Raw genomic sequence first — 57,671 nt, forward strand, 5'->3', positions numbered from 1 at the left:
CATTAAAATTATCTATTTTTTAAGGTTCTCTCAAGAATATACTCAGCCCTTTCCTTAAGATTACCATACAATCTTATTTGATTTTTCAACTCTTCAATTGCTTCAAGTTGTCCATCATCGATTCTTTTTTCAATGTCTAATAATTTAGACCATTCATCTCCTGATGGAAGCTGTAAGGTATTAAGCATATCTTCAGACAAGTTAACATCAAAAGTATTTCTATTAATAGTAATATGAATATTAACTTCGTTTTGTAAATCATAGTATTTACGTGGACGACCTCTTAAAATCTTCTTATATGAAGAATTTAAAATTCCTATGTCTTCCATAGCACGTAAATGAGCTATAATTGCCTTTTGACCAATGTCCAATTCATTTGAGATTTCACTAACAAACATAGGTTCTTCTCTTAAAAGATTTATAATATCTCTTCTAGTCTTACAACCCATTACATCAAGGATGTCTTCTTTGTCAATCCCTCCCAATTGGTCATTATAGTTTCCGTTAATTTCTATTCGGCCATTAGAAGAATTGACATTTTTACTATTTTTTTTAATGTCATCATTTCTAACCATGATTATACATTATATCGAAACCTTTATATAACTTTTTGTTACTATAATAATGTAAGAGAAAGATAACTTTTGGTTACTTTAATATTTTGGTTATGAAAAACTCAATGTAATAACTTTGAATAAATGAACCATTTTCCCATATGTCCATAAATTCCCAAAAACCAATATTAAAGCCCAAGAAGTTTGAGTTCTCGTAGTAAAAGTTATTACAAAGTTTTTCAAACAACCTCAAAAGGTGCAAATATGACTGACGAAAAAAAAGACGAACCTGAAGTTGAGAGCGAAGTTGAATCTCAAGATATTCAAGAAAAATATGAAGAACTTCTTGAAGAATTAGAACTTAAAGAAAAAGAATTGCAAGAAGTTAAACAAGCTCTTGAAAAACAAGAAGAAGAAACCAAAGAATACATTTCACTTTCACAAAGACTTCAAGCAGATTTCGAAAATTTCAAAAAGATTACTGATAAAAGAAATAAAGATCTTATCAAATTCGCAAACGAAGATATAATAAAAGATTTTCTTGACTGTTACGAAGATTTCGGTAGAGCTTTAGAAATCGAAAATGATGATGACTTAAAAGAAGGTGTAGAACTCATCTATAATAAATTCAAAGACATCTTAACAAAAGAAGGAATTGAAGAAATTCCAACAAAAGGAGAAAAATTTGATTTGAACAAACATGAAGCAATGATTGTTCAAAAATCCGATGATGTTGAAAATGATTATATTATAGAAGAATTAATGAAAGGATACATGTACAAAGATAAAGTCCTTAAATACTCAAAAGTTATTGTTTGTAAAAAATAATGTTTATTGATTTATTATAAAAAATTAGGTGATAATTATGTCTGATACTAAAAAAGAAAAAATTATTGGAATTGATTTAGGAACAAGTAACTCTGCAGCATCTGTACTTGTAGGAGGTAAACCAACTGCAATCCCTTCAGCAGAAGGAGCAAGCCAATACGGTAAATCTTTCCCAAGTTACGTTGCATTTACTGAAGATGGTCAAATGTTAGTAGGAGAACCAGCAAGAAGACAAGCTGTAACCAACCCAGAAAACACAATCAGCGCAATTAAAAGAAGTATGGGTACTGACCACAAAGTAACCGTAAACGGAAAAGAATACTCCCCACAAGAAATTTCCGCATTTATCTTACAAAAAATTAAAAAAGATGCAGAAACATTCTTAGGAGAACCTGTAGAAAAAGCTGTAATTACTGTACCTGCTTACTTTGACGACAACCAAAGGACTGCAACCAAAGATGCAGGAACTATTGCTGGACTTGACGTTGTAAGACTCGTAAACGAACCAACCGCAGCAAGCCTTGCATACGGTCTTGATAAATCTGACGATGATGAAGATATGAACATTATGGTTTACGATTTAGGTGGAGGTACCTTAGACGTAACCATTATGGAATTCGGTGGAGGAGTATTTGAAGTAAGAGCTACCAGTGGAGATACCCAACTTGGTGGTACTGATATGGATAACGTATTAATCCAATACTTAGCTAACGAATTCAAAACCAAAGAAGGTATCGATTTAATGGATAACGATCAAGCAGTACAAAGATTAAGAGAAGCTGCTGAAAAAGCAAAAATCGAATTATCCACTACTACCACTACTCAAGTTAACTTACCATTCATCGCAATGGGTGCTGACGGAACTCCTAAAAACTTAATTATTGATCTTACCAGAGCAAAATTAGAAGAATTAGTTGATTCCATTGTAGAAAGATCCGGAAAACCAATGCAACAAGCATTAGATGATGCAAAAATGAGCAAATCTGAAATTGACAAAATCATCTTAGTTGGTGGACCTACCAGAATGCCTATTGTACAACAATATGTTGAAAAATTCATTGGTAAACCAGTAGAACGTGGTATTGACCCTATGGAATGTGTATCCATGGGTGCTGCTATTCAAGGAGGAGTATTAGCTGGTGAAATTAAAGACATCGTTCTTTTAGACGTAACTCCATTATCCTTAGGTATTGAAACCTTAGGTGGAGTATCTACTACCTTAATTGAAAGAAACACTACTATTCCTACCAAGAAAAGCCAAGTATTCTCCACAGCTGCAGATAACCAACCTTCTGTAGATATTAACGTATTACAAGGAGAAAGAAAAATGGCAGCAGACAACACTTCCCTTGGACGTTTCCAACTCGTAGGTATCCCACCTGCACCAAGAGGTGTTCCACAAATCGAAGTAACCTTCGATATTGACGCTAACGGTATTATTAATGTAACTGCTAAAGATAAAGGAACTGGTAAAGAACAAGCAATTACCATTACTTCCTCAACCAAATTATCTGATGAAGAAATCGAAGAAAAAATCAAAGAAGCAGAAATGAACGCTGATGCTGATGCTAAAAGACAAGAAGAAATCGAAGTCAGAAACAACGCAGATTCATTAATCTACACTTCCGAAAAAACATTAGATGAACTCAAAGATCAAGTATCTGAAGATGAAAAATCACAAATTGAAGGACTTGTAAAAGAGTTAAGAGATCTTCTAGCTGGCGATGACATTGATGCCATTAAAGCAAAATCCGATGAATTATCCAATGTAATTCAAGAGATTGGTGCAAAAATCTACCAACAAGCACAAGCTGAAGCACAAGCACAACAACAAGCAGGTGCTGATCCTAACGCTGGTGCACAAAACGCAGATGATGACACAATTGATGCAGACTATGAAGTTAAAGATTAGATTAAATAACACAGTTTTATTTCATTGTTAGGTTAATAAAAAATCAGAATCAATCAATAAACTGACAATGGATAAAACTATTATTTTTTCTATCTATTTTTTTTAAAATTATTTTTTACTAGGGTGAATAAATGGCAGACAAGCGTGATTATTATGAAGTTCTTGGAGTAGATAAATCTGCTGATGAAAAGACAATTAAAAAAGCTTATCGTAAATTAGCCAGAAAATACCATCCAGACGTTTGTGATGAACCGGATGCAGAAGATAAGTTTAAAGAAGTAAGTGAAGCTTACGCTGTCTTGTCCGATGATGATAAACGCCAAAGATACGATCAATTTGGTCATGCAGGAATGGATGGATTTAGTGCTGAAGACTTCTATCAAAATGTAAACTTTGAAGATATTTTCCAAGGATTTGATATGGGAAACATCTTTGAAATGTTCGGTTTTGGTGGAGGCGGACGCTCCAGAGGTGGAAGAGCTGGCCTTCAAAGAGGTTCAGATATCTACACAGAAATACCAATAACTTTAGAAGAAGCATTCAACGGATGCGAAAAAGAAATAAAAATTACCAGAAGTGAATTATGTCCTACCTGTAAAGGATCTAAATCCAAACCTGGAACTACTCCTAAAACATGTCCAACATGTGGAGGAACTGGACAAATCAAAGAAGTAAATAACACATTCTTAGGACAAATGGTTAATGTAAGACCATGTAGAGATTGTGGAGGTTCTGGTAAGCTTATTACAGATCCATGTGAAGAATGTCACGGAAAAGGTAGCATAAGAAAAACCAAAACAATTAAAATTGAAATCCCACAAGGTGTGGACGAAGGAAACCACTTAAGAATTTCCGGTGAAGGAAATTGTGGAGAATCTGCAGGCCTTGAAGGAGATTTAATTGCTACAATTCATGTGAAAAGAGATAAAAGATTCACACGTGAAGGAGACCACTTATACTTAGAACAACAAATCAGTTTCCCTCAAGCAGCACTTGGTGATTTAATTAGTATCCCAACCATTGAAGGAAAAGAAATCGAGTTTAAAGTTACTCCTGGAACACAAAGCGGAACTGTTTTCAAATTAAAAGGACAAGGTATGAACTCAGTTAGACACAACATCAGAGGAAACCTCTATGTAACAGTTACAGTTGTTGTTCCTAAAAAATTAAGTTCAAAACAAAAAGACCTACTTACTGAATTTGCTGAAGCAAGTGGGGATGAAATTAAACATGTTGAAAAAGGAATCTTTGACAGAGTTAAAGATGCAATGAAGTAGATTAGAACATCTAATTTACTTTCATTTTACTTTTCACAAATTACCACAAATCCAAACCATCAAATAATTAACTAAACGTATTATTAAATAACTATTTTTTAAAAATATACGTAATTTCATATAACATATATTTAAAATTCTAAAGCCCTATTTCGAAAATGATTCAAAAGAATTTAGTAATATATCAGAAAAGCATACATTTTCTAAAAATATTCTAATTTTTGTAAAAAAGCATAATCTAAACTAAAATCCTGATAAAATTTTAACCCCCGAATAATCAATTAAACGGATGATTAAATTAATAGTTATGAAAAAATATCTAAAATAGCAAACCAGATATTTGAAATTCTTAATCAATATCAAAATAGCAATACAATTCAAGTTATAAGTGTATGAAAAATAAAAAAAGTAATAAGGATTAAAAATCCCTATTTTTTAACAACAATTTTAACAGCTTTTGAACTGTCTTTGTAATAAGTGTTTCCTGCAAATTTAACTACAGCAGAGTAAGTTCCTTTTTTAGTTAATTTAGTAATTTTAAAGGTAGCCTTACCGTTAGAAGCAGTTACTGCAGTGTAGGTTTTACCGTTTACTTTAATGGTAACTTTTGCATTGCTAATAACTTTACCAGAAGCATCTTTTAAAACAACAGTGTATTTTTTAGTTTTAGTACTTGCTTTGAAAGTCTTTTTAGCAGCCACTACTTTAGTTGCTTTTTTAGTAATAACAACTTTGGAAGTTAAACTGGAAGCAGCGTAGTTGTCGCCTCCGTCAAATGCAACGTTTAAAGTGTAGGTTCCAGCTTTAGTAGCTGAGAGTTTAACGTTAATAGTACCGTTTTCATCAGTAGTGTAAGTACTGGTTTTACCATTAAAGGTTACATTTACATCTTGATTTGCTAAAACATTACCATTTACATCTTTTAATACAATGTTGTAGTAGTAACCAGATTTTATAGTAGTTAAGAATACAGCAACAGAAGATTTTGCAATAATTTTACTGGATAATTTTGTAACAGTAATTTCTGTGTTAACGGTTTTAGGACCGTAGGTGTCGTTACCATAGTAAGTAATTAAAGCATCATAGTTACCTGCATTTAAATTAAGTGCAACATTAGCTACACCTTTAGAATCAGTAGTTGCAGTATAAGAAACACCATTAACAATTACATTTACTAAAGCATTAGTAATAGCTTCACCATTTTCATCATAAACAGTTACAGGTAAAGATACTCCATTAGGATTAAATACAGTAGATACACCCGGAGCAAAGATAACAGTTTTGATTGAAGGAATGTTATCAGAAGCTACAAATCCGTTATCTGAGATAATAGAATTAACACCAACAGCTTTTTTAGATACTAAGTAGTTTTCTTTGATGGTTAAATCAGATCCGTTAGCATAAATAGTGTAGTCACCAAGAGTGGTAATTTCATTAGAAATAATATCAACATCACCATTTAAAACTTTAATACCAATACCAGAAGTACCAATAGTGTTAGTGCTAATTGATGCATCTCCTTTGATACTAATACCTAAAGATTGTTTAGGTAATAAAGAATCACCAGTACCATCAGTTCCATTTTCACTACCATGAGTACCAACTACGTTATCAACAATAATTGCTTCACCTTTGATACTTATGACAATTCCATATGTGTAATTACCATATGCAAAAATAGTATTTTGAGATACAATAGGATTTTCTTCCATTAATTCAATTGCACATGAAGCATAAGCATTAGTTTCAATTTTATTAGCTTCATAGGTCATATTTTCGATAGGACCCATGTAATCAGCAGAACAAATTCCGTAAGCTGCTTTTTGAGCAACTACATTAATTTCATTGTTTTTAATAATTCCATTGGTTGATAAAGCATCAACATTAATTCCGTTTGCATAATAGTCATCAGATTTAACATTAATTTTGTTATCACTAACAGTAGCATTATCAGCAGCTAAGTAAAGACCGTAAACATAAGAGTGACCTTCTGCAGTAATGTTATTATTAGAAATTACAACACCTGAACTTACTATAGGATATACTAAGTTGAAGTCATCATCGAAATCATAAATATAAGCATTACTTCTGATACTTACAACGTAGATAGTATCATAAGAACCACTAACTTTATTGTATTTTAAATTAATACGGTTGTCTGTAATGGTTAAATTATTACAGTAATAGAAAACAATACCTTCACTAGCAATAGTTGGTTCGTAAGTAATTGGGTCATATCCAACAGCTACAGAAGGTAAGCTAATATCAACATCATTGTTTTTAAAAGTAACATTAGTACAAGCTATTTCATCTTCATCATCACCAGATACAAGAATAGCATTATTAACAGCAGCACCGGAAGTGTTTCCAACAAATACTATTTTATTATCTTCAATGTTTAAATTGTTTACACCATTTGCACAAATAGCATAACTTTCAACATCATCAACATTATCAACATAAATCTCATTATCGTTTATGAAAATATCTTTTCCACCAACAAGGTTGATACCAATACCAGTAGAGTTTACATAATTTTCTCCAATAGCCATATTACCTTTAACAGAAATACCAAAAGTATTTTTAGATAATAATGAATCTCCGACAGCATTTTCTCCATCATTAGTTCCGATAACGAGAATATTGTTACCACTGATTTCTCCAGATTTAGTTACACTTGAAACGATACCAAATGCATAAGTACCATTCATAACAATAGAGTTGTCTGTAATTTTGGTGTTTGTTTCTACAATTTCCATACCACAAGCAGCGTAAGCTTCACCAGCAATTGTGTTGTTGGAGTATACGACATCTTTAACAGCTCCATTGAATTGGTAGGAATAAATACCATAAACAGCATTAGGAGCTTTAAGAGTTATTAAATTGTCACTTACGTCACCATCAGATGAAGGACCTTCAATAGAAATTGCGTTTGCATAATAAGCATCAGCAACAACATCAATCACATTATCTGAGATAACAAATTCTTCAGCAGATAATAAAATTGCATATACATAGTTATTACCAGTAACATTAATCACATTATTAGTAATTTCAATATTTGAAGAAACAATAGGCTCATCAGATATGAAGTTGAAAGGATTTCCTCTAACACTTAATGCGTAAATAGTATCATAATCACCTGAAACTTTATTGTATTTTACATTAAGACGGTTATCATTGAATTTTACATCATCACAATAATAGAATACAATACCTTCAGACATTACTTCAGGAGCATAAGTTAATGGATCATAACCAACAGCAACAGAAGGAATTTCAATATTGAATATATTACCTTCAATTACAATTCCACTAGCTGCAATTTCCGAATCTTCATCACCAGTTACAAAAATAGCATTATTAACAGTTGTCCCATCGGTGTTACCAACGTAATTTAATGTGTTGTTAATAATTTTTAAGTCACTAACAGTGTTTGCAAGAATAGCGTATGAACTACTACCCTCAAGTGCATTGAAATTGATTACATTATTAGATAATGTTACACCACTTACACCATATAATGTAAATAATGCATAATCAGAATGAGTAAAGTTAAATCCATCAATTACAACATTATCACCAGCGATAACAAAAGCAACATTATTTAATGCAACATTATCACCAGTTAATTTGATAGCTTTAGAAATACTTATATAATTAACATCAAGACCAGTAAAATCGCCTTTAAAGACCAATTCATCACTAGTAACTGAATCTAATAAATTTCCTTCAGCATCAAAGTAATTATAAAATGTGTCTTTAGTTACGACAGACTGTGTTTCATCACTTTCAGATAAAAGATAACTATCATCTATAGTTAAACTATTATCATCATTTATCTCCACATTACTTACAGTAGCATTATCTTCAAGTGCAAAAGCACAACTAGAAGACAATAATATTACTGAAAGTAAAATCAAAGAGAAAATAAATTTTTTTCCTTTAATAATTACACCCCAATTTAAAAATATTAAATAAGCCAATAGTCAAGATTAAATGATATAATTTTTAAATTAATTGACTACAATTAATAATTGTAATTAAGAGTATTTAAACATTAATAAAATATATTTGAAAAAAAAGAAAAGAAAAAATAACTATTTTACAACAGTTATTTTATTTGATATAGTACATCCACCATATGTTGATGTAATAGTGAATTTACCTACTTTCAATAATTTAATAGACAAAGTAGCTACACCATATTTGTTAGTTTTTGCACTATAGGTTTTACCATTAATTTTAAAGGTAATTTTTTTGTATTTTAAGATTTTTCCGTTTTTATATACAAGTTTAACTGTAAACTTAGCTGTTTTGGACTTTTTAGCAGCCATATCTTTAGCTATTAAAGTTGGTTTAAATGTTATCTTACTTGAAGATGAAACACCTTTATAGGATACAGTTACAGTATAAGTTCCAGCTTTCAATTTAAGAGACAAATAAGCATATCCGTATTTGTCAGTTTTAACAGAGTAAGTTTTACCATTTACTTTAATAGATACTGCTTTACTGACTGCATATTTACCAGTATCATCTTTAACACGTACTTTGTATTTGATAACATTTCCGTAGTAAACCGGATTTGCTTTATAGATGGTAATTACAGGTTTATAGGTTACTTTTAAAGTAGATGATTTATTTGCTGGTTGGAAATAGTCATCATCAACCATTGCAATTATTTCATAATTACCTACGCTGATTGTAGGAATTACACTGCTAAGAGTTGCAACACCATTTTTATCAGTTTTTGCCTCACCAATGAAAACATTTCTTCCTTGGACTCTATAGAATTTAACTGTAAGTCCAGATATAGGATTTCCAAAGCTATCCTTAACAGTAGCTACGAAATTACCTTTGGATGTAGGAAATGCTGATACTCCATTAAGTGTAATATCAAGAGAACCTTTTTGGATGAATAATATTGAAGTAAACTCTTTTGTCAAATAGTTTTCTTTAGATGCGATAGCATCAATTTTATAATATGCATCAGGAGTGAAAGTTTCATCAAACTTGTAATTCAATGTAGCAACACCGTTTGAAGATACTGCCTGACCGATTTCTTCACCTTGAACATAGAATTTGACCAATACCCCATCTACACCAATATCAAGAGTAATTAAACCATTTTCCAAATATTTAATGATCATATCTGGCATAACACCATTGAAAAGATAAACATAATTGTCCTCAACAATATTTCCATTAGTATTGTTAATAGCACAGTTAGCTTGGCCTTTTTCAGATTTTAAATAGTTATTGGCAATCTCATTATCAACAGCCAAATCATCAACAAGAATTGCATAACCTTTGATTGAGGTAAAATTATTGTCTTTAATAATATTGTTAGTTGATTTGGATTTAAGATAAATAGCCCCAACACCACTTCCAATTGAATCATAGACTTTGAAGTTTACTGGCTCGCCAGTAACATTATTCATTATTGTGTTGTTAATAACTGAATTGTATGCTGAATTGGAAAATGCCATACCATAAGCCTGTTTAGCAGTTATATCAAAAGCATTTCCACTAATATCATTATTGTTTGAATTGAATAATTCAATACCATAAACAACATCAGCATTTAATACAAAGATATTGTCCTGAATAATTGATTTTTGAGATGTTTCCAAATTAATACCATAGGAATAATTTTGAGATTTAGCACTGACATTATTTCCAATAAGAACAGTATCTTTAGATTCAGAACCAATTATTAAACCTTGAACGAAATAAGTTCCTTCTAAAACAATTACATTATTAATGAATTGGTTATTAGTAGCGTCTTTTCCTTCAGGAGCTTCATGACCAGTGTAATAACCTAATACACCCATACCATAGATATAACTGTCATTAGCTTTTATGTAGATGTAATTATCTGAAAAGATGTTATTATGACTATCATAGTACAAGTCAATACCTACAATAGAATTGGTAGATATATTATTGTGAACACCAGATGAATTGCTTGTGTAAGAGGTTTTGTTTAATTTAGAAGTTGCATTTACTTTATTTCCTGAAACAACACATCCAGATGAATATGCCATTAAAATACCATAAGTTCTGTAAACTTCATATAAAACATGATTTCCAGTTAATGTATTACCATCACTGCAAACAGAATCCCCACCAACACAAGAAGAACCATCAGTACAAACAGAATCCCCACCAACACAGGTAGAACCATCAACGCAAGTAGAACCATCAGTACAAACAGAATCCCCACCAACACAGGTAGAACCATCTACACATGAAGAACTACCATCAACACAGTGACTACTGTCAAATCCATGTGCGATACCAGTTCCGATTGTGTGAATATCATTATCAATGAAAGTACAATCTTCAACTGAAATAGCAAGTAATGTATAAGTTAAATAATCACCACTTGAGGTTAGTTTATTACTTATAACATCAACATCACTTGATTCAACTACATATATTGCATATGCTGCATTTGGGTCAGTTACATCAATATCACAGTTAGCTATTGTCGCACCTCTAGTATTGTAGACAAGAATTCCCCATGCATTAATCCTCGCACAGTTTTTATTTTTAATAGTTAAGTTTTCAACCCATACACCATCAGACAATCTGAATGTGGTATTGTAAAACTTAGGATTTTGTCCTGTTAATTTAATTGCTGAGTTAATGTATAAAACACCAAGATTTACAAATTCTCCTTCGAAATAGAGAATATCCCCACTTGAAACTAAAGGAGTTAATGTTCCACCAACATCAAAGTAATCACGATAGTTTTCAGGAGTTACAATATGAGTAGTTCCATTAAAGATATACTTAGGTTTGGAAGGATCATAAGAACCTTCAGGAGTTAAAATAGTTCCCCTACCAGCATTATTTTCAATGACATTAACAGTGTTAGAATCTGCTTGTTTTGCATTGATTAAATAATCTTTAGCAACAATACTGTTTCCGGTAATAGTTATGTTTCCAGGTCTTCTTTTGTCACTTTCTTTATCAATGAAAATACCAGTTCCATTTTTACTTAAAACAGTATTATCCACAATGGAAATGTTAAAGAATTTACCTTTACAATAAATACCTGCTCCAAAAGTGGTAGTGACATCATTACTTTTAATTAAAACATTATCTCCAGCTGCCTGGATACCATATGCAGAAGAAATAACATTAACAACATTGTTTTCAACTACAGAATTACTACCAGCATAAATTGCAGAAAATGAACTTAAAATTAATGCATTTTCAATTGTATTGTTGATAATTATTGAATTTGAAGCACCAACAATAGCTTGTTCTCCTCCAACTACAACACCAGGATTATTATAATCAGCACCAGTCAAGTTAATAATTCTATTATTAATAATTTTATTATGACCTTTGGAAGTAGAAATTCCCTTAAAAGTACCAATTATTCTATTAGAATTAATTTCATTGTATGAACCCATTATTTGAATACCATAAGCCCATGAGGTTGGTAAAACATTACATTTAATTGTATTGTTGTAAATGAAATTATAATTGGAGTCCCCACCTTTTAAAGGCCCTCCTTCATAGCTGGATAAATAAATTCCGTTTGCATCATCCACTTCAACACGATTGTTTGTAATATTGTTATAATGAGCACCAGAAATAAGAACAGCAGGTGTTGATCTTGTCCCCATACCATATGTAATACCATAACAACCAAATACATTGTCATTAACAACATTATAATTTGCATCATTAGCAATGCACAATGCATAAGATGCCTGACCAGTATTATTGATATAACAATCTTTTATAATACAGTTACTAGCACCATTTAAAAAAATTCCATAACAATTATCAACAGTGTTAGTAATTTTCAAACCGATTATTGAACTTCCGGATGCTTCCTCAGTTAAAGTGAAAACACAATTTTTCATAGGAGTGTCCTGAGAATAAACAATGCTTAACTTTTTATCTATATTAAACTTAGCATTATTCCAGTTTCCTGTAAAACTAAGAACATCACCGGAGTTAACATCAGTTGCAATTAATTTCCCATTACTACTGAAATATCTTGAATAGTTACTTGAATCAATCTCATGAATAGTACTTTTTGAAAGCACATCATCAGAAGATGAACTATCCAAAATTACCGGTTCATCAACACTTAAAGTAGTATTCATATCCTCACTTGCACTTACACAGGATATGGATAAAAATAAAAGCATTGATAAAACTATTAAAATATTAAATTTTTTAACCATAATATACCCCAATCACATTAAATTTAAAATAAATTATATTTTAAAAATAATCCAATATATAATAATATTAGTAATTAAAGTATATTTAAAAATTTCTAAAATAAAAAAAAGTAATTTTTAAAAAAAATAAAAAAGATGACTAAATTAATAATCATCAAAGTCTTCATCGTCTTTTTTAGCATATCCAACTACAAAAATTGCAATTAAAACAATAATAGCAATTATGATGAATATAGGCATACTAGCTTCAGAAGAACTTGCTGATTTGGAAGCTGAACTTTGAGATAATTCATAAGCATTAGCTTGTGATTCTCCTGCTGAAGAACTGGAACTTTGAGATTCAGCAGCAGTTTTTGCATCAGCAGCAGGTTGAGACATATCTTGTCCTGCAGATGTTGCCCCACCAGAAGCACTACTAGATTGCTCAGTAGCATCAGTACCATTAACTAATTCATGTGCATTTTTACCACCATCTTCCATTTCATATAATGGATCAGTATTAGTAGCTTCAGCCAACATTTTTGCAAATTCAGCTTTTTGAGCCTCAGTTAAAGAACTTGCCTGAATAACTTTCATATTGAATTCTAAGTTTTTACAAGTGTGGTGACAACATGCAACACCATATTGAAGAACTTGATTCATATACTCATTTGCAAGCTTTTCAACTAATTTACTATCAGCATCCCAAGTACCCTGATTAGCCATATAAATCATATGAGCAAGAGATGATTGGATACCGTATGAAGTACTTGAGTCAGTTATACCACTAGCAAGGTCTAAAAGAACATCAGCCATTTGATTACCTAATTGTGAATTCAATTTATTGTTACTAACAGTTAAAAGACCAAATGCATTTTGCATTCTTGTAGCAATCCAGTTCATACCAGCCGCAGTACCTTTAAGCGGAGTGATATATTTAGGATTTAAGAATGTAGTTCTGATTTCGAATTCAAGTTCATCTTCATATGTTCTTGAAACATAACGATTTTTATCACGGATATCTACAAATGCAGTATCAGGTCTTTTCAAACCAGCTTGTTCTCTTAAAAGAGAAGCAGCATTATATAATCCTCCAAACCAATCATAGTAATCATCAGAGTCAAGAACTCTCCATGTACTATCTAAGTTTTGTGTGATTAAATCTGTTTTAGTAAGAAGATACTTGAATGTGTCTTTCTGTTTGTTGATACTGATTTCACCATTTTCATCAATAGTCCATGCAAATGAAACAGTTTCAAGGTAAATATTCAAACAAGCTTCGTTAAGTGTTGTAATATTCCAGTTTGCAGTGTTAGGAATAAGAGTACTCATTCCAGTTCCTTCAAGAATATTTCCTGGAAGACCAAATAACCTGTCAAGAGTAGGATTTTCTTTATAATGTTTAATTACATAGTTATCCTTTGCACTTTCATTAGCATTAGCTGCTAATTTGGTTGCACTAACCATCCAGGTAAGCCAGTCTTTATTACTTGTAACAATACTTGCATATACATCAATTCTAGGCCTATTTACAACAGAACCATCATTTAATTTGATTGTTAATTCTTCTAATGGGATTAATTCAACACCAACAACTTTACCATTATTGGACCATTGAGGTTTACAACCTAAGAAATATAAGAATTCAGCAACACCAATACCTTCAGTTCTTGATATTTCAGTACCCCATAAGATTAATGCATTCATTTCAGGCCATTTACCATGCTGTTCATAATAATTAGCAAGTAACAAATCAACTATCTTAACTGCAGACTCATAAGCTGCCTGAGAAGGCATTCTTGTTGAATCTGAAGCATAACCATCACTACCAGTTGGAATTGAATCTCCGTATGCTGGATCTGCAAATAATCCTGCTTTAACATATCCACCAGATAATGCAGTAAGAATAGCATTCCACTCATTATTGTTTTGGATATTTACAATAACCTGTTGAGCATAACTCATAGATTGATATAATGAACTATTTTTACTTATACCAAATAGGTTAGCAAAATCATCAACAGATGAACCGTTAACTAAAGCATCAGCGAAGTTTTTCATAAATGCTTCAACAGCATGACGTTCATTTACGTATTTTACACTGCCTTGAATATCCTTATAGAAATCTTTACCTTTTAAGTTAGGATATAAGAATTCCATTATCTGATTATAAATTTTAGTTTGAGAAGTAACAATTGTAACAACTTCCCCAGATAATTCTTCACCAGTTAAAATTTTACCTATAGTGTGTAAACCATAAGTCATGAAGTCATCGCCCATGTTTTCAAGGTACAAATGCAAATCATCTAACCACTTATCAAATGAAGTAGACTTGTCATAAGCTTTAAAACCTAATGATGGAGCTAATTTGATGATTTTTTGTTTATATTCATCAGCATTAGAAGTAACATTAAGTTTCATTTGATCTTTGTAGTAAGTAATGTAATTATTTAATTCAGCATATTGACCATATAACTCAGATGTTACAATTGCAGGAGTCATGTGAGTAATAAGCATAGCTAAACTTCTATCTCTTGCAATCATAGCTTCCCCAGGGTTAGATACAATATATGGATATATAGTTGGAATCTTTGTTAATTCAAAAGACCAGTCACCAGAACCGACACCAAGGTTTTTACCCGGTAACCATTCTAATGTTCCGTGTGTTCCCATACTAACAATTGCATTTACATGTGCAACTTTATCCATCCATTCATAAAATGCAACATATTGTTGATGAGGAGGTAATGTCAAATCATGGAAATTATTAATGACTTCATTAATGTCTGCTTCTTCCCATCCTCTACTTGGCTGATAAGTAATGAAAATATTACCAAACCAAATACCTGGAATGACAAGATACTGATTTCCATCATCTGCGGTGTATACCATAGATTTACCTAGACCAGAACCCCATTGTGAAACCATTTGTTCAAATAAACTATCTGGAAGATCATCAGTCAAATCAAGGAATTGATCCATTGAAATTAATTGATTGTGTTTAACCAATTCATCCCAGTTAGATTCAACATATTTTTTAAGTAATCCACCAGCCCATGAACCTTTGTTACCCATATCGAATAACAAATTGGTAAATTCAGTGATATTCATTTCTTTGCGTATATCACAGGTTGTGTAACCTGAATCATATAATTTAATGAGCAAATCGTATGTACTTTGGAGAACATCTAAATAAGACGCACCGATTTCAGCTTTTCCAGGTGGGTAATTATAAAGAACAATTGAAATGATTTTTTCAGAATTGTTTAAATCCTTCAAATCAGCCCATTTACTAGTAAGCTGAACCATTTTATCAACACCAGTCTGAATTACATGAACTTTAGCATTATCATCCACATATGATAAGATAATAGGACTGAACACACCTTCAAAACTTGGATATGTTACAGAGTAAGTCCATTCAGTTTGAGGTCCAATTTCACTTTCATAACTATTTTTTGAAATTTCATTAACACCTTTGAGTACTTCAACATCAATGTCTGATAAATCTCCTTCAGCAGAACCATTATTGTAACTTAAAGACCAGGAATATAATGAAACAATAGAAGAGATTCCTATTGATGAAATATTACTGATTTTGTTTAATATTGAAGACATAGATGGATCTGTGGAAAATTTAAAGACATTAAATGCTGGTCTACCAACTTCCTCAAAACCTCTGATTAAAGAATCAACTACATCTCCACCACAGTAGTAAGATGCAATAACAATAAAGTTCTTTTGTGGAGATAATTTGTCAATGAATTCCTGTTCAAATTGTTTATATAATGTAGTTGGGTCTAAAACATCTGCAAACCATTGTGCATAATCTTGAACCATCCAATTTAGACTACCTTTACCATCACTGTCATAACCTGGATTGTTTTTAATCCATTGGTTAATTAAACTACCTTCAGGATAAATAGTAAAAATACCTAAATCAGGATGATAAAAACCACATTCAGGCCCCATCATAGGAGCATTAGCATCATTAAGAGTCGGATTTGTATATTTAGATGGATCAATTAAGTAAAATACATATTTCAAATAATTCTCCATATTATGCTGCAAAATATCTTGAGACTCAATATCTTCAGATTGGAAATAAGAACCAATGTATGTATTTTCTACAGTATGGAAAGTATTCTTATTATCGTTTGCACCAACAATTTTCAATCCAGTTGAACTTAAAATTGAATCACTGTAAACACCAAATGTGTATGCAACATTATAGTTAAAGTTTGCCGGACAAACAGAAAGCAACTTACCTAATTTTTCAGCAGTTAAAGAAGAATAAACTCCTTCAGCAAACATGTCAATATGAACAAATTTTGCATATCCAAATAACCATTCCCTAGATGAATCATAGTTTCTTGTATCAATGAAAGCTACTCTTTTAGACATCTCCATTAATGCATTTACTTTTTCTGTGTGAGCAGAAGCATAATCTACTACCAACAAGATATCTGGAATAAAATCAAATGAACCTTCATAAGTTCCTGAATATCTTGTAAAATCCAATAAATTAGATTTTTTAGATTCAAAATCTGCATAGCTAACTTCAACGTAGTATTTTTTTGCATTTAAATTTTTAATAATAACTGAACCTTTAGAATCAGTTTTATGTGTTGAAATTAATTTATTATTGGAATCAAACAATTTAACAGTTGCACCTTCTAAAGCATAACCGTCTTCATTCCAAGTATTGGCAGTTTTATTATAATGATGCTTAACATTAATTTTAATTACATTGTTAGATGCGCCTAAAATCTCTTTATCAACCTGAGAACTCTGTAATAGAGAAATTTCACTAACATCATTCTCAATAGCTGAAGCATCCAATACAGTTTCATTATCTTGCGCTGAAATACAACTTAAAGAAAACATGACTAAAACTAATATACCTAATGTAAATAATAGTTTATTGCTTAATCTTTTCGTGATTTTCACCCCCTTTTACAATCAATCATATAGCAATATTTTATAATCTACTATGAAATTAAATTGTATTTAAAAACATATAAAGTTTATTGAAATTAAGTTTAATATTAAAATAATTCAGTCTACTTTAACACATTTTAGATACCTTTAAATATGTAATACGACTAATAAAATGTACCAATATAAAAGAGGTGACAAGATGCATAAAAATAATATTATAATAGCTATTTTATCAATAATAATTATTGGAATGCTTATCCCAGTAGGTTTTTCAGTTAATGACAATCAAGTTGTATTAACCTATGGTGAAACAACAAAAAATAATGCTGAATACAAAAATATTGTTGATACATTTTTTGAAAGTCAAACAGGCATTGATTTAAAAGGAGTAAATTCAAAAATAATCACTGCTAGTGAAGTAAATAAAATTTCAAGTACAATAACTGGGAAAAATTATAATTCAAATCAAATATTTTCATCTGCATTAGTTGATTTAAATGATAATGAAAATCTTAAGGTCACTGTAGATAAATCAAAAATCACAACAATAACCGGTGACATGTATATCTCTGCATTAAAATCTGTGGGAATTACAAAAGGACATATATTTGTAACCAGCCCAATTACTGCAACTGGTGAATCAGCATTGGCAGGAATTATGAATTCCTATGAAGAAGCAAGTGATGTTAAAATTCCAGAAACCGTAAAAGAAGCAGCAAACAACGAAATCTACACACAAGCAGAAATCGTAAACGATACAAATGTTAGTGCGGATGATTTATCTAAACTTGTTGATGATATTAAAGAAGTTGTGAAAAAAGAAAATATTACAGACCACCAAACTATTGTGGACTTGATTAACAATTATACTATTCAACACAATATCAACATTACAAGCAGTGATATTGAAGAACTTGCAAATAGTATAGAACAACTTCAAAATATTCAAGAAGACATTGACAATTACCAAACTGAATTGTCCAATGCAATAGATAACTCTTAAAAGGACTAAATGTCCTTTTTAATTATTTTTTTTAATTCATCGAGATTTAAAATGATGAAATTTCTATAATCTGGATTAGCTAAAACTTTATATTGTTTTTTATTTGTTTTTTCATATGCTTCCTGCATTACACTTTGCAGATAGTCCACATCACTTGACAATATAAGATCAAGCTTAATTTTTTCATCATGAGTTAAATTATCCAGATAAGATTTGATTGTTGAGTCGAATTTAGCAACCAGATTTGAGTTTCTTTTAGCCATACTGTTAATCACAAATGAAGGAACCAAAGAAAATAAATGGCTGTACTGCTCAACATCACTGTAAGTAATTTTATTCATAATAATCTCCCATAATCATTCCAACTACCAGGCATTTTTCCTTTTTTAGTATTCTCAATAAAGTTATTTAACATTCTACTAAATATATCTGCCTTTTTTCTTTCTTTTTGAATGTTTGAGATTTTAATTCTTTTATATAAATCTGGAAACTCATTAAAGTTTTTCCACACTTCATCATCACTTTTCAGTACATCTAAAATATCATCATCAATAACAAATTTCTCATTTAAATCCGGAAGTTTATTAAATCCTTCATCAGACATTAAATTATTTTTAATTAACCATCTGCAGCGTTCTTTATTTAATTCACTCCAATGACTATTTTTACGTCTTGGAGAAAACCTCTGCATTCTTACTCCATCAACAAGACCATATGTTGAATCAATCCATCCAAATGACAAAGCAGTATAAACAGCATCAATATAATAAAAAACAGAGTTATCCTTTGGTTTTCCTCTCTTACATTTAACCCAACATTCTTTTTGAGTCAAATGATTTAATTCTAACCATTTTCTAAACTCATCACTATTTTTACAATTTAAAACATTTTCATAGACTTTAGTCATTATTTTTATCTCCATTTAAAAAAAAAGAAAATAAAAATTCAACATTATATGTTGAATTTAAAATGAGTCATTGAAAGGACCGTTATAACCTGAATTCATATCATTCGGACCATTATAAGGTTTTGCATCTACTGTTCTAGTGTTAGCCATATCAAGTGAGTATTTAGTATATGAACCTGCAAGTCCACCCAAAGCACCTGCAGCAGCAGATCCTCAAATTAAAATTGCACATAGTTTTACCCTATTAAAGTTTGCATCATAAGTTTTTGAAATAATATATGATGATGCAAGACTTCCAATTAAAGCACCTACACCAGCACCTGCAGCCATACCAATATATGGATTTACTGTCACATAACCAATACCAAATCCTACAACAAAACTTGCTACATACGAACCAACCTTAATCCAGGTAGATGCTGTTCCAGTTAAACTTTTTGCAAAGCAAACTGCAACAGTAGCATTAGCAGAGGTGATATTTTTATTATCCATTACTAAAATTCCACCATCACCAATACATATATCCAATCCATTACTATATGCATTATTGTTTAAAAAAGTACAATTATTAGTTATTAATATACCCTGACTGAATATTGCACCACCATTTAGCATAGTTTCCAACAAATGAACAATTGTTACATAAGACTGATCCAGTGTTAAGGATTGCTCCTCCCCAGTCTTTTTGGAACCAATAATCCATTTTATTATCCTTAAATGTAACATTAGTGAATATACAGTTTCCAGCATTGTTTATAACTGCACTGTTAAATCCTTCAATATTTAAATTTGATGCAGTAAAGATTCTTTGATCTACTTTTGCCCAATGATCTTCACTGCGACTATTAAATGAACCTTTAATTGTTGAGTTATGACCATTAATATTGATTAAGTCAAAACCCAAATCATTAGGGGAAATAGGTTTTATGTAATTAAGTTCCATCTGTCTTAAAAAATTAATATTTAAAGCAGATGTATACTGTATTTTATTTAAAGCACCAATATCCTTTTTTAAGATACCCTCAGCAGATTTAAAATGATATGATTTATTATTAAGAATATTTTCATAATCTTTAGTATTATTCACAGTAACATTTACAATAAATTGATAACAATTTGAATAATCATTATTAATCAATTTTGTAAAAACATCATTAAAATTAGTTACATTCTTAATATGATAATCTTTTAAGTATGTAATTCCATTTTCAAGATATTTTGAAGTAGATAATACAAATTCATTTTTGTGAATAGTTGCATAATATGAAATATTATTATCAAGAGAGTTTACTCCACCTAACATGATACTTTTATAAACCATAGGTACTAAATCAACAGTTTCATTTGCCATATTCGAAAATACAACATTAACTAGCTTATTTGTATCAATTTTAGTAATATTTCCATCAATTACATGAAATTGTCCTTTAGATACAAATCCACAATCTTCAATTTTAATGTTTTTGTGATTTTTATCAAGATAAATCTCATCTTGTCCTAATTTTGATGAAGAATTAACAAAATAACAGTTTCTAACTGTAGTATTTACATTACTTAAATAAATAGAACCTCCAACTCCCCATGCGAAGTTGTTTATGAATTTATTGTATTCAATAATTCCATTTGAACCAGACCACTTTATTACACCACCATTAAAAGCACTATTTCCTTCAAATACATAATCAGAAAGGTGCCCATTATTTCCAACCCAATTAATAGGATTTTTCATATTTGCATTAATAATTCTTAAAATATCGGGATTAGAAATACCAGATTTTAATGAAGCTGGTTTTTCATTTACAAATTTGAAATTTTTAATTGTAACATTATTACCCAATACATTGAAAAATCCATAACCTTTAATTGAGTTTTTAATGGTTATTGTGTGCATATTTCCATCAATAGTCACATTATCTACATTAATATCAATTGATGGCCTATATGCTTTTTCTTTAGTATTATCAAAAACATAATCTTTAGAAACAGTATAATGACCTCCAGAAGTAATATTCTGAATATCACTATTTAATTCGTCAAAACTTCCCGGAACTGCAACTGACTCATCTATAACTATTTTACTACTATTAGTCAAATCTGCAGCACTTGCACAGCACACTCCTAAAAAAAGAAACAGGAATGCAATTAATAAAAAAATATTTAACCTAAAATAATTCATTTAATTTATCTCCAGCATCATATATGTTGCACTTAGTATATAAATTTTGGCATACCTAAATTTTTAATTAATCAAAAATTAAATTAATAAAAAAATAAAATGTAAATATTAAACACAAATAAAAATAAGGTTTTTAATGGTTAAAGAAAACAACAATATTCCAAAATTAAAACATCTAGGCAGTAAAGAGACAATATATCCTTATGACTATTCACCTGATTTTTTAGAAACAATTGAAGACAAAAATAAGAAAAATGATTATGTAGTAACCTTTAATTGTCCAGAATTTACAAGCCTATGTCCTGTAACCGGCCAACCAGATTTTGGAAGCATAGTCATCAATTATATCCCAAATGGGAAAATTTTAGAAAGTAAATCATTAAAACTGTATTTATTTAGTTTTAGACAGTACGGTGCTTTTCATGAAGACTGTACAAACATAATTATGAATGATTTAATTGAAATCCTAGATCCAAAATATATTGAAGTAAAAGGAAATTTTATGCCCCGTGGAGAATATCCATAATGCCTTTTGCAAACTATGCAAAACATGGGACAAAATATGAAGAATTCGTAATAAAAAGAAGATTTGAACAATTAGATAAGTAATTTTAATTAATTAATTTCATGGCCTGTTAAGAGTAACCCACCTTCTGTTTTACAGCATTCATCTTAGCGTGCTACCTTGCCTACTCAAGAGATTATCGGCAACTTTGCTCTTGCATCCTATGGAATGGCCGTTTCACCTATTCTTTTAATGTCCTCAATTAAATATCATAGTCTACCATTAAAAGACGTATCGTTTCTGCTCCAGGGTCATGCTTCTCAGCATACGTTTTTCAACGCCATAGTCTTGTATGATGGGCGGAGTTTCCTTAGTTAATAAAAACCAGCAGCTGTCTTTAACTTGCCATGAAAAAATAATTAATTATATAATAGTAGCAGGGCCTAGATTTGAACTAGGGATCTCGGGGTTATGAGCCCCGCGGGATCACCAGACTACCCCACCCTGCTATACAAACAAAAATAATATATGTTACACTATATTATATGACAAATATAGTATATAAAGTTTTCGGAAAAATAATTAAAATCAAAGAAAATAAAAAAATCTAAAAAAAATAAATTATTTATTTTCTAAAGATTCAATTCTTTTATCCAAATCATCTAATCTTTCTTCAGTGACTTTCTGGAACTCAGCAGAAGAATGTTTAAACTCTTTGAAACTTTTTTCCAATTCATCAACATTATTAGCAGTTTCATCGAATTTAGTTTGAAGGTCGTCTAAATCAGATGTAGTAGCTAAAGACCAGTCTTTAATTAATTGATCACTTTTTTGGTCTAAAAATGCATCAAGTTTTTGGGAAAAAGCACTAGTGTTAATAGAAGAACTATCAATATCACTTAATTTGATTTTAATTTTTTTACTCATGGATTCAGATTCTTCTTCATCTTCAGAATCATCCTTTTTAGCTAAATCATATTCAGATTTATTCTTATGTTTTCCCAAAATTTCATCCATATGAGCATCAGCGCTGTCTGGAACGATTTTTTGTAATCTTTCAACAGTGGAAGGGCTGTTTAATAAATAATAATAAACCAAAATACAAATTGCAATAATTAAAATCAAAATTGCAATAACTTCAATTGCATCCATTTTACCACCTACTTATTCATTTTGCGAAGTTTTTTCTCTTTTGCTTCAATTTCTTTAAGCATTTTTTCTAATTTTCTTTGTTCAGTTTCAGCTTCAAGTCTTGCTAATCTTTCATTAATTTCAGAATGAAGATAACCAACATTACTTCTTACTTCAGTAGTGGATTGTCTAATAGCTGAAAGACTGTCTTGTTGCTCTTTAGGTAATGGAATTGGGTTATCCATTAATCTTTTGGATTCAATGTCTTTTTCTACCATAGACATTTTCTTAAGCTCAATTTCTCTTTCCAAGATTAAAACTGAGTTTCTTGATTGAGCAACTTTTTTCCATAAGTAAACAATGATAATTAGAACAGCAGCAACAATTACCAAAACAATCAAATAAAAAATTTGATCTGGAATTACTGGAACAGCGTTCATTTTTTAACCTCCAATTATATTTATAGAGTAACTAATATAAATATAAATATAAATCTTATTTATTATATAATTAATTATTTAAATACCAAGAAGGAAAAAAACATGATTGAATCTTATATTAAAGCTGGAAAAATTGTTTCAGACATACGTAGTGAAGCTTCAAAGATGATTAGCGATGGAGCATTAGTTATTGACCTTGTAAACTATGTAGAAAGTGAAATATTAAAAACTGGTGCTGAAATTGCATTTCCATGTAATGTTTCTATAAATGAAATTGCTGCTCATTATACCTCACCTGCAGATGATAAAACTGCATTTAAAGCAGGAGACATGGTTAAACTCGATTTGGGAGCAATGGTTGATGGATGTATTGCAGACTCAGCAGTTACAGTAATAGCTAGTGGAAATATTGATGAAAACTACACTCAAGATGAAATTAATTTACACGAAGAAATTAAAGAAGCATCTGCTGCAGGTCTTGAAGCTGCAATAGCTACTGCAAGAGCAGGAATAGAAGTTTCAAAAATCGGTGCTGCAGTTCATGAAGCAATAGCAGAGTACAATTTAAATCCAATTTTCAATTTAACCGGCCACAGCTTAGAAAAATACAATTTACATGCAGGAATTTCAATTCCAAACTATGATAATCATGACAGCTATGTTTTAGAAGAAGGACAAGCTATTGCAATTGAACCATTTGCAACAAACGGTGAAGGTATCGTTAATGATGCTCCTGGCCATTACATTTTCTCTTACATAGCAAATAAACCGTTTAGAATGAAAAGTACACAAAGAGTTTTAAAACATATCCAGCACAACCACAAACAGGTTCCATTTTCTGGAAGATGGATTACTGATGAGTTTGGAGAAAGAAAAGGCTCAATTGCACTTAAACAGTTAGCAGAAGCAATGGCTATTTATCCTTATGCTCCACTTCGTGAAAAAGAAAACTGTTTTGTAAGTCAAAAAGAACATACAGTTATTATTGAAAAAGAAGGTTGTACTGTTACAACAATTTAAACGAAGAAAATTTATTTTCTTCAACTATTTTTATTTTTAAAAAAAAAGAAAAAAAGAAAGAAGATTTAATAAATAGTAGGGACTTTAACTCCCATTTTTGCTCTTCTTTCACGTTCTGCGTTGTTTTTGTCTTTTTTACCTTTAGCTAATTTTTCAAGTAAAGGAAGACCAGGTTTTACTTCGTCCATTGGTTTTGTTTCAATTAAACCAGAAGAAACTGCAGCTTTAAATACACTGTTACCATCTTCAGTTCTGGTTAAAACAGTAGACCATCCGTCAGGAGATCCTACAGAACCGGTAGATACATCAGCCCATTCAGCAACATAATCATTACAAATGTTACATCCAGCTTGTTCGTAACCGTGAGTTTCTTTAATAGCTAAACCATTGTCTTCGCCGTCTTTGGTTAACCAGAATTTACCTTTTCCGATGTCCATTTTAGTAGCATCAGTTAAGCTGTCAAATCCTAATTTTGCAGTAGCAAAGGTGTCAAGAGAAGCCATTGGGAAGTTTTCCATACAGTAGATACCGATGATTAATTTTACTTTATCAGCGACAAATCTGGTAAATGGATAAGCTTGTGCTTTTCTTAAACCTTGTGTTTGACATGGAGTTGCAACTACTCCTAATTTTTCAAGACCGTATTGACGGGTTGCTTCTTTTAAAACAGATAAAGTAGGAGACATTGAATATTTGGTTCCAGCTGCTGCGATTACTTCATCAGAAGAAGTAACTACAGTAGGAACAGGTCTCCAATCGTCGTCAGGAGTTCCAGCTACAACTGCACCTTCAATAATTCCTTCATCAAGTGCGTAACAGAGTAATGCGGATACGATTCCACCGTCTTGTGACACATCTTGGATTTTTTTATCAGTAGCTCTTGCTGAGATTGCTTCTTTATAAGTACCTAATGACATATTCATTCCTCCTAAAGTCCTGTTTCCTTTTTGATTCTTCCTTCAGGTAACCATGACCTTGGACACATCATATAACAAGATCCACATTTGACACATCTGTCTTTATCACAGCTTGGTCTACCTTCTGAGAAGTCCATTGCTCTAGTTGGACAAGCAAGAGCACAGGTTCCACAACCAGTACATAATCCTTGGCGGACAATGTTGGTTAATACGTCACATCCACATCCTTTATCACATGCAGCCCAATCCATTGCAGGTTTTAAGTAATCTAAGTCACCATTACATAATGCTACAACGGTTTTTGCAATCATTTCAGGAGCTACAGGACAACCAGGAAGTGCTACATCTACTTTAACTAATGAATTAATAGGTAAGAAAGATTCGTGTTTAGGTTGTGCTTGTTGTCCACCACGTGCGTAGGTAGTAAAACAACCAGTAATAGCACAAGATCCGAATGCAGCAATTAATCCAGATTTTTTCCTTGCTTCTAAGAGTTCTTGTACACTGTGTTCATCTTGTAAACATACAGAACCTTCAATTAAACATAAATCCATTTCAGGCATTTCTTCAGCGTAAGTTCCGTGAACCCATTTATCTACCAAAGTTTGTCCGTATACAATATCTACCATGTCAGTTAAAACAGTGGATAAGATATCATAATTTTCAGTTAAAGACATTACGTCTCCAGTACAACCACTTAAGTGTATGTAACCGATACGTGGTTTTGATGGAGCAGATTTAGGTTTTTCTTCAGTTTTGGTTTCAACAGGAGCTGCTTCTTTTTTCTCTACTTTAGGAGCAGGACTAGATGAACCACCGAACATTTTTTTAATTTTATCTAACATTATTTTACCCCGATTTCTTTTAAAATAATATCAATAGCTTCAGGAATAGCCTTTTCAACTGATTCAGACAAACCAACATCAACATCTGGTATTGGAATAGATTCAGGTTTACAACCTACAATAACAACTTCACATTTCTCAGCGATTTTTTGAAGTGGTTCTTCAACGGTCATTCCATGAGGATTGTCATATTTACCCACCTGCATAACATTAGGGTCAAATATTCCAATGGTTCCAGGTTCATCATCGGATTCTACAACATCAATTACAATTAATTTTTTCCAATTATATTCTTTGTATAACGGGAAGAAATTCATAGGAGCTGCAGTTCCACCATCAATGAATTGAACACTCTCTGGCAAAGTCACATCTTCAAATTTTTCTTTGATTTGATTTACAATATCTTTGTCAAATTCATCTTCAACATAAGCAGTGACTGCTGGATCATAATAGTCATTTTTATCTTCAAAATATTTTTGTAAGAGATTAATAACAATTGGACCGTATCCATCATCTTTAAATAAGATATTTCCGCATCCAATAACAATTATATCTGAATCATAAGGCATTTTTATCCTCCGCGATTTATATTCTCACCATTTCATTTTTGAGAATGGATTTATCTTCATCATCAACAACCATTACGTGAGTAGCACATGATAAACAAGGGTCATATGCTCTGATAACATGTGGTCCATACTCATGATGGAAACCTTCAATAGCAGGTCCCATGGTTGGAATATTCCATGTAGTTGGTACAATAGCAGAGTAGAATCTAGTTCTTCCGTCAACAACTTTAGCCATGTGTACGTTGGTTCCTCTAGGACCTTCAATTACACCAAAACCAAGTTCTCCAGTTCCTCTTTTATCATAACTTACATTAGCTGGAGCAGCAGGATCAATTGCATCTAATGCTTCCATACATGCGTCGTAGTTTACTAACATTTCGTCAGCACGAGCAACGTGTTGAGCATTTACCCCTTTTCCTTTAAATCCAGCGAATTTTTCCATTCTTGCTCTAGGACCAGTTTCAACATTTTCTCCGTTAATTAATGGAATAACGGAACAAGCTTTTTTACCGATTTCAGGGTCATCATACCATGCTTCAGGTAAAACTTCGGAAAATGCATCCATATCGAAATCGTTGGTACCATAAGTTACATCTGTTGCTAATAATGGTCTGTTTACTACACCTAAATCATCAGGTAAACCTTTTTCAACAACACAGTTTTTGATTAATTCAATGTGTTCTTCGAGTTTTGGTCTGAGTGCAGTCATTCTTTCCATTAATCTTTCTTTAGTGAAAGGAGTAATGTTTCTAGCCATTCCTCCAACTCTTACATCAGATGGGTGGATACCTTCACCAGCAATCATGTCTACAACATATTGTACTGTTTTTCTGATTTCACTTACACTGTCAACTGCAGTAGTGAATAAATTATCCGGTACAAAGTCCGGTGCGACTAAAAAATGGTGTATAGCTGCACTGTTAATGTTGTGTGCTGCTAAAGTAGCTTTTCTTAACAATTTAGCTGTTTTAGGAATTTCGATTCCCAATGCCATATCAATTGCTTCTGCTGAAGCCAAAGTGTGAGGAATTGGACAAACACCACAAATTCTTTGACATAAAACAGGTGCAGATTCTGGAGCTTTGTCAAGAACCATTTTTTCTAAACCCCTTACAGGAGTTATACTTAAATACATACCTTTTGTAACTATCCCCTGATCGTCAACTTCCATGACTAATTCGGCATGTCCTTCTTGACGAGTGGTAGGAGATATAACTACTCTATCTTTCAAAATTGTCACCTCAATTATAGAAATTAGAAACTAACAATAATTATATGTATTATCTAAATATAATAACTACTTCTAAAAATTTAATATAGAAATATATATAAGATATAAGTTACTAATCTATATTATTAAAAAGAACATTCAATTTCGAAAGGAGGGAAACAATTGGATAAATCAAACATAATTATTTCAATCATTATAGTGTTATGTGTTGCAGCAGCAGTTGCAGCATATGGAATTACAAATAGTGACAATCCAATATTTTCTGACTTATCCAGTATGTCTGGAAAAACTGGAAATGGACTAGGAAATAACACTACCCTTAACGCAACTGCCGTAGATGGAGGATCTGGATCAGGTAATGATGATACAAGATACTCCAGTGGTTCTGGATCTGGAACTAGTTCCTCAGGTTCTGGAAGTGGTTCAGGATCAGGTAGTGGATCTGGCGGTGGTGGATCCGGAGGCGGTGACACACCAAGTAGTACTCAATTATCATACTCCGAAGCTCAAAGTATTGCAGCAAGTGCTATTGAAGAACCAAGCTGTTCAATCGGAAGTGGATATTACTCCGGAGGATACTGGTACTTTAACGTTATCGATGCAGATGGTAACGTAGTAGATACAATCAGTGTAAACGACCAAACTGGTCAAACTGGAAGAGGATAAATTTAAAATATCCTTTTTTTACTTTTTATTTATAAAAAAAATAGTTAACTATATATAATAAGAACACAATAAATATTATTGTTGTATATGAGGGCCCGTAGCCTAGCTGGATAGGGCGTCGGACTTCTAATCCGAAGACCCCGGGTTCAAATCCCGGCGGGTCCGCTCTCAATATTCTCTTTTTTTACTAAAATATTTTCCTTTAAAAATTAATTTTTATAATTGGGCTTGTAGCCTAGTCTGGAAGGGCGTAAGACTCCTAATCTTAAGATCGAGGGTTCAAATCCCTCCAAGTCCGTTATTTTAGAAATTATCTAAAGTAACAATATTAGGCTTAACTTCTTTTTCAGGCTTTTCAAAAGAAATCTGACCATATTTTCCACCACCACCAGGAGTAACGTCAATTTCTGCATTTCTAAATAGCTTAATTGCATGAGCAGTGTTTATGTCAACCTTTTCAATATCTTTTAAATCAACATTAATCAAAACATCTATTTCGCTTCCAAAAGAATCGATAAGTTTTTGCCATTTGTTTTGAACAGTTTTTGTAGTAACTCCTTTATCATAAACCTGAGCTATTATTTCAGCTAGAGGCATTAAATGAATATATTTTGGTCTAAAACTTGGATGAATAGGCTCATCATAGCTTGCAAGTTCAGATATTCTAAAATCAACACCTTTTTTAATCCTTGCACCACACTCACATTTCATCTTATTTTCCTTTGCAATTGCAGGATCAACTAATTTGTAGCATTTAGTACATGCAGTCATGTGATACTTTCCAAGGTTTGGGACCAACCCATAATTTGCATTAATAGTGTTATGTTTAAAAGCATGTTTTATTGAATCAAATGAAATATCTTTAAGACTAATTTGATTAAACTCCCTACCTAACCTATGTGGCCATGGAGAATGAGCATCAGAATTAGTGAGAAATGCAAAATCTTTAAGTTCAGAAATTTTATCTGCCATGAAAGTATCAGCAGATAAACCTAATTCTACAAAATCAACCTTCTTTTCATAGCAATCGTAAATGCTGTCAAATGATTTGTACATTCCAGTCCATGGAGTAAATGCATGAGCAGGACCAATTAAACAATCATATTCACGAACCATCTCCAAAAGTTCAACACCAGACAAGTTAGTTTTTGGTCTACCATCAACAGTTTTATTTTTAGAAGGTAGTTTTTCAGATAATTCTCTTGCAATATCAATATCTGGAATAATTATTAAATGATGAATCCTGTTTTTTGCTTCAACTTCAGTTGTTAAAACAAAATCCATATCATCCCTATTGTAGATTCCATTACCTGAATAAGTAGTACTCTGCTCAATAATATCCAACCACTTAGGATGAAAAGCATCTCCAGTTCCTAAAATGTTTAAACCTTTAACTTTAGCCATTGGAGCCATATTTTTTATCAGCATATCTTTTGAAGATGCCATTGAAAAACAGCTATGAACATGAAAATCAGCATTTACTAACATAATTAAATGTTATAACTAAAATTATATTTATCTTTATAAGATAACAAGTAAAAAAAAAGTAAAAAAGTAATATATTGGTTTATCCAATATATCTTAAATCATCAGCATTTCCAGCATTAGCTTTGTTAATTAAGTCTTGTTCCATTTGTTGAGCCTTAGCAATCATTTTTCTGGTTTCTTCAGCTCTTTCATCTAACTTATCAGTATTAATTTCAAAGTTAAGTAATAATGATAATTTTTTCAAAATAGCTTCAGCAGACTCAGCATCAATGAAATATCCTGGAGTTTCACCCATAAGGCAAATTCCTTCAATTCCCTGACGGACACCTAAACCTAAAAACAATCCGGAAGCACCAACAATGCCTCCATCATTAGATCTGATTCCAATTTCAGCTTCTTTTAATAATTCAACATTAGCTTCATTGGTAGCAGCACCATAAACGTTAGGATTTTCAACAGGCTGAGGTATAGCCATTCCACCCATAGTGACGATACTACTTATTCCATATCCTTTAACAAACTCTAAAATATCCTGACAGACGAGGTATTGTCCTTCTGGAGATAACGCTTGAGTGTTACCAACAAGAATAATTAAATCTAAATTATCTTCACCAACATCTTTTAAATAATATAGCTCGTTGAGCATATTATCAATAATTCCATCCTCTTTAATAAGAACTTGAGGCGGGAAAGATGGAGAATAGATTTCAGCAAATTTAGTTGCATTTAATTCATCAATCATATGATCTGCAGCTAATTTACCCACATGTCCAAGACCAGGTAATGCTTCGATAAAAATAGGATTGTCTAATTCAATTTCTTCTAAAATATTAATTTCAGCAGCATTCACGGACATTACTCCTTCATTGATTCTCTTTTTAAAATACGACGATATTTTCCATATTTATCCTCAACAGAAAATTTTGGAGGATAAATAACTTTAAGGTTCCCACCGCATTTGGGGCAGGAATCTTTTAAAGTATAAATTCCACATTCAGGACATTTATTCATTTTCATATTCATAAGAATCTAATTATTATCTAACTCTCTTAGGAAAGAACCGTTACCTTCAGATTCTTCAACAACTGCAATACATCTATCAGCTGCAGCTTTAAGAGCTTTTTCAGCTAAGATATAATCAGTAGATTTAACAGTAATCCTGTATCTAGGTGCACCAACACATTGGACTTTGATTTCTTCTTCATCATCGCCATTGTCTTCAGCAGCTTTAAGAGCTTCAATAATAACGTCAACACCATTTGGTACGAAAGTTTCAATATCAACATAACCGCTAATATGAACTTCAGGTGGAGTAATGTTCTTTTTAGCTACATCTGTAATAGCATCTGCCCAATCCTGAGGAATTCCTTCTTCAGTAAGGGATTTAGCACCTTCTTCAGAAGCGGTTTCAAATGCACCATAAACATCACCGAAGATGTCCATAAGGTCATAACCTACTTCATCATAAGCGTCATTTAAACTTTTATCTAATGATTTTGCAGATAATTCTAAGAATTTTTCAGCTTTTTGCTCTATTTTCCAATGTTGGATTTTTTTAGTTCTTTGATCTTCACGGATTCTTTTTAAAGAAGCATCAACATGCCCCTTTTTAGGATTAACTCTGAGAACACGACAAACAATTTTTTGATTTTCTCTAACATGATCTCTGATATTTTTAACCCAACCAGAAGACACTTCAGAAATATGAATAAAAGCTTCTTTGCCCTGATATTCTTCTAATTTAGCAAAAGCCCCGTAATTAAGAACTTTATAAACAGTACCAACAATAAGTTCTCCTTCATCAGGCCATTCTTGACTTTTTCTTACCATATTCTCACCAACATTAACAAAATTATAAAAAATAGTAAAAAATAAGTTTAAACTAGGAAATCTAGTTTAAAACTTTTTCAATGTGTGCAGTGATTTTAGCTTTAGCACCGCGAGATTTGACAAGGGTTTTACCACAAATAATACATTTTACGTCAGATGATGCACGATCAAAGATTACTTGTTCATTGTCACAATCTAAACATTTAACTTTTAAAAAGTTTCCTCTACCTTTACTAACCATGTTAATCACCTATTTAGCTACGAATTCAGGTTTTCCTGTTCTGAAAGATTGTTTGATGTGAGATTTACCACATTCTTTACATTTAAGTCTTAAATCTAATTTTTTAACAGGTTTGTTTCCAGCAGGTAAAGGTCTTGGGTAACCTCTATATCCAGCAGTTACACGTCTGAATTGTCTTTGTCCCCAGGTTAATTCACTAGCTTTTCTTTTTTTAGCAGTGTGAACTTCATGTACTGTGTGTTTTTTACAGTGAGGACAGTATGTTCTTTTTTCTTTTGGTATTTTCATAATTTCACCGAATTAATAAGTCATTGTAAATCTATCTATGAATTTATCTAACTATCAGTAATTGTTTAAAAAACGTAGAGATTAGACTGCATTGTAACGCATCAAGTCTACATACAGCGAAAATCCAAATTATATATAAAATATAATTTTTTATTATCACAAATAGATACATTGAATATATCTATTTATTAAGTTATTTAAATGTAATGGAAAAATAGTTAAATTTTAACTTGTCTACCTTTTCTATTTTTGAAAAATACTTTTGCATTGATTAAAGGTAGTGTTACCAAGTCTTGAGGTCTAAACGGACCGTAAATCTTTTCATCAACCCCAACAATAGGACCAATTTCATCAAAAACTAGCATGGTAACTAATTCTGTGTCTCTTGCTAATTTTTTGGATTCCAAATCATAAAATTCATCCTGCTCATCAAAAGCATTAGGGTTTTCCTCTAAATTTTGAGAAACATTCTTTTTTGGTTCTGCTTTAGGTTTTGAATCGAGTGGATTAATTATTTTTGCTTTGTTAATTTCTTCAAGACGATTTAATACTTCATCTTCAGGCTCATCAACAACAGGTTTACTTACCTTAGGTTTTGAGATTAAAGTATTGGTTTGAGTTTGTTTAGGTACAACAACAGTCTCTTTAACATCTTCATCATCACTTTCAGATAGCTTTTCTAAAGAGATATTTGACCTATGGTTTTTTAATGTGTCAAGTAAAGAGAAATAGAATTTTTCTTCTTCAGGAGTTAAATTAAGAGGGGTTGTATCAACCAAATCAAACTTAGGTTTTCCTGTAAAAACATGATAAGACCTGTGAATATTTAAAACAGCAGCATTGGTAATTTTATGCTCTCTTCTCTCACAAATCTCTGTTGCAATAATCTGGGCTTCTTTAAGCATCCCATGAACATTTGAAAATGGATCACTCATTGCTTCTTTTCTTAGCTCATCTAAATACTCATGAATACTAGCATAAAAGTCTTCTTCTACACGAGCTAAAGTACCGTTATTACGTTCTTTTTTTTGAATTTTACGCAATTCTTGATAAAACTGATCCACTTAATACCATCTCTAAAGTTGTCTTTTGAAAAATAAAAAAAGGATAAACAAATGAAAAATTATTCATCTGTTTCTAATCTAGGAGCAAGCAAGAAACTAAGTTTACCATCACCAGTAACCATATTAAGGGTTAAACTTAATGGCATGTCAGTACCTAAACTAATTTCAGCTTCCTCTGAAAATTTATCTGCTTTAAGCATTTCTCTAATCTTGTCTAATGAGAATAAAGATTTTGCATGTTCTTGAATATTTTCTCCGTGAAGATACTTGATACTTGCATCTCCAAATTCACCGTCAGCAGATGCCATAAAGTAATCCTCATCAACTTGTAAAGCAATCTTATCTGAGAAAATATCAATATCGTTAATTGAATCTTTTAAGATTGAGAAACGTACTTTGAATGTAGTTGGGTGATTAATTTGTGGTGGAACAGGATTATCATATTCCATATCAATTAATCTAATTTTGAAGGTTCTTGTAGCATCACCTTCAAAAGTAATAATAAAGTTACCTTCATCCACAGACATTAAGACTCTATCTTGTGATTTAGCCCTTTTAAGAACTCTCATAAATTCATCAGTATCAATATTGATTTTTTCAGGAACATCACAAATGTATTCATCAAATAAACTAGATTTAAGTTCTAAATGTACGAAAGTTATGTGACTACGATCTAGAGCATCTAATCTCATGCCCTCACTGTCAGTTTGAATTTGAACTTCATCAACAATGGATGAAATAGCATCAAAACTGGTTTTTAATATACTAGAATCACTTAATTCTGCTTTAAACATAAATAATCCTCTTGTAAATAATATGATTAATATTTGTATTTAATATATAATAAGTTTATCTTTTTAATTATTCTTTGAGAGAATCTTGAAGCATTTTGTCTTGTTCTTTACTAAATTGAATTACAATCTTTTTAACTTCACGACTTTCCAAATAAGGAACTTTTTCACTTAATTCTTTTTCCAAGTCACGATTCAACTGCAATCTTTTTTGGACATATTCATCGCCTTCAAAATCCCTGCAATATTGTCTGTTTAAGTTTGAATATTTAGTGATTAAAGGCTGAATAATAGATCCAACATCTTTTTCCAATTTGTCATTAATGATTTTTTGTTTTCTAATATCAGTAACATATCCAAAAACAGTAATGAAAAATCCTAATACAGTTACTGTTAGTGCTGTAACAAAAAATTTACTGTCAAGGAATAGGATAGTTAGAAAAATTCCAACAAAAATCAAAAGAATACCTATTTTTTTCAAATCCATATTAAAACTCCTTAAAAATATTTATAAGTTATTAATATTTAAGCTATCCCATTGATTTTTAATAAATATGAAAATTAAAATTCCACAAACAATAGCTAAAATAGATATAATCATCATAACACCATCATTTGTAAATAAAACATTTCCCGTATCAATTACAACAATCATCTCAGCTATTAGATTATTTAAAAAATGTGCAAAAATTGGAATTAGCACATTATCTGTTTTCAGATATAAAATAGCCATACAAACTGCAAAAATAAATGCAGCAGTCATACTTCCAAAGCTATGTAATATACAAAACAGTAAAGATGAAATAACTATTGAAAATGACAATGGAACAATTAATCTCAGTTTATTTAACAAAACTCCTCTAAAAATCAGCTCTTCACTGATTGGAGAGATAAATACTGTTGCAATAAAACCACCAATAACTAACGCAGAATTATTAATATATACAGAAGATGAAATCAATGGCCTAATAAACGGAAAAGCCTTTAAAATAAAGTTAGATAAGTAAAGTAAACCATATGAAACAAATATATTCAAAATTACAATTAAAAATACTAATTTTAGCGAATCGAATGTAAATACTTTTAATAAATCCTGTTTAAAACTTGAAAAACATCCTCGAAGTTTAAATGTAAAAAATAGAATTATAACAATGTTAATACATACTAAATCAACATCAGACCAGTTTAAAGAAATGCATAATATTTTAACTAAAAAAATGAACAGTACAACAACAAATAAGTCTTTTAAATTGAACAATTTAATTTTTTCGTTAAATAAAGACATAATTATCAAAAAGTCAAAAATTTTACATAAAATAAACTAACACATTAAAAAAATTAAGTTCAAAACTTAATTAATCGTCTTCTTCGAAGATAAAAACATCTTCAATGGCACTTTTACCCAAAATATTAGTAATATGATAGGCTAATAATAAGGAAGGATTGTAGCGAGCGTTTTCTAAAGCGTTGATTGTCTGACGAGTCACACCTGCCAATTCGGCGAGACGTTCTTGAGTCATGCCTTTTTCCTGGCGCAACTGTCGTATTTTTGTTTCCAAATATACCACCTATTAAATACTTAATAGCAATTGGTATTTCTTTAAACAAACAATATATAAATGTTTGGTTAAACAAATCCCTAAATTATTATAGTATTAAATATAAAATATTAATTGTTATTCATATAATTATGTGAGATGATAAAATGGCTATACATCCTATTGAATTTAGATACGGAACTCCTGAAATGAAAAGAATTTGGGAAGAAGAAAATAAATTACAAAGAATGTTAGATGTTGAATCCGCATTAGCTCAAGCAGAAGGTAGACTTGGAATTATACCTCAGGAAGTAGCTGATGAAATTTCAGCAAAAGCTAACACTGATTTTGTTAAATTAGAAAGAATGAAAGAAATTGAAGCAACAACAAACCACGATATTGCAGCTTTATCCAAATCAATTACTGAAGTTTGTGAAAACGGTGCTGGAGAATATGTGCACTTCGGAGCAACTTCAAACGATATTGTAGACAGTTCAAATTCATTATTAATCAAAGATTCAATCATTATTTTAAAAGAAAAATTAGAAAGATTGACTAAAATAATGTTAGATTTAGCAAGTGAACATAAAATGAAAGTATGTATTGGACGTACTCACGGACAACACGCACTTCCAACCACCTATGGAATGAAATTTGCTTTATGGGCAGATGAACTTCACAGACAATACGACAGATTAGAACATGCAGAAGCAAATGTTTGTGTTGGAATGATGGATGGAGCAGTTGGAACTACTGCAGCATTAGGTGAACAAGGTTGGGAAATTCACAAAACCGTTGCAGAAATCTTAGGATTACCAGCAGCAACCATTACAAACCAAGTTGTTCAAAGAGACAACCACGTAGAATTCATTAGCGTATTAGCCAATATTGCAAGTACCTTAGATAAAATTGGACTTGAAATCAGAAGTTTACAAAGAACTGAGATTATGGAGTTAGGTGAATACTTCGATCCTGAAAAACAGGTTGGAAGTAGTACTATGCCTCACAAAATGAACCCAATTACCGCTGAGAGAATTTGTGGTGTTGCAAGAATTGTTAAATCATATGTGAATGCAGCATTAGACAACAACCCACTCTGGCACGAAAGAGATTTAACCAACTCTTCTTGTGAAAGAATCATGTTCCCAGAAAGCTGTATTTTAACTGATTACATCTTAAACTTAACAATTAAATTAATGAGCAATCTTATTTTCTACGATGAAAATATTGAAAGAAACTTAAACTTCACCAACGGTTTAATTATGGCTGAAAGATTAATGGCAGAACTTACCCGTGCTGGAATGGGAAAACAAACCGCATACGGAATTGTAAGGAAAAATGCTATTAAAGCTAACAAAGAAAAATTATTACTTGGTGAATTAATTTTAGAAGACGAAGAAGTTAAAAAATTCTTAACTCAAGAAGACGTCGACAAAATTATGGATCCACACACTTACACCGGATCTATACCAACCATTATTGATGAATTGATTGAACAATCCAAAGAATGGTTTTAAAATTAAAAAATAGAATTAATTGATTATAATATCAATTAATTTTAATTACTTTTTCTTTTTATATCTGGAACATATCTCTTAAGCATTAATGAAAGAGTTATGACAGTTACAGAACTCATTGCCATTGCAAGACCAGCAAGAGCAGGATTAAATGTAATTCCAAATGTAGGATATAAAATACCTGCTGCAATAGGAATCAATATGGAATTATATGCAAATGCCCAGAATATATTTTCCTTAATTCTTCTTAATACTTTCTTGGAAAACTGAATGGAAGCAACTACGTTTTCTAAATTACATTCCATAACGACAATATCTCCACTTTCCATTGCAATATCAGTACCATTACCCATAGCAACACCAATATCTGCCTGTGTAAGTGCCGGAGCATCGTTAATTCCATCTCCAACAAATAAAACCTTTTTAGTATTATTTGCCTGAATTTGCTTAACTGTTTCCAATTTAGTTTCAGGAAGAACACCTGCTTTTACATTGTCAATTCCAACTTCTTTTGCTACATTTAGTGCAGTAGATTCGTTATCTCCTGTTAACATGTATGTTTCAATGCCCATTTTATGCAATTCTTCAATGGTTGTTTTGGAATTTGATTTTATCTTATCAGATAAGCTTAAAATACCTTTTACATTGCTATCTTTAGCTATAAAAATAATGGTTTTGGATAGCTTTTCAAGTTCATGATATTTATCAACAATATCTTTTGAAACTTCAATATTTTCAGCTTCCATTAAAGCCAAATTACCTGCAACAACAACATTTGAGTCAATTTTAGCTTTTAAACCCTTACCGGTTACATTTTCAAATTCACTAGTGTTGTAAAGATTAATTTCCATCTCATTTGCTTTATTTACAATAGCTTTAGCAATTGGATGTGTTGAATTTTGCTCTACACTTGCTGCAAGTTTAATTAACTCTTCATCTGAAATACCAAAGCTTATAATATCATCAACTTCAGGTTTTCCTTCTGTAATTGTTCCTGTTTTATCAAATGCTGCAACATCAATTTTACCTGCATTTTCTAAGGTATCTCCGTTTTTAATAAGAATACCAAATTCTGCTGCTCTTCCAACACCTACAGTAACTGCAGTTGGAGTTGCAAGACCTAATGCACATGGACATGCTACCACTAAAATGGAAATAAGGCATGTTAAAGAGAATAGCAAAGTAGCCCCAAGTACAAAATACCAGATTATGAATACTATAATTGCAATTGTTAAAATAACTGGAATGAAGTAACTTACAATAGTATTTGCAAATTTTTGAACCGGAGGTCTTGAGGATTGTGCTTTTTCAACTAAACGGATAATGTTTGAGAGAACTGTTTCTTTTCCGATTTTTTTAGCTTTAATATAAAGAACACCATCCTGGTTGATAGTTCCTGCAAAGACTTCTTCACCATCGTGTTTAACCTTAGGAATCGGTTCACCATTAATCATTGATTCATCAACGTAAGACTCTCCACCAATTACATCTCCGTCAACAGGAATCTTCTCACCAGGTTTTACAAGTAACAAATCATCTAAAACAATATCTCCTATGGATACTTCTTTTTGAGAGATGATTTGGCCGTTTTCCATTTCAATAGCTGTTGCAGAAGTTGGCTGAAGTCCGATTAATTCTCTTATTGAATCAGAAGTTTTCTTTTTAGCTCTTGCTTCTAAATATCTACCAATCATTAAAAATGATGGAAGCATTACTGCAGAGTCATAAAACATGAAAGTGGAATCTAGAACAATACCAAATGTTCCAAGAATACTTGAGACATATGCAACTAAAATTCCCATTGAATACATTACGTCCATGTTTAGGTTTTTATGGATTAATCCGTTCCAACCTGCTTTTAAAATAGGTAGAGAAATGTAAATAAATGGCCCAATACTTACAATCAATGATAAAAGACCCATTGCTGAGATATTAGTTTTCCATGATTGATTTAAACCGTGAATTAAACCCATAAGAGGGTCCCATCCACTAAACATGAGAACCATTAAAATGGCTGTAAAAATTATACCAACAATAATTCTAGTAAGTTTATCTTTTAAGTCATGTTGGTAGATTTCCTCTTCATCGATTTCAATTTGACCTTCAATTCCTAAAAATTCAAAGCCTAATGATTCAATAACTTTTTGGACTTCATCCATATCCACTTTTGATGAATCATATCTGAGTTTTGCAGATTGAGAAGTCAAATCTGCCTTAACATCAAAAATACCATCTAATCTGATTAAGAAGTTTTCTACATTCATTGTACAGGATGCACAATGCATACCCTGAATTCTTAAAGTCACTTCATCACTGTGAAGCTCAAAACCTAAGTTTTTAACTAATCTTTCTATTTCATCATAGGAAATCTTTTTAGGATTGACCTTAATATGTAACTTATTTGCCGCAAGATCAGCATCTACTTCTTCAACACCTTCAATTTTTCCAAAGGTTTTGTTAACACTTAAAACGCAAGAAGCACAATGCATTCCTTCAATCGGCAAATCCATACTTTTAAGTTTTGCCATATTATCACGACCAAAAACAATTATTTAACTAATACTCCATCCTGGAATACATTTAAAATATTATCATTATTACTTAAAACAGAAATATCGTCCAAAGGATTGGAATTAACTAAAATTAAATCTGCAACATGATTCTTTTTAACCTGACCAATATTGTCCTGGCCTAAAAATTCAGCTGATTTTATAGTTCCACTAGCTATTGCTTCAGTCTCACTCATCCCAATATCAGTTAAATGAACTAATTCTTCTAAATTATGTCCATGAGGAATAACACCACTATCAGTGCCCATTAAAATGTTTACGCCTTCCTGATATGCAACAGCAATATTTTCCTTGTGAACTTTTACGATTTCTTTTAATTTTGCGGTTTTTTCACTAGCATAGTTATCCCATGCCGGAAAACCGTTTTTATATAAAAATTGATGAACTAAAAGTGTTGGAACTAAACTAACATTATTTTTAGCCATTTTACCTGCAGCTTTTTTATCAATGAATGTTGCATGCTCAATTGATGAAAATCCTGCCTTAATACAATTATTAATTCCTTCTAAACTATGACAGTGAGCTGAAACTTTCATGTTACTTGATCTTGCTTCAGATACAATAGTTTTAAGTTCCTTTTTATTGAATTGTGCGAAATTAGGTGAAGTATTGGTTGTTAAAACTCCTCCACTACACATTACTTTAATAAAATCAGCACCTGCTCTTTTAACTTCACGAGTCTTTTTTAATACTTCTTCAACACCATCACATCTTCCTTTTGGAAATCCCGGATACATTATTTCCATATCCCATCCAGATGGAAGAAGTAAATCAAAATGTCCTCCAGTCATTACAAGAGGAGTTATTGACAAGTGAATCTTTGGAGCGATAAATAGTTTTCTTTGTTGAGCCAATTTAAAACTTAAATCAGCAGATCCACAATCTCTAATTGTTGTAACACCAGCATTTATTGTCTGTTTTGAGTGAGGAACTGCATTGTAAAAATGAATTCCTAAAGGATTTGCCATGTTTTCTTCTTTGTGAAATCCTTTTGCAAAAATATGAGTATGACAGTCAATAAAACCTGGAAGTAAATAGTTATCCTCACCATCAATTACCATGCAATCATTAGATATTTTATCATGAGTGATTGTTTTAATTAAGTTATCTTCAATTAAGACGTTTTGGTGGGTTTTTATATCCTCACCAGGAGTTATAATGTTTACATTTTCAATTAGAGTTTGCATAAAATCATCTATAAAATTTCAATTGTTCCATTGTCTCCGTCAACTTCAACTAAAGTTCCGTCAGTTAATTCTTTAGTATTTGAGGGTGTGTCAACCATTGGAATATCAGACATAATAGCTCCGGTTGCAATAATAGGTTCTGCATTTAAACAGATAATAGCATTTGGAGCAGTATTGTTCTTCATCATTTGAAAAATAACATAAGAACCAACAGTAGAACCTTTTCCACCAGGAATAAATAAAACTTTATCTTTAATGGATTGTCCTTTTAATTCATGATTTGGATCAATTACAATACCAGTTTCAGGATCTACACCACCAAGAAAACTAATTGGTTCTGAGGAAGTTATTAATTCTCCTTTTCCTTTTCCTTTTGCAATATTTCTACAACTAATCATAAAAATCACTTAAATAACATCTTTTTTCATTATTTCTCTTAAAACAGCAGTTGCATAAGAACCTTTATCAATTGAAAATTCGCATAAAACACCATCATCTGTTGGAATAGCTGATGCATCCCATACCTGGAATCTCATAGCTCTTCTAAGACCATGGCTTCCTAAACGCGGCATTTTTGGAACTTCAAAGTCTGCTTTTGTAATATTATAATTCTTTAAAATATCCTCTTCCATTTCTCCGACAGCCCCTCCTGCAAAAGGAACTTTAGTACCATACAACGGACAGGTAGGACTAGCTTCAAAATTATCAATCATTTCCTGGAATTCTTCAGGAGTTTTATCACGAACAATATGTTCTTCCGTATCAATAATGATATCTCCCTCAATGTATTTGTTCATTCCCATCTCAACTCTTTTACTTACAGCTTCATTAAACAAATATGATTGATAAGCATGAACAAACATTCTTTGAAGAGGTTTAGGAAGTGCATGTAAAGCATTCATATATGATTTATCAGTTAATTCTCCTCTTTTTGAATCTCTGATTAATTCCTTAATCATCATTTTTTCATAACGCATTCCTTTACCCATTAAGTTAAGAGATTCTTCAAGGTTTCCATCATCATATGCCTGTCTTGCCATTTGGTTTTCTTCAGATTCATCATCCTGAGGATTACCAATATAAACTCCGACAGCCTTTTCTAAGTCATTTTCAACTAATGCTTCACCTACTAAATGTGTAATAGTTCTAGGTTTTCCAAATCTCTGCCATCCAAAGTAATTTGGAACACCAGTACGTTGTAATTTAGCTAAAACTTCATTTGCAACATCTGCACTTTTTTCAATATCATCCAAATCTTTAACAAGAATCCTGAATTTATTTCCTCTAAGTTGTCCCATTCTAAGCTTTTTGCGACCACGGACAACTTTTAAAAAATCAGTTTTATAAATATCTAAAGCTTCAACCTGGTTTAATTGCTCTTCAGAATCCATGTTTGCAATACAAATCCATTGACGGGTGATTGCTTTTTTATCTTTCATTCCAGCAAAACCCATTCTTTTTCTTGAAATATGCAAATCACGAGCAATATCCAAAACAACATCAAGTGTGGTTCTTCCTAACTTTTCAATCCACACATAAACATTAGGTCCTTCGCCATCAGGAATAATTTCAGGAATTTCTTCAACGTAAAAATCTTCATATTGGTTTCTAATTGTTCCACCAATACCCTTTTGAGATGTAACATAAGTATTAGCATTTAACATAATAATCACGGAAATAAAAATGCCCTGGCCGGGATTTGAACCCGGGGAATGGGATCCGCAGTCCCATGTGTTATCCAAACTACACCACCAGGGCTAATCAAAATAAGATAACATATAATTTTATGATTTTAATAGTATTTAATAATTACCATACAAATAAAATATATGAATAGTTTCCATAGTCCCTAATTGCTACTGAAACATTACCAGCATTAGAATAATCACCATCTGATGATAATACTTTATTATTTAAAATATTAGTCTCACAAAATCTGTAATTTGTAAGATTAAGGCTCTTAAATTTGTTTTTAGAAATTTCACAAACTTGTCTTATAGATTCTTTTGAATTTTTATTTTCAATGAGTATTTTAGTTATATCCCCAAGAAATGTTCTGTCTTCAAAATCAACTTTTCCGCTTAATATTTCCATTATATCCTGAGCATTTTTTATTTTTTGAAAATCGTAGGAATAATCTGAACTTGGCGTGGAAATTGCAGTATTAATAATTAAAACTACCATTAAAACTAGAAAAACTGCAAGAATTGCATCTACTATGTAGAAATATCCTTTTTCATCCATCATGAATGAAAATTAAATTTTAAAATATTAAAAAAATAGGTAAGTGTGCAAAAATTAATTTGCACGAATGTGTTCAATAACTTTTTCTTTTTTAGCAATAGCTGCATCAGAAGCTCTTTGAACTTTTTGTTTCATTTCTTCAAAGTCTTCAGGAGTGGTTTCACCAACTAACTTTTTGATTTTAGTGTAAGCAGCTTCTCTAAATAATGGAACAAGTTTTTCTTGGGTGGAATCTTCTTTAATTAAGATAGGTTCACCGGAATTGTTAACTTCCCCAATTTCAGAAATTGCAACATCGTATTTTCCAACAGCCTTTTTAATGTCACCAACAATTTCAGGAGGTGCAATTAACATTAAGGAGTCAGTTGAAACACCTAATGGGTCAATGTTTAATGTTTCAAGCATGTTTAACACATTTGGAGCAACCATTTGTCTGATTTCTTTTTCATAAAACTCTAAACCAACACCAGTAGTATTGGAAATTTCATGAGCATCTCCTCTAAGACCACCATTGGTTACATCAGTCATTGCGTGAATGTCTTTTACAAGATCAGCTTCAAATAATGCGTGGGAAGCTTGAACAAAGTTTACATTCATTGTATCCCATACAACATCGAAAAATCCGTTGTATAATGCTGTTGTGGTAATTGTTCCTCCACCAGAACCTTCGGTTAAAAGAATTACATCGCCTTCAGTTGCACCTTTTCTTGCTGTTGGAGGATGGTTTGATACACCGACACTTCCAACTGCTGATACAAATCTGTCACCTAAAACCATGTCTCCACCGACACGTAAGGTACTTCCAGCAACAATAGGAACATCTACAAGTTCAGATACTGCTGCAACACCTGCTGTAAAGTCAAATATTTTAGCAACATCTCCGTCATCAGCTAAATGAACATCACTTAAAATTGCAACAGGATCAGCACCCATTACACAAACATCTCTAAGTGTTGCTCTTGTTACGTGAAAACCACCTAAAAATGGATATTCGCTTAAACGTGAGTGGATTCCATCAACTGCAGTAGTAATATAAACTTCATCATCTTTTGCTTTTGCTTTAACAACTCCACCATCGTCTTGTTCTGAGGGATTTACAAGTGATGCTGTGTTGGTTGATGATACAATTTCAGCGATTTTTCTGTGAACAAAAAAGTCACCTGCACCACGAGATCCAACTCCCATTTCACCCATTAAAACATCAGCTTTGTTTACATTAGCTATTTCTTTTAAAAATTCATCATCGCTTTCTTGTAATTTGAGAGTTGTTGAAACTTCGTCAATTACTGCTTTTGCCATTTCAACAGAGTTTTCTTGTGAAATTTTTTTATATTCTTTAATTCTTACAGCTAAAATTTCTGCAAGATCATCATAATCATAATCGTCAATTCTTGCTCTTACAAATCCTTCAATATCCATAATTAAATCTCCAAATTAGTGAAATTCTTTAAAATCCTAAGTCCTGCTACACCACTTTTTTCTGGGTGAAACTGTGTTGAGAATAAATTATTTTGACTTAAACTAGCTACAACTTCTCCACCATATTCACAAACTCCAGCAATGATTTCATCATTATCAGGAACAACATGATATGAGTGTACAAAGTAGAAGTATTCTCCATCAATACCTTCTAAAATAGGAGAATTATTGCAGACTTTTAGTTTATTCCAACCCATGTGAGGTATTTTAACATCCCCAGACAATAATTCAGCGTGTCCTTTAAATAAATCAAGTCCTTTAACATCAGGTGCTTCATCACTTGAACTTACCAATGCCTGTTGGCCAAGACAAACTCCTAAAAACGGTTTATCATCATTAACATGTTCGTGAATAACATCTTCAAATGGTTTTAAGTTTTCCATAGCGCTTCCAAATGCACCTACACCAGGTAAAACCAAAAAATCACTATCAGCAATTACCTGTTTATCATCAGTTATTTGAAATTCTGCACCTATCTTTTTAAATCCGTTAGAGATGCTTTTTAAGTTTCCACTTTTATAATCTATAATTGTAATCATTCGTTTAACCATCCAATAGTTGATCTAATCATTCCACCGAAATCAGAAAATACAATTTTATCAGTTCCAAGAGTTTTTGAGTGTGCATCAAGTTCTGCAACAACATGGTCATATCCTAAGTCTTTAAGTGGTTCAACCAAACGAGGTCCATCAGTTATTGCAATGGATTCCACATCAAACTCTTCAATTGGAAATGCGTGAGGAACACCGAAAACAACAATTAAATCCAATTCTTCATCTTTTAAGTAGTCTGCTGCCACATTAGCAGTTATTGGATATTCATCAAGTCCTCCAGTAATATAATCTATGTCCATTGGAAGTTCATCTTTAATATTTTTTGCATGATTTCTGATTCTTTCAAGTCCTATATTTTCATCAAGATTTGCTACAATAATTGGTTTGTTATCTTTATTGATTTTTGTATAATCAAAGTTAATAATATCTGCAAAAAGATATGAAGTTTCCTTTTTAACATTATGCACAAATGCGACTTTTTTACCGTCTTTTATGGCACCAACAAGTGTTTTAGCAACACTTTCCTTAGAATCTCCAAAGTTAGGTTTTATGTATTTTCCCTGAGCCATACCTCTTGTTTTTTCAACTTCAGTAGCTTTTTCAAGCATTTCAATTTGCCTTTCAGCTTCGCTTTCAGGAATAACACCACATTCAACAGCAGATTCTAAAACCATAATAGCTCCAACAGTATTGTCCCCTTCACCAGAACCCCCATGAGATTCTACAGGAATAACAGTACATGGTAAATCAGCATTGGAAATTGCTTCTTTTAAATCTTCACCAATAATCATACTTGCACAGGTACCGACAACACCCATTAATTTTGGATTAAACATGTCGTAAGCTTCAATTAAGGTTTCTTCAAGCTTTTCACCAGCACCTAAAATAAAATCATTTTCAGCCATTGCAGTTGTTAAGACCCTAACGCCATCGCTTTCTAAAAGTCTTCCAGTTCTAAAACAACAACCATTTGGCCCGTGCATAATAATAACATCAACATTCATGTCCCTTAATGTATAAAGAGACGCTGCAATTGGACTTGGTCTTGGATGCATATTTTTTCACCTAAATAATTTAACAAATTATTATTTAAAATTCTTAATTAATATAATTATACAATTAATAAAGATATTTCGTCTAGAATTTAAAAAAATATCAATATGAAAATATCAACAAAACAATAAATAATTTAAGTAAAAAGAATTATAATTATTAAAATATTATTTGAAATAGTGAGGATAAAATGAATTTAAAAAAATCTGTATACGAAGGATCGAAGCGTATTTTTTATTTAGATGCATTGCGTGTTATGGCAATTAGCTGTGTAATCTTAATTCACGTTTATGCAACTATGAGAATATTTATTTTAAACGAATACACCGTACCAACATTCAATTGGATTATAACCTTAATTTTAGGTAGTGTTCCTAGAATTGGAGTTGACTTGTTCTTGATACTATCTGGAGCATTGTCTTTAGGTAGAGTTTGGGAGATAAAACCATTTTTAGGTAAAAGATTACCTCGTATTATAATGCCATTTGCATTTTGGAGTATTGTACTAACTATATTTTTAGTAGTTATCTCACCATACTTTGCAAACATAACTCTTCCTGCAGATGTGCTTACACCTGGCGGATTTTTAGCATTCTTTTATGATTACATCATGGTAGGTAAATATTCTCAACAAAATTGGTTCTTCTGGATGATTTTAGGAACTTACTTCATTATGCCTATTTTCAACAAATGGATTTTACATGCAGATTTTAGTGAAATTGAATACTTTTTAGTATTCTGGTTAGTAACATGTTTGTTTGATTACACTTTAATGATGCCATGTCCAATCAAATTATCTTACTTTACAAGTCCAATCGGATTAGTTGTATTAGGATACTACTTAAGACATACAAAAAGAAAATTACTCAACAATCCTCATTTCGGATTAGTCTTAATTGCTATTTCAGTTATAATTACAGGTATTTTAGGATACCAATATTCAAGCCCAACAGAAATGTTTGCATTTAACAGATATTCAATTATCTGCGCTATTACAGTTATTGGAGTTTGTATCGTCTTTAAAAATTATGATAAATTGAAAATATATGGATTAACAAAAAAACTTAACGGAAGTTTCATAAGTACTGTGTTTGAAAATTCCGTTTTCTCAATAGCAAAATACAGTTATGGAATTTATTTAATTCATGTAATTGTACTTGTATTAATCAAAAATCCATTATTAGCATTTTGTAATTCATATAAAATAAGCTTCATAGCAATATTTGTTTTATGTATATTATGCTCATGGGCAGTTATGGCAATATTAAACAGAGTTCCTTACGTAAACAAAGTAATTGGAGCTAAATAGTTGTAAATCATATGATTTATAACTCTCTTTTTTTGTGATTGAAATATTGATATAACAATAATAACTTACTATAATATGGTGATGAAATGAATAAAAACCATATTATAATCATTATCTTACTAATAATTATTTTTGCCTTATTGGAGGAATATTCTTTATTAGTAATGCTCCAGACAAGCCTGTTATCTACAACAATACAATTCCAGGAGTTGGAACATTTAACACAACAAATGTGACTAATTTTACATTAAGTAGCAGCAGTAATGATCTACAAACAGATTATTTAGCAAATGACAGTATTTCTCAAATAACTACAAGTAGCAGCAGTTTAATAGCTCAAAATACAAAAGAAATGGCTGAGAGAGTCAATGATTCTGCAAAAGGCCATACTATATACAAAGACACTGCAAATATTGGAGAACACAAAGGAGAAGTTAGATATTTTTCAATTTTGGAAGATATGGACAAAGGCCAATACATTATGGTAAGTACTGGAGATTACAATCTGACCTGTATGATTGTTGATAGTTTCAAGATATTCTAAAACAAACACGACCATCCCATTTTATCCCATGCTTCTTTATTCAAGTTAATAACCTTTATTAAGAAATATGTACAAATCATAACTCATAAGTTAAATTTGCGCATTATAACGGAAATTATTATCCAACAAGACATCAGGAGGTTTTGTAGTAAAATAACTAATGTTATAAACAACAATACGCAAATTAAAAGGGAAAAAGATGAAATTATGATAATATACATTTTATTATTCTTACTAACAATTTTAATTCCAATTGTGTTGCATTTAAAGTATGGTCGTGACGAAGAATTAAAAACAGAGATAATTTCTCAAAGAGAATTGCCCTCACACGACCATCCAGTTATTATTAATGGTATTTTTCGCCAAAACTACGGGAATAATATTGGGGATCCTAATTTAAACGGATTTAAAGCTGGAATGTACGAGTTAGTGAGAAAAGGGTTTTTAGAATTTGATGAAAATGAAAAACATGTTGTTTTAGATTTAAATTTAAAAAGATTCAGTTTTAGAATCAATCATGAGTATTATAAACTCCACAAATCAGAATTATTTGATTTTAAAATAAAAATGATGGAGATATTTGAAAAAATAAGTGAAAATGACATTGTTCATTTTGAAGATATTAATAAAGACGACTTTATGCTTCTTTTTGAAAGCTGGCAGGCTTCAGTTAGAGACTATTTAAAAGAAACTGACGAAGTAAAAAACTACCATAATTCAAACGGTGAAAAGATGGCATTCATATACTGTCTCGTCTGTTTGAACTTAAATTCTGTACTTTTTGTACTTTATAGTGTATTTGGAATAACTATGGGTTATGAATTTTCCCTAACAACTTTCCTGATAATATTCGGATTCCAATTATATTTCATGGCATTGACATTTGTACTTTTACTTTATAGAACAAAATTATTTGATAAATGGACTGCATATGGTGTGGAATGCCGTGAAAGATGGAGAAAATTTGGAGAACATCTTCAAGATTCAACAATTATTGATGAGTATTCACCAAAATATATGAAAATGGGATGATTTGTGGGTTTACTCAGTAGTTCTTGAAGTAAATAAATCAGCACCACCAAAATCATCTGGGCAGAACTAGAAGATTCCCTTATTGATTAAATAAACTCCAAATAAGATGAACAATAATGAGAGGTTTAAAACTGTAAATACAATAAGGTATTTAGTTTTAAATTCCTCACACTCATCAACAAGAAGTTTATAGGAAATAAGATTTGCCATAGAAGCAATTAGAGTTCCAAAACCACCAATATTGATTCCAATTACAATAGCTTCGTAATTACTGCTAAAACCTGTAAGAAGCATTGCAGCAGGAACATTGGATATAAATTGAGATGCAATTATTCCGCAAATTACTTCATTTCCTAAAATAAAACTTTTGAAAAACATTGTGAAAAATGAAATCCTTTCAAGATTACCTATTAAAATGAAAAGGGCAATGAAAGTCAAAAGCAAATAATAATCAACACCAAAAAATACTCTTTTAATAAAATTATCCTTATCTACTTCTATTTTATTTATTTTAGGCAATTGAACAGGTTCACTTTTAATAAAAAATATTATAACTGCCATAAATATTACAGATACTGCAATATATGGCATCAACAGGAATAGAAATGATAAAAATCCAATACCAGATACTGTATAAAGCACAATATTGTGTGGCGCACCTATTGGAAGAACCATACATCCAACATTAGCAGCAATAGTCTGCAGACAAACTGTTAATATAATTAAATCTGTACGATTTACTTTTTTTAGAGCTAAAATTGCAAACGGAACAAAAATAATTAAGGAAACATCATTTGTTATGAAAATTGAACTAAAAAAACAAATGAAAACCAATGCCAAAACTAATAATCGTGCATTATTTATTCTTTTTAGGAGTTTTCGAACCAATATCTCAAATTTTTTAAAACTTCAACAACAACCATAATTACAAAAAGTAAGATGATTGTGTCCCAATTAATGTAATTTAAGTATTCAATACTTGGTTTAACAAAAAAACAAGAGAAGATAGCTAATATTAATGATATAAAAAAGACTATCTCTTTTTTAAAAAAATCAAAAATATCAGCATTACTTTTCATATTATCTTTATGAATTATCTAATCTGCATCTTCATCAAGAGTTTCTAAAAGAAAACTCACAGGTCTAAATCCGTCATTACAGGAAATCATTGCAGATTTTTCATTTTTCATCCATCCATCATAAAAATCAGAAGCACCATTAGATAATGCTAATACAAATGGAGAAACACTCTCCCAAGCACTGTCACAAAAATCATCCGGTTTTAACCAGCCGTTAGCTATGAAAACCTGACCTTCTTCAACAATACATTCATGTTCTAGAGGATTTTCATATTTTTCAATTAAATCATCGTGTCTGACTTTTCTCATAACAGTAATTTTTACTTTTTTCATAATGCCACCAAATCACTTTTTTCGTAACGATTGTGTCCTTTAAGACTTTTTTTATACTTCCAACATTTAATTGCATCATCTAAAGACCTATCTTCATTATCTTCGAAGAAATCTCTAATGTATTGGTTGTATTGGAATTGTTTACCTATTGTAGTTTTCTGTTTTGAATTTTGAAGATCATAATAAGCTTCAATAGCATCCGCATAGGTTTTATCAGGATTTGATTTGATCCATTTTTGGAAATTAACTTTAAATTTAAAGCCTTTACCTATTTCTTTTTCAAAGAATGCTCTTTTATCTTCACTGCATTTGAAATTTTCACCTAGTTTAGCATTTAAGCCAATTTCACCGGAAGATGACTTAACTGACTTTTTTGATGGTTCGCTAAGCTTTTCACCAGTAGCTAAATAATGAATAATTCTGTTTTCCAATTCCTGTTTGCTACCACTGACTTTTAAATTGTTGCTTCTGCAAAAATCCTTTAATTGTTCTTTTAAAAAGTAATATTGCTTAAACTCATCAGGAGTTAGATCTGAAGTTAATTCAACCATAATAATCTAATCCATTAAAATAAAAAAAGAAAAAAGGAATTATCCTTTTGTAATAATACTAATAATGTCTCCGTCTTTTAGCTCATAGTCACTTGCAACACGCATGTTTCTTCTTGCATCAACAGCGTGCATGAACTTATCACCGATATCTGTGTGAACAATATAAGCTAATTCACGAGGAGTAGCACCATTTGGAACTAAGAAACCATCAGGCAATACATTGCCTTTTTGGTCTGTGTATTTGTGTTCATCTTGAACCGGATAAACAACAATTCTGTTTAATAATTCGAAAATACCATAATTTAAAGCATCTTGTACCCCAGTACTTCCATATTTATCTAAGATATTGGTTTGAATGTATTCAAGTGCTTTAAGCTGATTTGGATTTAATTTATCAGCATCTAAGATTTCGAAATGGTCATCACCAGAAACATAGGAAATTAAACCTGCTTCTGCTGCTTTAACAAGAGCAATTTCAGACTCTGCAGAGGTTGCAATTACATTAGGATATTTTTCTTTAATTCTTTCAATGTTTTCAGCAGAATTTGGAAGGTCTGCTTTATTTGCAATAACCATCATCGGTTTAGCTATTTTTAAGATATTTCTGGTTAATTCAATTAAATCTTCTTCTTCCCATTTATTATAATCAGGATCAACAGTTCTTTTAGCTTCAATAATATCTTCAATTGCTATTCCAGTACCAGATAGCTGGTCAAATAATACTTTTGCAATATCTAAATGCTCAGCACCAACTTTTCTAATAAGTCTTACCCAGTTTCTTGATAAAATTCCATACATCCACATTACAATTTCTTCTTCCAAAAATTGAATGTCTTCTAATGGATCATGACTTCCAGGATCAACTGGATTTCCCTCAAGGTCAGTAGAACCTGAAGCATCAATAACATGAATGAAAACTTTAGCTTGCATTAAATCATCTAAAAACTTGTTACCTAATCCTTTTCCTTCATGAGCTCCAGGAACAAGTCCTGCAACATCAATTAATTCTATTGGAAGTAATCTTTTTCCATCAATACAAATTGAATTATGAGGATTACAGGTAACTTCTAATTCTTTACATGGACAATCCTTAATTACGTGAGCAACAGCTTTGTTCGCATCAATTGTTGTGAATGGATAATTAGCCATTTCCACAGCAGATGCTGTTGCTGAATTAAAAAAAGAGGATTTCCCTACATTTGGTTTTCCACAAACTGCAATTTGAAGCATAATAATCACTTAATAATTTATAACATCTTAATTTATGTTTTTAAAATTATAAATAGTTTCAGAATGATATAGTATTTTAATGACACAAAAAGATATTGACACTCCATCCGCTATGAGAATCCGTCAGGGAATTCAGGATGCTATAACATACTCACTTCCGGATAAAAAATTCGATTCAAGTAAAATTGAGGTGGTTGAAATTGATATAACCATTGACAATCTTGGATGGAATTTTAATAATTTAAGGATTTTAAACTTGACAGATATCCATTTAGGACAATGGATTAATCCAGAATACTTGGATAAACTCATAGATTATGTAAATACACTAAATGTTGATTTAGTTACATTGACTGGAGATTACTTTTCCTATGTCACCAAAGGATATGAACAATCCCTGCAGGACTCCTTTAAAAAAATAGAATCCAAATATGGAAAATTTGGAGTTTTGGGAAATCATGACCATTGGATGGGAAGCAAAAAAGTTCGAGACATCTTTACCAATTCAAATGTCATAGATTTAAGCAATGACGTTTACACACTTGAAAAAGATGGTGAATTTTTAAATATATGTGGTGTTGACAGCTGTACTGTTTGTGCAGATAATTTAGATAAGGTTTTAGCTAAAATGAAAAAAGATACTCCAAGTATTCTGCTTGCTCATGAACCTGACTTTGCTAAACAATCATCTCAAACTAACAGATTTGATTTGCAAATTTCAGGTCATTCCCACGGAGGACAATTCATTATACCTAAATTTGAAACAACACCATTTAGAGGCCCAAATTCCAGAAAATATCCTGTTGGAATATATGAAGTAGGAAATATGATACAATATACAAGTAAAGGATTAGGAACTAATTCCTTTAGATTAAGAGTAAATTGTAAGCCTGAAATTACAATTATTACTCTAAAAACAAATAAAAAACAGGAAATCCTGATAAAATGAATCTCTACAGTTACATTAAAGCGGCTCCAAACTTAATACTATTTTTAATAGTGAATATGATAGTCATTATAGAAATGACTCAGTTATGTGGTGATTTTAAAATTGGTGATTGGGACAATGCATTTTTTATTGTCATAGCCATGAACATAGGATACACTCTCCTATGGCCTTTTTTTAGAAAATACTTTATGAAATTTATGGTCATGACATTTGGACTTGGAACCATACTTATTGACGGGATTATATTCTACATTGCATGTTTTTTTATCCCAGGAGTTTCTGTTGGTCCTTACGCAGCAATTGAAGTTCCAATCGTAATATCCCTTGCAACTACACTTGTTGCAAATATAACAAATACAAATCAATTTGACAAATACCTAAATAAAATCATTGAGCATATTCCTAAAAAAGAAAGTGAGCCTAAAAATCCTGGAGTCATAATGCTTGAAATAGACGGGCTTTCCATCAATATTCTAAAAAAAGCTATGGATAAAGGCTTAATGCCAACACTTAAAAGCTGGATTGACAATGATACTCATAATTTAAAAGGCTGGGAAACAGACCTATCATCTCAAACAGGAGCAAGCCAAGCTGGAATTTTACATGGGAATAATGAAAATATTGTAGCTTACAGATGGGTTGAAAAGGAAAATAATAATCAGATTGTTGTATCTGGGAAATTAAGCGGTGCTCCATTAGTAGAAAAAAGAATCAGTAACGGTGAGGGATTACTTGTTAATGGAATAAGTATCAGCAATATGTTTTCAGGAGACAGTAAAAGTGCACCATTAACCTCATCAAGATTAGGAAAAATAACAAATATCAACAATGAAACCTTAAATACTGTATTTTTAGATGCATATAACTTCCAGAGAATATTTGCAATGTTTATATGGGATATTTTGGTTGAGCTCAAATCTCAAGTCAAACATTACGTAAAAGATATTAAACCTCGTCTTAGACGTGGAATAGTTTATGCTGCAGTAAGAGCAGGAGCGAATGTTGTTCTTCGTGAAGTTGCAACAAATATCTTAACTGCAGAGATATTGAAAGGTGAAACAGACACAGTTTATTCTACTTTTATGGGATATGATGAAGTTGCTCACCACTCAGGAACTCAGGATGAAGATGTATGGCCCGTTTTAAGAAAAATTGACTTGCAAATCCAAAGAATAAATTCAATTATTGAAATGAGTGACAGAGAATATAAACTCGTTATTTTATCTGATCACGGACAAAGTAACGGTGCAACATTTAAGCAAAGATATGGAATAACACTTGGAAATTACGTTAGAAGCTTACTTCCTGATGACATAATGGTTTATAAAAATGAATACAATATTGACCACTTTAGAGATGCAATTATTGGTGAAAATAAACAGATTAAAACCATTAAACAAAAAATGGGAAGTTTACGTACTGATATTCTTGATGACAATACTTATGTCCAAAACGTTAGGGGAGGAATGGAAAATAGAAAACCCGCAATAATTTTTGAAAACGAAAGATATCTTAATTTGAAAAAAAGATATTCCAATAGCTTAGAATACATTACTGGACATGAAAGTACCCAGCAAAGTACAAAAAAGGCAAAAGATTCAGAATTAATTGTAATGGGATCTGGAAATCTTGGATTAATTTACTTAACACAGTGGAAACAACGCTTAACCTATGAAGAACTTGTTATGTTATTCCCTGAATTGATACCGGGACTTGTAAAACATCCAGGAATTGGATTTATCTTGGTAAATTCACTTACAAACGGTGGAATGGTTATTGGAGAAAACGGAATTTATTACTTGGAAAATGATAAAGTAGTAGGTGAAAATCCAATAGCTAAATTTGGTAAAAATGCTGCAAGACACCTTAAAAGACAAAATTCATTTGACAACATGCCAGATATTATGGTAAACAGTTTCTATGACGAGAAAACAGAAGAAGTATGTGCATTTGAAGAATTAATTGGAAACCATGGTGGACTTGGAGGAGACCAAACCAAACCATTCATTTTATATCCGTCTGAATGGGAGGACCCTGGAGAATTAATTGGTGCTTCATCAATACATCATTTCTTAAAAAGAGAAATCAACAATTTAAATCCAAAAAAGTAATCATTAATAATAATTTCAAATAAATAAGAAAGTATGGCTAGTGGAAAAATTTTTATTGTCGGAATTGGCCCTGGTGCTTCTGAATACTTAACTAAAAAAGCTATTGACACTGTAAAAACTAGTGATTACACTGTTGGAAGTACAAGAGCTATTGAATTATTTGATGATGTTCAAAATAAAATCGATTTTAATGTAAAAAATCTTCTTGATAAAATAGAAGAAGGTGTTCAATTAGCATGTGATGGAAATACCATATCAATCCTCTCAACTGGAGATCCTGGATTTTCAGGTGTTTTAAATACTGTTTTAAGAATTTCCAAAGAAAAAAATTTCCCAAAAGAAAACATTGAAGTTGTTCCAGGAATCAGTTCTCTACAGCTTGCAGCTGCAAAATGCCATATTCAATGGGACAGTGCCAATGTAATGACATTCCACGGAAGAGAAAACATAGAAGACATTTTACCAATTATAAACAATGGAAAAACAACAATTGCTCTTCCTTCAAGAAAAGTAAAGGACATGGCTCAGTTTTTAATTGATAATGGCGTTGATGAAGACAGAAAAGTTGTTGTCTGTGAGAGATTAAGTTATCCAGATGAAAATATTGTTGAGTCCACTTTAAAACAAATAGCTCAAAGTGAATTTACTTATATGTGCATTATGGTGATTTATTAGGACAATTTAGTCTTAAAAATCATTTTAAAAAACATTTATCATTTATTTTTAAGAATAAAACTTATATAATTCATATATCAATCTTTAATCGTTGATTTGACAAAAAAATTAACAAAAAAGATGATAATATGAATAAAAAAATAAACACCCTGTGTTTCATTTTCATATTTCTTTTTTTAATAGGCACTGTTTGTGCAGCAGATAGTGAAAATGAAACCAAACTAACCCAAACAAACCAAAACCAGGAATTAAGTACAACAACCAATACATTAGCTGTCAGCCAGGTAAAGCAAAAAGTCACACTGGATGCGCCTGATTTAAAAATGTATTATAAAGACGGAAGTAAATTCAAAGTAACAGTAAAAGACAAAAACAAAAAGCCCATAAAAAAATCAAAGGTCGAATTTAGTATAAACAACCAGAAATACACAAAAACAACCAATGACAAGGGAGTAGCTTATCTGGACATAAATCTGAAAAGTGGAACTTACAGCATTCTAACAAAGTTTGTAGGTACAAGCAAATACCAGGAGCAGTCTAAAAAAAGCACAATAACTATAAAAAGCACGATAAAATCCAGTAATTTCGAAAAATATTATACAAATACAGAACAATACAAAGCAACGTTTTACACAAAAAGTGGAGCCATGATGAAAAACACCGCAGTTAAATTTAAGCTGAACAATAAGCTATACACCCCTAAAACTAATTCATATGGTATTGCAAAGTTATCTGTAAGTCTAAAGCCTGGAAAGTACTCCATTTTAATAACCAATCCAAAAACACTGGAAAGTGTTACAAGAACCATTACTATAAAAACACTAATTGAAACAAAAGATTTGACATTTAATGAAAATACTGTTGGAAAATTTAATGTTAAGATCCTAAATAGTAATGGAA

At 31.3% G+C, this 57,671-nt stretch carries 53 protein-coding genes, 4 tRNA genes and 1 other RNA gene (1 of these 58 cut by a window edge); 18 read left to right on the plus strand and 40 right to left on the minus strand.

What is annotated here, in order from left to right:
• Positions 1-8: 8 nt before the first annotated feature.
• Positions 9-575, minus strand: coding sequence for an ArsR family transcriptional regulator (locus tag PUD86_03760; GenBank protein ID MDD6776391.1), 567 nt, complete (start codon positions 573-575; stop codon positions 9-11).
• Between the two features lie 243 nt (positions 576-818).
• Between PUD86_03760 and PUD86_03765 the strand changes: the two genes are divergently transcribed.
• The 3 genes from PUD86_03765 to dnaJ all read left to right on the plus strand — a co-directional run bounded on the left by PUD86_03765 (position 819) and on the right by dnaJ (position 4,571).
• Positions 819-1,382 (plus strand): nucleotide exchange factor GrpE, encoded by a 564-nt coding sequence (locus PUD86_03765; GenBank protein ID MDD6776392.1) that lies wholly within the window; start codon positions 819-821, stop codon positions 1,380-1,382.
• Between the two features lie 37 nt (positions 1,383-1,419).
• On the plus strand, positions 1,420-3,294 hold the full coding sequence (gene dnaK, locus PUD86_03770) for a molecular chaperone DnaK (protein MDD6776393.1): 1,875 nt from the start codon (positions 1,420-1,422) through the stop codon (positions 3,292-3,294).
• 131 nt (positions 3,295-3,425) lie between these two features.
• Positions 3,426-4,571: a molecular chaperone DnaJ gene (gene dnaJ / locus PUD86_03775; protein ID MDD6776394.1), complete on the plus strand. Its 1,146-nt coding sequence runs from the start codon at positions 3,426-3,428 to the stop codon at positions 4,569-4,571.
• A 428-nt stretch (positions 4,572-4,999) separates the two neighbouring features.
• Here dnaJ and PUD86_03780 read toward each other — a convergent pair whose 3' ends face one another.
• The 3 genes from PUD86_03780 to PUD86_03790 all read right to left on the minus strand — a co-directional run bounded on the left by PUD86_03780 (position 5,000) and on the right by PUD86_03790 (position 17,650).
• A complete protein-coding gene (locus PUD86_03780; protein ID MDD6776395.1) occupies positions 5,000-8,470 on the minus strand; it encodes an Ig-like domain-containing protein in 3,471 nt (1,156 codons plus the stop codon).
• A gap of 201 nt (positions 8,471-8,671) precedes the next feature.
• Positions 8,672-12,784 (minus strand): right-handed parallel beta-helix repeat-containing protein, encoded by a 4,113-nt coding sequence (locus PUD86_03785; protein MDD6776396.1) that lies wholly within the window; start codon positions 12,782-12,784, stop codon positions 8,672-8,674.
• 144 nt (positions 12,785-12,928) lie between these two features.
• Complete coding sequence (locus PUD86_03790; GenBank protein ID MDD6776397.1) at positions 12,929-17,650, minus strand: cobaltochelatase subunit CobN; 4,722 nt, start codon at positions 17,648-17,650, stop codon at positions 12,929-12,931.
• A 253-nt stretch (positions 17,651-17,903) separates the two neighbouring features.
• Here PUD86_03790 and PUD86_03795 point away from each other — a divergent pair, with 253 nt between their 5' ends.
• Positions 17,904-18,707, plus strand: a complete 804-nt coding sequence (locus PUD86_03795) for a DUF1002 domain-containing protein (GenBank protein MDD6776398.1) — start codon at positions 17,904-17,906, stop codon at positions 18,705-18,707.
• A gap of 5 nt (positions 18,708-18,712) precedes the next feature.
• Here the strand turns inward: PUD86_03795 and PUD86_03800 are convergent, their stop codons facing one another.
• The 5 genes from PUD86_03800 to PUD86_03820 are packed head-to-tail and all read right to left on the minus strand — an operon-like array spanning position 18,713 to position 21,790.
• Positions 18,713-19,048, minus strand: coding sequence for a hypothetical protein (locus PUD86_03800; protein MDD6776399.1), 336 nt, complete (start codon positions 19,046-19,048; stop codon positions 18,713-18,715).
• On the minus strand, positions 19,045-19,614 hold the full coding sequence (locus PUD86_03805) for a YdeI/OmpD-associated family protein (protein MDD6776400.1): 570 nt from the start codon (positions 19,612-19,614) through the stop codon (positions 19,045-19,047). The genes PUD86_03800 and PUD86_03805 overlap by 4 nt, the downstream gene beginning before the upstream one ends.
• A 57-nt stretch (positions 19,615-19,671) precedes the next feature.
• On the minus strand, positions 19,672-19,806 hold the full coding sequence (locus PUD86_03810) for a hypothetical protein (protein MDD6776401.1): 135 nt from the start codon (positions 19,804-19,806) through the stop codon (positions 19,672-19,674).
• A gap of 21 nt (positions 19,807-19,827) precedes the next feature.
• Positions 19,828-20,241, minus strand: coding sequence for a hypothetical protein (locus PUD86_03815; GenBank protein ID MDD6776402.1), 414 nt, complete (start codon positions 20,239-20,241; stop codon positions 19,828-19,830).
• Positions 20,183-21,790 (minus strand): hypothetical protein, encoded by a 1,608-nt coding sequence (locus PUD86_03820; protein MDD6776403.1) that lies wholly within the window; start codon positions 21,788-21,790, stop codon positions 20,183-20,185. The genes PUD86_03815 and PUD86_03820 overlap by 59 nt, the downstream gene beginning before the upstream one ends.
• Positions 21,791-21,926: 136 nt before the next feature.
• On the opposite strand from PUD86_03820, the gene queF reads away from it, so the two are divergent.
• Positions 21,927-22,316 (plus strand): preQ(1) synthase, encoded by a 390-nt coding sequence (queF, locus tag PUD86_03825; GenBank protein MDD6776404.1) that lies wholly within the window; start codon positions 21,927-21,929, stop codon positions 22,314-22,316.
• Between the two features lie 104 nt (positions 22,317-22,420).
• Here the strand turns inward: queF and rnpB are convergent.
• The 4 genes from rnpB to PUD86_03845 all read right to left on the minus strand — a co-directional run bounded on the left by rnpB (position 22,421) and on the right by PUD86_03845 (position 23,866).
• An RNA gene (rnpB, locus tag PUD86_03830) (RNase P RNA component) lies at positions 22,421-22,701 on the minus strand.
• Positions 22,702-22,729: 28 nt separating this feature from the next.
• Positions 22,730-22,804, minus strand: a tRNA-Met gene (locus PUD86_03835).
• 112 nt (positions 22,805-22,916) lie between these two features.
• The gene (locus tag PUD86_03840; protein MDD6776405.1) at positions 22,917-23,447 is read right to left on the minus strand and encodes a hypothetical protein; all 531 of its coding nucleotides are present in this window, start codon (positions 23,445-23,447) and stop codon (positions 22,917-22,919) included.
• An 8-nt stretch (positions 23,448-23,455) separates the two neighbouring features.
• Positions 23,456-23,866, minus strand: a complete 411-nt coding sequence (locus tag PUD86_03845; protein ID MDD6776406.1) for a hypothetical protein — start codon at positions 23,864-23,866, stop codon at positions 23,456-23,458.
• A gap of 102 nt (positions 23,867-23,968) precedes the next feature.
• Between PUD86_03845 and map the strand changes: the two genes are divergently transcribed.
• Positions 23,969-24,886, plus strand: coding sequence for a type II methionyl aminopeptidase (gene map, locus PUD86_03850; protein MDD6776407.1), 918 nt, complete (start codon positions 23,969-23,971; stop codon positions 24,884-24,886).
• 65 nt (positions 24,887-24,951) lie between these two features.
• Here map and frhB read toward each other — a convergent pair whose 3' ends face one another.
• Genes frhB through frhA form a run of 4 tightly spaced genes read right to left on the minus strand, consistent with a single transcriptional unit; the run spans position 24,952 to position 28,448 of the window.
• Positions 24,952-25,803 (minus strand): coenzyme F420 hydrogenase subunit beta, encoded by an 852-nt coding sequence (gene frhB / locus PUD86_03855; GenBank protein ID MDD6776408.1) that lies wholly within the window; start codon positions 25,801-25,803, stop codon positions 24,952-24,954.
• 11 nt (positions 25,804-25,814) lie between these two features.
• Entirely contained in the window at positions 25,815-26,648 is an 834-nt protein-coding gene (gene frhG, locus PUD86_03860; GenBank protein MDD6776409.1) for a coenzyme F420 hydrogenase subunit gamma, read from the minus strand.
• Positions 26,648-27,217, minus strand: a complete 570-nt coding sequence (gene frhD, locus PUD86_03865; protein ID MDD6776410.1) for a coenzyme F420-reducing hydrogenase, FrhD protein — start codon at positions 27,215-27,217, stop codon at positions 26,648-26,650. Before frhD ends, frhG begins: the two co-directional genes overlap by 1 nt.
• 16 nt (positions 27,218-27,233) lie before the next feature.
• Complete coding sequence (frhA, locus tag PUD86_03870; GenBank protein ID MDD6776411.1) at positions 27,234-28,448, minus strand: coenzyme F420 hydrogenase subunit alpha; 1,215 nt, start codon at positions 28,446-28,448, stop codon at positions 27,234-27,236.
• A 162-nt stretch (positions 28,449-28,610) separates the two neighbouring features.
• On the opposite strand from frhA, the gene PUD86_03875 reads away from it, so the two are divergent.
• From PUD86_03875 to PUD86_03885, 3 genes are all read left to right on the plus strand, one after another.
• Complete coding sequence (locus PUD86_03875) at positions 28,611-29,114, plus strand: endoglucanase (GenBank protein MDD6776412.1); 504 nt, start codon at positions 28,611-28,613, stop codon at positions 29,112-29,114.
• 91 nt (positions 29,115-29,205) lie between these two features.
• A tRNA-Arg gene (locus PUD86_03880) sits at positions 29,206-29,279 on the plus strand.
• Between the two features lie 59 nt (positions 29,280-29,338).
• Positions 29,339-29,412: transfer RNA gene (locus PUD86_03885), tRNA-Arg, on the plus strand.
• Positions 29,413-29,417: 5 nt separating this feature from the next.
• On the opposite strand, the gene PUD86_03890 is transcribed toward PUD86_03885, so the two are convergent.
• The 9 genes from PUD86_03890 to PUD86_03930 form a co-directional block, all read right to left on the minus strand.
• The gene (locus tag PUD86_03890) at positions 29,418-30,602 is read right to left on the minus strand and encodes a TIGR00375 family protein (GenBank protein MDD6776413.1); all 1,185 of its coding nucleotides are present in this window, start codon (positions 30,600-30,602) and stop codon (positions 29,418-29,420) included.
• A gap of 79 nt (positions 30,603-30,681) precedes the next feature.
• On the minus strand, positions 30,682-31,452 hold the full coding sequence (locus tag PUD86_03895) for a proteasome assembly chaperone family protein (GenBank protein ID MDD6776414.1): 771 nt from the start codon (positions 31,450-31,452) through the stop codon (positions 30,682-30,684).
• A gap of 5 nt (positions 31,453-31,457) precedes the next feature.
• A complete protein-coding gene (locus PUD86_03900; protein MDD6776415.1) occupies positions 31,458-31,625 on the minus strand; it encodes an RNA-protein complex protein Nop10 in 168 nt (55 codons plus the stop codon).
• A gap of 6 nt (positions 31,626-31,631) precedes the next feature.
• Positions 31,632-32,432: a translation initiation factor IF-2 subunit alpha gene (locus PUD86_03905; GenBank protein ID MDD6776416.1), complete on the minus strand. Its 801-nt coding sequence runs from the start codon at positions 32,430-32,432 to the stop codon at positions 31,632-31,634.
• 61 nt (positions 32,433-32,493) lie between these two features.
• Positions 32,494-32,673 (minus strand): 30S ribosomal protein S27e, encoded by a 180-nt coding sequence (locus PUD86_03910; GenBank protein MDD6776417.1) that lies wholly within the window; start codon positions 32,671-32,673, stop codon positions 32,494-32,496.
• Between the two features lie 9 nt (positions 32,674-32,682).
• On the minus strand, positions 32,683-32,961 hold the full coding sequence (locus PUD86_03915) for a 50S ribosomal protein L44e (protein MDD6776418.1): 279 nt from the start codon (positions 32,959-32,961) through the stop codon (positions 32,683-32,685).
• A 218-nt stretch (positions 32,962-33,179) separates the two neighbouring features.
• Positions 33,180-34,025, minus strand: a complete 846-nt coding sequence (locus PUD86_03920) for a hypothetical protein (protein ID MDD6776419.1) — start codon at positions 34,023-34,025, stop codon at positions 33,180-33,182.
• Positions 34,026-34,084: 59 nt separating this feature from the next.
• Positions 34,085-34,819 carry a proliferating cell nuclear antigen (pcna) gene (gene pcn / locus PUD86_03925; protein ID MDD6776420.1) on the minus strand — a complete coding sequence of 245 codons (735 nt, stop codon included), beginning with the start codon at positions 34,817-34,819 and terminating at the stop codon, positions 34,085-34,087.
• A 67-nt stretch (positions 34,820-34,886) separates the two neighbouring features.
• On the minus strand, positions 34,887-35,303 hold the full coding sequence (locus PUD86_03930) for a hypothetical protein (protein MDD6776421.1): 417 nt from the start codon (positions 35,301-35,303) through the stop codon (positions 34,887-34,889).
• 67 nt (positions 35,304-35,370) lie between these two features.
• Here PUD86_03930 and PUD86_03935 point away from each other — a divergent pair, with 67 nt between their 5' ends.
• Positions 35,371-35,823: a hypothetical protein gene (locus tag PUD86_03935; GenBank protein ID MDD6776422.1), complete on the plus strand. Its 453-nt coding sequence runs from the start codon at positions 35,371-35,373 to the stop codon at positions 35,821-35,823.
• A 348-nt stretch (positions 35,824-36,171) separates the two neighbouring features.
• Here PUD86_03935 and PUD86_03940 read toward each other — a convergent pair whose 3' ends face one another.
• A complete protein-coding gene (locus PUD86_03940) occupies positions 36,172-36,375 on the minus strand; it encodes a helix-turn-helix transcriptional regulator (GenBank protein MDD6776423.1) in 204 nt (67 codons plus the stop codon).
• A gap of 146 nt (positions 36,376-36,521) precedes the next feature.
• On the opposite strand from PUD86_03940, the gene purB reads away from it, so the two are divergent.
• Positions 36,522-37,871, plus strand: a complete 1,350-nt coding sequence (purB, locus tag PUD86_03945; protein ID MDD6776424.1) for an adenylosuccinate lyase — start codon at positions 36,522-36,524, stop codon at positions 37,869-37,871.
• 41 nt (positions 37,872-37,912) lie between these two features.
• Here purB and PUD86_03950 read toward each other — a convergent pair whose 3' ends face one another.
• The 9 genes from PUD86_03950 to cfbD form a co-directional block, all read right to left on the minus strand.
• Positions 37,913-40,399, minus strand: coding sequence for a heavy metal translocating P-type ATPase (locus PUD86_03950; GenBank protein MDD6776425.1), 2,487 nt, complete (start codon positions 40,397-40,399; stop codon positions 37,913-37,915).
• Between the two features lie 20 nt (positions 40,400-40,419).
• Positions 40,420-41,628, minus strand: a complete 1,209-nt coding sequence (locus PUD86_03955) for an amidohydrolase family protein (GenBank protein MDD6776426.1) — start codon at positions 41,626-41,628, stop codon at positions 40,420-40,422.
• A gap of 8 nt (positions 41,629-41,636) precedes the next feature.
• The gene (locus tag PUD86_03960) at positions 41,637-42,026 is read right to left on the minus strand and encodes a DUF126 domain-containing protein (protein MDD6776427.1); all 390 of its coding nucleotides are present in this window, start codon (positions 42,024-42,026) and stop codon (positions 41,637-41,639) included.
• A 9-nt stretch (positions 42,027-42,035) separates the two neighbouring features.
• Positions 42,036-43,292, minus strand: coding sequence for a tRNA pseudouridine(13) synthase TruD (truD, locus tag PUD86_03965; protein ID MDD6776428.1), 1,257 nt, complete (start codon positions 43,290-43,292; stop codon positions 42,036-42,038).
• A gap of 20 nt (positions 43,293-43,312) precedes the next feature.
• Positions 43,313-43,386, minus strand: a tRNA-Arg gene (locus PUD86_03970).
• A 51-nt stretch (positions 43,387-43,437) separates the two neighbouring features.
• Positions 43,438-43,872 (minus strand): hypothetical protein, encoded by a 435-nt coding sequence (locus PUD86_03975; GenBank protein MDD6776429.1) that lies wholly within the window; start codon positions 43,870-43,872, stop codon positions 43,438-43,440.
• Between the two features lie 54 nt (positions 43,873-43,926).
• Positions 43,927-45,291, minus strand: a complete 1,365-nt coding sequence (locus PUD86_03980) for an AIR synthase-related protein (GenBank protein MDD6776430.1) — start codon at positions 45,289-45,291, stop codon at positions 43,927-43,929.
• A 2-nt stretch (positions 45,292-45,293) separates the two neighbouring features.
• The gene (gene hisH / locus PUD86_03985) at positions 45,294-45,890 is read right to left on the minus strand and encodes an imidazole glycerol phosphate synthase subunit HisH (GenBank protein MDD6776431.1); all 597 of its coding nucleotides are present in this window, start codon (positions 45,888-45,890) and stop codon (positions 45,294-45,296) included.
• Positions 45,887-46,960: a Ni-sirohydrochlorin a,c-diamide reductive cyclase catalytic subunit gene (gene cfbD, locus PUD86_03990; GenBank protein MDD6776432.1), complete on the minus strand. Its 1,074-nt coding sequence runs from the start codon at positions 46,958-46,960 to the stop codon at positions 45,887-45,889. Before cfbD ends, hisH begins: the two co-directional genes overlap by 4 nt.
• 188 nt (positions 46,961-47,148) lie before the next feature.
• Here cfbD and PUD86_03995 point away from each other — a divergent pair, with 188 nt between their 5' ends.
• The 3 genes from PUD86_03995 to PUD86_04005 all read left to right on the plus strand — a co-directional run bounded on the left by PUD86_03995 (position 47,149) and on the right by PUD86_04005 (position 49,843).
• Complete coding sequence (locus PUD86_03995; protein MDD6776433.1) at positions 47,149-48,267, plus strand: acyltransferase family protein; 1,119 nt, start codon at positions 47,149-47,151, stop codon at positions 48,265-48,267.
• 232 nt (positions 48,268-48,499) lie between these two features.
• Positions 48,500-48,811, plus strand: a complete 312-nt coding sequence (locus PUD86_04000) for a hypothetical protein (protein ID MDD6776434.1) — start codon at positions 48,500-48,502, stop codon at positions 48,809-48,811.
• A gap of 96 nt (positions 48,812-48,907) precedes the next feature.
• Complete coding sequence (locus tag PUD86_04005) at positions 48,908-49,843, plus strand: DUF2207 domain-containing protein (protein MDD6776435.1); 936 nt, start codon at positions 48,908-48,910, stop codon at positions 49,841-49,843.
• A 66-nt stretch (positions 49,844-49,909) separates the two neighbouring features.
• Here the strand turns inward: PUD86_04005 and PUD86_04010 are convergent, their stop codons facing one another.
• From PUD86_04010 to PUD86_04025, 4 genes are all read right to left on the minus strand, one after another.
• Positions 49,910-50,731 carry an SLC13 family permease gene (locus PUD86_04010; protein MDD6776436.1) on the minus strand — a complete coding sequence of 274 codons (822 nt, stop codon included), beginning with the start codon at positions 50,729-50,731 and terminating at the stop codon, positions 49,910-49,912.
• Positions 50,732-50,940: 209 nt separating this feature from the next.
• Positions 50,941-51,255: a TIGR04076 family protein gene (locus PUD86_04015; GenBank protein ID MDD6776437.1), complete on the minus strand. Its 315-nt coding sequence runs from the start codon at positions 51,253-51,255 to the stop codon at positions 50,941-50,943.
• Positions 51,252-51,806, minus strand: a complete 555-nt coding sequence (locus PUD86_04020; protein ID MDD6776438.1) for a DUF6434 domain-containing protein — start codon at positions 51,804-51,806, stop codon at positions 51,252-51,254. The genes PUD86_04015 and PUD86_04020 overlap by 4 nt, the downstream gene beginning before the upstream one ends.
• A 39-nt stretch (positions 51,807-51,845) precedes the next feature.
• Positions 51,846-53,036, minus strand: a complete 1,191-nt coding sequence (locus PUD86_04025; GenBank protein ID MDD6776439.1) for a redox-regulated ATPase YchF — start codon at positions 53,034-53,036, stop codon at positions 51,846-51,848.
• Positions 53,037-53,115: 79 nt separating this feature from the next.
• On the opposite strand from PUD86_04025, the gene PUD86_04030 reads away from it, so the two are divergent.
• From PUD86_04030 to PUD86_04045, 4 genes are all read left to right on the plus strand, one after another.
• Complete coding sequence (locus PUD86_04030) at positions 53,116-53,985, plus strand: metallophosphoesterase (GenBank protein ID MDD6776440.1); 870 nt, start codon at positions 53,116-53,118, stop codon at positions 53,983-53,985.
• Positions 53,982-56,096 (plus strand): phage holin family protein, encoded by a 2,115-nt coding sequence (locus PUD86_04035; GenBank protein MDD6776441.1) that lies wholly within the window; start codon positions 53,982-53,984, stop codon positions 56,094-56,096. Before PUD86_04030 ends, PUD86_04035 begins: the two co-directional genes overlap by 4 nt.
• A gap of 33 nt (positions 56,097-56,129) precedes the next feature.
• Complete coding sequence (locus tag PUD86_04040) at positions 56,130-56,771, plus strand: cobalt-precorrin-7 (C(5))-methyltransferase (GenBank protein MDD6776442.1); 642 nt, start codon at positions 56,130-56,132, stop codon at positions 56,769-56,771.
• A 128-nt stretch (positions 56,772-56,899) separates the two neighbouring features.
• On the plus strand, positions 56,900-57,671 hold the start of the coding sequence (locus PUD86_04045; GenBank protein ID MDD6776443.1) for a hypothetical protein. The gene runs 2,039 nt beyond the window's last position; only the first 772 of its 2,811 coding nucleotides appear in the window; the start codon lies at positions 56,900-56,902; the stop codon falls past the right edge of the window.

It is taken from the genome of Methanobacteriaceae archaeon (genome assembly GCA_029219465.1).
Classification (GTDB): domain Archaea; phylum Methanobacteriota; class Methanobacteria; order Methanobacteriales; family Methanobacteriaceae; genus Methanocatella.

What these genes read in the sequence shown, in the direction of transcription:
- PUD86_03760 (MDD6776391.1), bottom strand. Translation starts at nt 575, where the DNA reads ATGGTTAGAAATGATGACATTAAAAAAAATAGTAAAAATGTCAATTCT.
- PUD86_03765 (MDD6776392.1), top strand. Translation starts at nt 819, where the DNA reads ATGACTGACGAAAAAAAAGACGAACCTGAAGTTGAGAGCGAAGTTGAA.
- dnaK (MDD6776393.1), top strand. Translation starts at nt 1,420, where the DNA reads ATGTCTGATACTAAAAAAGAAAAAATTATTGGAATTGATTTAGGAACA.
- dnaJ (MDD6776394.1), top strand. Translation starts at nt 3,426, where the DNA reads ATGGCAGACAAGCGTGATTATTATGAAGTTCTTGGAGTAGATAAATCT.
- PUD86_03785 (MDD6776396.1), bottom strand. Translation starts at nt 12,784, where the DNA reads ATGGTTAAAAAATTTAATATTTTAATAGTTTTATCAATGCTTTTATTT.
- PUD86_03790 (MDD6776397.1), bottom strand. Translation starts at nt 17,650, where the DNA reads ATGTTTTCTTTAAGTTGTATTTCAGCGCAAGATAATGAAACTGTATTG.
- PUD86_03795 (MDD6776398.1), top strand. Translation starts at nt 17,904, where the DNA reads ATGCATAAAAATAATATTATAATAGCTATTTTATCAATAATAATTATT.
- PUD86_03800 (MDD6776399.1), bottom strand. Translation starts at nt 19,048, where the DNA reads ATGAATAAAATTACTTACAGTGATGTTGAGCAGTACAGCCATTTATTT.
- PUD86_03805 (MDD6776400.1), bottom strand. Translation starts at nt 19,614, where the DNA reads ATGACTAAAGTCTATGAAAATGTTTTAAATTGTAAAAATAGTGATGAG.
- PUD86_03820 (MDD6776403.1), bottom strand. Translation starts at nt 21,790, where the DNA reads ATGAATTATTTTAGGTTAAATATTTTTTTATTAATTGCATTCCTGTTT.
- queF (MDD6776404.1), top strand. Translation starts at nt 21,927, where the DNA reads ATGGTTAAAGAAAACAACAATATTCCAAAATTAAAACATCTAGGCAGT.
- PUD86_03840 (MDD6776405.1), bottom strand. Translation starts at nt 23,447, where the DNA reads ATGGATGCAATTGAAGTTATTGCAATTTTGATTTTAATTATTGCAATT.
- PUD86_03845 (MDD6776406.1), bottom strand. Translation starts at nt 23,866, where the DNA reads ATGAACGCTGTTCCAGTAATTCCAGATCAAATTTTTTATTTGATTGTT.
- map (MDD6776407.1), top strand. Translation starts at nt 23,969, where the DNA reads ATGATTGAATCTTATATTAAAGCTGGAAAAATTGTTTCAGACATACGT.
- frhB (MDD6776408.1), bottom strand. Translation starts at nt 25,803, where the DNA reads ATGTCATTAGGTACTTATAAAGAAGCAATCTCAGCAAGAGCTACTGAT.
- frhG (MDD6776409.1), bottom strand. Translation starts at nt 26,648, where the DNA reads ATGTTAGATAAAATTAAAAAAATGTTCGGTGGTTCATCTAGTCCTGCT.
- frhD (MDD6776410.1), bottom strand. Translation starts at nt 27,217, where the DNA reads ATGCCTTATGATTCAGATATAATTGTTATTGGATGCGGAAATATCTTA.
- PUD86_03890 (MDD6776413.1), bottom strand. Translation starts at nt 30,602, where the DNA reads ATGTTAGTAAATGCTGATTTTCATGTTCATAGCTGTTTTTCAATGGCA.
- PUD86_03900 (MDD6776415.1), bottom strand. Translation starts at nt 31,625, where the DNA reads ATGAATATGAAAATGAATAAATGTCCTGAATGTGGAATTTATACTTTA.
- PUD86_03905 (MDD6776416.1), bottom strand. Translation starts at nt 32,432, where the DNA reads ATGGTAAGAAAAAGTCAAGAATGGCCTGATGAAGGAGAACTTATTGTT.
- PUD86_03910 (MDD6776417.1), bottom strand. Translation starts at nt 32,673, where the DNA reads ATGGTTAGTAAAGGTAGAGGAAACTTTTTAAAAGTTAAATGTTTAGAT.
- PUD86_03915 (MDD6776418.1), bottom strand. Translation starts at nt 32,961, where the DNA reads ATGAAAATACCAAAAGAAAAAAGAACATACTGTCCTCACTGTAAAAAA.
- pcn (MDD6776420.1), bottom strand. Translation starts at nt 34,819, where the DNA reads ATGTTTAAAGCAGAATTAAGTGATTCTAGTATATTAAAAACCAGTTTT.
- PUD86_03930 (MDD6776421.1), bottom strand. Translation starts at nt 35,303, where the DNA reads ATGGATTTGAAAAAAATAGGTATTCTTTTGATTTTTGTTGGAATTTTT.
- PUD86_03935 (MDD6776422.1), top strand. Translation starts at nt 35,371, where the DNA reads ATGAAAATTAAAATTCCACAAACAATAGCTAAAATAGATATAATCATC.
- purB (MDD6776424.1), top strand. Translation starts at nt 36,522, where the DNA reads ATGGCTATACATCCTATTGAATTTAGATACGGAACTCCTGAAATGAAA.
- PUD86_03950 (MDD6776425.1), bottom strand. Translation starts at nt 40,399, where the DNA reads ATGGCAAAACTTAAAAGTATGGATTTGCCGATTGAAGGAATGCATTGT.
- PUD86_03955 (MDD6776426.1), bottom strand. Translation starts at nt 41,628, where the DNA reads ATGCAAACTCTAATTGAAAATGTAAACATTATAACTCCTGGTGAGGAT.
- PUD86_03960 (MDD6776427.1), bottom strand. Translation starts at nt 42,026, where the DNA reads ATGATTAGTTGTAGAAATATTGCAAAAGGAAAAGGAAAAGGAGAATTA.
- truD (MDD6776428.1), bottom strand. Translation starts at nt 43,292, where the DNA reads ATGTTAAATGCTAATACTTATGTTACATCTCAAAAGGGTATTGGTGGA.
- PUD86_03975 (MDD6776429.1), bottom strand. Translation starts at nt 43,872, where the DNA reads ATGGATGAAAAAGGATATTTCTACATAGTAGATGCAATTCTTGCAGTT.
- PUD86_03980 (MDD6776430.1), bottom strand. Translation starts at nt 45,291, where the DNA reads ATGGATATTGAAGGATTTGTAAGAGCAAGAATTGACGATTATGATTAT.
- hisH (MDD6776431.1), bottom strand. Translation starts at nt 45,890, where the DNA reads ATGATTACAATTATAGATTATAAAAGTGGAAACTTAAAAAGCATCTCT.
- cfbD (MDD6776432.1), bottom strand. Translation starts at nt 46,960, where the DNA reads ATGCATCCAAGACCAAGTCCAATTGCAGCGTCTCTTTATACATTAAGG.
- PUD86_03995 (MDD6776433.1), top strand. Translation starts at nt 47,149, where the DNA reads ATGAATTTAAAAAAATCTGTATACGAAGGATCGAAGCGTATTTTTTAT.
- PUD86_04015 (MDD6776437.1), bottom strand. Translation starts at nt 51,255, where the DNA reads ATGAAAAAAGTAAAAATTACTGTTATGAGAAAAGTCAGACACGATGAT.
- PUD86_04020 (MDD6776438.1), bottom strand. Translation starts at nt 51,806, where the DNA reads ATGGTTGAATTAACTTCAGATCTAACTCCTGATGAGTTTAAGCAATAT.
- PUD86_04025 (MDD6776439.1), bottom strand. Translation starts at nt 53,036, where the DNA reads ATGCTTCAAATTGCAGTTTGTGGAAAACCAAATGTAGGGAAATCCTCT.
- PUD86_04030 (MDD6776440.1), top strand. Translation starts at nt 53,116, where the DNA reads ATGACACAAAAAGATATTGACACTCCATCCGCTATGAGAATCCGTCAG.
- PUD86_04035 (MDD6776441.1), top strand. Translation starts at nt 53,982, where the DNA reads ATGAATCTCTACAGTTACATTAAAGCGGCTCCAAACTTAATACTATTT.
- PUD86_04040 (MDD6776442.1), top strand. Translation starts at nt 56,130, where the DNA reads ATGGCTAGTGGAAAAATTTTTATTGTCGGAATTGGCCCTGGTGCTTCT.